We start from the raw sequence: 57,671 nt of genomic DNA, 5'->3' as shown, positions 1-57,671 counted from the left end.
CAACTTAGCCTGCAAGTATCTACGCAGGAATTTGACGCTTCGCGGGCAGTAGTAACTGCGCTATGGCAGCAGTATTTGGATAACGAATAGATTATTTTTGGAGTGAAGTATGTCGTTTAGCGACCGCGATGGCGTTATATGGTTTAACGGCGAGCTAGTTGATTGGCGCGAAGCCAAGGTTCATGTCTTAACGCACACGCTTCATTACGGCATGGGCTGTTTTGAAGGCGTTCGAGCGTACCAAACTGACGAAGGTCCCTGTATCTTCCGTCTGAAAGAACACACCGATCGACTGTTTCGTTCGGCAAAAATTTTAGGGATGCCAATGCCCTATACGCACGAGCAGATCAATGAAGCGTGTCTGCAGGTAGTGCGAGAAAATAACTTGGAAGAAGCCTATCTTCGTCCTATGGTCTTTTTCGGTGATGAAGGCATGGGGCTGCGTGCTGAAAGCCTCTCAACCAATGTGATTGTGGCTGCTTGGCACTGGCCTAGCTACATGAGCCCGGAAGCGCTGACCACAGGCATCAAGGTTCGGACTAGTTCGTTTACGCGCCACCACGTCAATATTACGATGTGTAAGGCGAAGGCGAATGGCAACTACATCAACTCGATGCTGGCGCTGCGTGAAGCGCTATCGGGTGGCGCTGAAGAAGCCTTGCTATTGGATCCTGAGGGTTACGTGGCAGAAGGCAGTGGCGAGAATATCTTCGTTGTTCGCGATGGTGTTGTGTATACCCCAGAGCTGACGTCCTGCTTGGATGGCATCACCCGAGCGACCATTATGCAGTTCTGCCGTGATTTGGATATCCCAGTGGTTGAAAAGCGGATCTCTCGTGATGAAGTGTATATTGCGGATGAGGCGTTCTTTACGGGTACCGCTGCAGAGGTATTGCCTATTCGCGAGTTGGATGACCGTGATATCGGCGCGGGCAAAGCCGGACCGATTACCTTGAAGCTACAACAGATGTACTTCGACCAGGTAAAGGGCTGTCGCGCAGAATACCCTGAGTGGTTGCACAACGTTAAAGCACAACGTTAAAGCATAACGTTAAAGCATAACGTTAAAGCCTAAGTCACGTATAGGCGACCCTAAGTTGTCCGTTGTTGTCATGCACACAGCGGACATCTTTGTTTTGATGAGCACAATCTTTACAGAGAACTAATTCCCTATGGACAGCGTTTCGCACGCACAATCCGCTAGTTTTGATTTCGACTTGTCAGTGGGTGACTTCCCTGTGGCGGCAAAGCCGTTGAAAATTTGCCTACTCGGTTACCGAAGCTCGCCATTAAGTGGTGGTCAGGGCATTTATCTCAAGTACCTGTCACGGGCGCTTGTGGAGCGAGGGCATCAGGTAGATGTCATCTCCGGAGAACCCTATCCCGAGCTTGATCCAAGAGTGAATCTCATCAAGCTTCCCGGACTAAACCTGTTCCAATATTATCCAAAGCAGTGGCAGGCCTTTCGCTTAAATTATCTGCGTTCGCTAACTGATCTCAGTGAGTATCTATCGGTGGCGACGGGTGGCTTTCCAGAGCCGCAAACCTTCGGGCGACGTTTAGCGAAATACTTTCGCCAGAATAGCCCGCGTTATGATGTGATTCACGATAATCAAAGCCTCTGTTATGGGCTCTTAGCGGTGGCAAAACAGGGCTACCCCCTCGTGGCGACTTTTCATCACCCCATTACCCGTGATCTTAAGCTTGCCCTTGAGGCGGAAGACAGTTGGCGGATGCGGTTGCTCATCCGTCGTTGGCATAGTTTCTTGGGGATGCAAAAGCGGGTAGTTCCAAAGCTACGGCATGTGGTTGCAGTCTCGCAGGTCTCCAAAGAGGATATCAGTCGCGATTTTAAGTTGGCCTCAGATCATCTTGGTTTGGTTTACAACGGTATCGATACCGAGGTATTTGTACCCAGCAAAGAGTTGCCGCGCTTGGCGAATACCATAGTGTGTACAGCCAGTGCCGACGCCCCCCTCAAGGGGTTGAAATACCTATTGGAAGCCTTGGCGACAGTGCGCCAGCACAATCCAGACATTCGCCTTATTCTGGTGGGGCGGCCTAAGCCCGATGGCGATAATGCCAAGCTAATAACGCAATTAGGCCTCGGTGACATCATCGATATTCGTTCGGATATTTCCACCGAGGAGCTGGTGGGCTTGTATCAGCAGGCGAGTATTGTGGTCTGTCCATCGCTGTATGAAGGCTTCGGCCTGCCAGCGGGTGAAGCCATGGCCTGTGGCACCCCGGTTATCAGCGCGCGCGGTGGAGCCTTGCCGGAAGTGGTGGGCGAGGCGGGCGTACTGGTACCGGTGGCGGATGCCGATGCCCTAGCACAGGCAATTAATACCTTAATGGCGGACCCCTGTGAGCGTGAGCGATTGGGGGCGGCGGGACGAGCTCGTATTGAACAGCAGTTCAGCTGGCAGGTCGCCGCAAGTCAATTCGAACAGTTATATTTAAAAGCGATCAACGATGCTAACGGTTAATTTCAAAACGATGGGCCTAACAGCGGGCGATCGCGTGTTGGATCTAGGCTGTGGTGAAGGACGCCATGTGATTTCGCTAGCCTGCGAACCCGGTATTGAAGCCGTGGGTATCGATCTGGGCTTTGGTGACTTGAGTACCGCAAAATCACGGATGCAAGATTGCGCTGAGTTTCGTCATCCCGAGTCGCAGTTTCTCATTAGTCAGGCCAACGGTTTATCGTTGCCCTTTGCCGACGCGTCCTTCGACCACGTAATCTGTTCAGAAGTTTTGGAACATATCCCCAACTGGGAAGGCGTGTTGTTAGAAATCATGCGGGTACTAAAGCCCTCAGGCTCCTTTGCGGTGAGTGTCCCGCGCTTCTGGCCGGAACGTATTTGCTGGTGGTTATCCTCGGCGTACCATGAAGTCCCAGGCGGGCATATTCGTATCTTTAAAGCCAGTGAGTTGAATCAGCGTATTCAGTCAGCGGGGCTGAGCCGTTTTGCCAAGCATTGGGCGCATGCCTTACACGTGCCATACTGGTGGCTGCAATGTTGGCGCTGGGAACAGCGTGAGTCCAGCTGGCTGGTTAAAACCTATCACCGCTTGCTGGTCTGGGACTTGATGAAGCGCCCGCGCACGACGCGCTGGGCCGAAAAGTTACTCAACCCAATCATGGGTAAGAGCGTAGTTATGTATTACACCAAGGATCAATGATCATGTCGCATGCGTTAATGGGCGAGTCGGTGGCCAACCTAGTGGCCGAATCGTGTGAATATATTTTAGCGAATCAATTAGCTGACGGTTCAATTCCTTGGTTTGAGGGCGGCCATCTTGACCCGTGGGATCATATTGAAGCGGCCATGGCTTTGAGCGTTGGTGGCTATAAGAAAGAGGCCGAATTGGCTTACCGCTGGTTGCGAGACCAACAGCTTGAAGACGGAAGTTGGGGTATTCGCTACGAGCAGGGTGTGCTGGTGGATACCAGTAGGCGGGAGACGAATTTCTGTGCCTACATCGCCACCGGAATTTGGCACCACTTCAAAGTTACCCATGACTTCGGTTTTGTGGAGGCAATGTGGCCGTGCGTTCAGCGCGCGCTTGATTTTGTGGTGGCGCAGCAATCTGGCTTTGGTGAAATAAGTTGGGCGGTGAACGAGCAATCTGAGCCACTGGACGATGCCCTGGTTACCGGCTGTAGCTCAATCTACAAATCGCTCGAATGTGGGATTCGCTTGGGTGAGTTACTGGCGGAAAATTGTGGTGACTATCGCAGCGCCTACTTTGCACTGGGCGATGCACTCCGATATCGACCGGAGCGATTCGATCGCAACTGGGAGAGTAAAGCGCGCTTTTCCATGGACTGGTTCTATCCTGTGCTCTGTGGCGTTTACGATAAGCCTACCGCCAAGGAACGCATCGCGGCGCGTTGGGATGAGTTTGTGGTGGATGGCATTGGCTGTCGCTGTGTTGCCGATGAACCTTGGGCGACGGTAGCCGAAAGTTGTGAGCTGGTCATGGCGCTGCATGCTGCAGGCTTAACTGAACAAGCGGAACAACTCCTCGGCTGGCTGCTTCAGTGGCGTGACGATGATGGCGTTCACTGGACGGGATGGCAGTTTGTGGATAAAGCCTATTGGCCGCTGGAGAAACCAACGTGGACGGCGGCTGCATTCGTCTTAGCGCTAGACACTACCTATCAACTTACCGATGCCTCGGTATTATTCTGTTCTACACTGTCATCCAACGAGCACCTGTCCCCGCTTGAATACCACGAATAGGAGCAAACTTTGGCGAATCTAGTAGTTGTTGATCTGGAAGCAACTTGCAGTGAATCTCCGACAGAGATTTCGCTTGAGGCGATGGAGATCATCGAGATTGGCGCGGTTCGATTGGACGGCAACTTAAATGCCACCCCCGATACCTTCAGTTGCTTTGTGAAGCCGAAGCAAAACCCGCAACTCACCCCATTTTGTCAACAGCTGACCAAAATAGAACAAACCCACGTAGATGGTGCTAATCATTTCGCCGTCGCGGGCGCGGAGTTTTTTCAGTGGTTAGGCGATGACGCCATCATCCTAAGCTGGGGTGATTGGGATGCGGAACAGCTCGCTAAGGAAGCCCGTGACAATCAGCTCGTTTCGCCGATTAGCCAGAGTATTAATCTGAAACGTGAATTCTATCGGTTACGTAAAATGCGCGAGGGCGGCTTGCGAGCGGCTATCGATCGCGCTGGTCTAGCGTTTATTGGTCAGCCACATCGGGCACTGTCCGATGCACTCACAACGGCACAACTCGCGCCCTTAAGTGGCTTGAGCGATTACGATCCCCTGTGGCAAAAACTGATGAAGATTTCCGGCAAAACAGCGCTCCAACTTAGGCCTTGGCTGCGAGCGAAGCACCCGCTGTTAAACGGTCAGACGCCGATGCACTTGATGCTCAATGTGGCCGGTAGACAAAAAGTTGCTAATATTCTCGCGGCCATTGATCAGGAGTTGGGCGCTATCTCAGAACACACTGATAGCGCTACTCGCAGATAACGCAGTTCGTTGACGGCGCTGCTCGCCAAACAGCTCCCTGTTGGGTGAGCTAGAAGTGGTTGCCACATTCAAAGTAATTAGTTTGGTCCACCTGGGAGAATATAATGGCTCTATCGCCACTGTAGCCGCGCTGCTTTAGCGCCTCATCCAGTATTTTGGCAATCTTATTCTTCACGTCCTGCCCGCGATCAAACCAGAGAAATTCCACAATGGGATAGCCTCCATCTACGGCACCATCAACAATAAACTGAGTCTGGGTAACTTCCCATGTAAGGTCCGTGATAGCGCATTGACAGAGCTCACTCATCTCTGTGCTGGTCATTCTAGAAAGCGTCTTAACATCGTCTAAGGTGGTTCCACGAGCACGAATATGAGGCATGGCTAATCTTTCCTTTTTACTGTTATTAAGATGAGTGATGCGAGCAAAGGGTACTTTGCTACTTAGCAGCCGTTAACTTTAGTTCAGTGTAGTTGGAAAATTTGCGATAGACTCAAGGAAAAACATGAAGCGCGACAATGAAACTATTTGATACCCATACCCATTTGGATTTCGCCTGTTTTGATGAAGATCGAGAGGCGGTACTTGCTCGCTTTCAATCTATTGGTGGTGAACGTATTCTGCTAGCAGGCGTCAGTCATAGCCAGTGGGCGATTGCCGCGGAGTTGTGTCAGCGGCATGCCAAGCTGTGTATGTCAGTGGGTTTTCATCCGCATTTCCTAGAGTCGGAAGATCCGATAGCCGTGGCTGATATTGAAGCAACTAGCGCTAGTGATGCAATTAGCAACGGGATACTTCGTTTAAGCAACCTCGATGCTAACCAGCTTCAATGCCAACTTGCCGAAGCGCTGGAGCATTATGCTGATCATGTTGTTGCCGTTGGCGAGTGCGGCCTAGATAAGATGGTGCAGACTCCCATGGCGGAGCAGTTACGGGTACTTGAAGCCCAGTTAGCATTCGCCAAGCAAGTCCAACTGCCAGTTATCCTGCACTGTCGAGGGGCTCATAATGAATTGTTGCAGTGCATTTCCCAGCGGGGTGTTCACTCGGGCGTGATTCATGCCTTTTCCGGGTCCGTGGAGTTAGCCCAGGAATACATCCGGCGAGGGTTTAAGATTGGCGTTGGCGGCACGATAAGCTATGCCCGCGCCGCAAAGACACGGCGAGCGATTGCCCAACTTCCCCTCACTGAACTTCTGCTAGAAACCGATTCACCGGATATGCCCCATGAGGGTTTTCAGGGGCAGCGAAACGAACCCTATCACTGTGGAAATACCATTAGACAGCTTGCGGTGTTACGTGATGAAGATGAAGAGACGATTGCCCAGCAGCTGTGGCAAAATGCGATATCACTTTTCGAGAAATAGCTATGAGCCAAGTTGAAGTTGATTTCAATGTTGCCAAACTGAGGCGCGAATTTCCCCAACTGCGAAAACGCCTGGGGGACCTGCCGCTGTGCTATTTCGATAGCGCTGCCACGGCGCAGAAGCCACGAGCGGTGGTGGATGAACTCAACCATTGTCTACAGAAAAGTTACGCCAATGTGCATCGCGCGGCGCACACACTTGCCGCGGAAGCCACGCAACGCTTTGAGTCGGCACGGGCTCAAGTGGCTGAGTTTATTAATGCTTCGGCGAAGGAATGTATCTTTACTCGGGGTACTACGGATGCCATCAACTTAGTGGCACAGTCCTGGGGCAATCTCAATATTGGGCGCGGTGATGAAATCCTGCTCACCCAAGCCGAGCATCACGCGAATATTGTGCCGTGGCAACTGCTTGCGCAGCGCACTGGGGCCAAGGTAGTTTTCGCGCGGGTAGATGAACAGGGGTGCTTAGACCTAAACGATTGGTTAGCCAAGTTGAATGCCAACACCAAACTGGTTGCCGTGGGGCACGCGAGTAATGTTACCGGTGTGGTTAATCCGATTGCGGCGCTAACGGACGCAGCCAAAGCTAACGGCAGTAAGGTACTCATTGATGGGGCACAAGCCGTTGCTCACCTCAGTGTTGATGTGCAGGAGCTTGGGTGTGATTTCTACGTCTTCTCGGGGCACAAACTGTACGGCCCCAATGGTGTTGGGGTTCTCTGGGGGAACTATTCACTGCTGTGTACAATGCACGCGGTCAATGGTGGCGGAGAGATGATTAGTGATGTGAGTGAACAGGGTTTCACTGAGCAACTGCCACCGTTACGATTTGAGCCGGGGACACCTGCTTGGCCCGAGGCCTGTGCGTTGGCAGTGGCCATTCAGTGGCTGCAAGCTCAGCGGGCAGCGGGCCTGGCTGCCTATGAGTCTGAGCTGTATCGCTACCTTAGACACCGTTTAACGGAACTCACCGCATTTCGCTTGCTGGGTGCCGACCAGCCGAACATTGGTATTGCTTCATTGATTACGAAGGATGCGGTGCAAGACTTGGGGTATTTTCTGGATCAGCAGGGGATTGCTGTCAGAGTAGGGCATCACTGTGCCATGCCGCTCATGAAAGCCCTTGGGCTTTCCGGAACCTTGCGTATTTCTCTTGCCGCCTATAACACTCACGCTGAAATAGACCACCTAATGCATACCTTATTGCAGTGGGAACAGCAGACAACATCCACCACCGCACGGGTGTTCTCGCTCACGGACCTAGCAGCTGCGCAGCAGCTAAATGCCAACGCAGTGGCGGACTATCAGCAGTGCCGAGCTCACCGCTCAGAAGAACGCTTCCAGGCGCTCATGCAATTGGGTCGCCGTGCCGCGCGCTTTGATGTGAGTGTTCGCACTACTCAAAATTTGGTGCCAGGCTGTGAAACTCAGCTTTGGTTAGCCATTGTCAGCAAAACGCCAACATTACAGTTTGCTGTGGATGCAGAGAGTGACACCATGCGGGGTTTACTGTTGTTACTCAGCGATGAATTACAGGCTAAGACGTATGATGACTTAGTTAGCTTTAATCTAGATAGTTGGGTGGATGAACTCGGTTTAGGGCGTTTCGTGACCGCAACTCGGGGTAATGGGGTTAAGGCGGTAGTAGCAGCGCTTCACGGTGACGCGTGACTTTGAAACACGCCTTCCTCTTCAAGGCGAGTCGATGAGTAATGACATCCAACAATACCTCGTGTTCCCACGGATTAGATCTGTTAAAAACAGATTTGATCTGTCAAAAACCACATCATTGCGAAAAAAACAGAACAGGAAATATCTCTCTAATTCGGTCTTTACCCCTACATCACCCGTAATTACGGCGTTTAGCAGGATTTTTTAAAAGTTGGCACGGCTATTGCTTTAAGGTAAGTAGCAAAGGATTGCGGGTTGAGCGACTTTGGGCATGGATAGCCCACCTAATACACGATGTATTAGACCGCTTACCAAGTTTGGAGGTTGTATAGGAAGAACCTTCAAACTTACTTGTCATATTTAGTAACACGGGCACTGTTAACGGATTAGTTTTCCCCCAAAGGAATGGAACGCCTGTGATATCTCTCTCTGACCTAGACTTGGCCCCCTGTGGGCCATTTTTTTTTGCCCCGTTACATTGTTGCTAGCGCATTCCGCTACATGGGTCTTCCTCAAATTCCCTACCTAGCTACCACCTACCTACCTAGCTACCTACCTAGCTACCTAGCTACCTAACTAACGCGTTGTACAGAAGACAAAACAGCAAAAAAATTGAGAATATTCAACACAAATAGTTGTATGGACAATGATATTATGTGACATTAATCACACACTAATTATGCATCAACTAAGGAAGAAGTATGCCTGCATCAAAGCCTGCTATATCAGTATCCGTCTGTATAAGCGTTGATCAAAGCCAGAATCGCGAGGTTAACGTGGCTTTATATCCCAATACCACCAACTACCCAAACGGTAAGCCAACCGAGACCGGCAGTTGGCCTATGTCGATAGCGCTTGCGTCAGGTACAACCTTTATTGACAACTTCTCCATCATATACCCTGACGACAATCGCGGTAATTCAGGTGGTAACTATAAAATGATCTTCAGCTTGCCGAATGGCTTTAGCTTCGCGGCTGGCCCAGGTGAAGTGGCGGTGCCCGACGACTCCGAACCTACCCGCGAGTACGAGGACGGAATTGCTTGGCTCACTAACCCAGGTGCTAAGAAACAGCTTACCGCTAAAATCAAGCAAGGGGAATTGGAGCTGACATTCAAGAAAGCGACAAACGAAGATTGGGCCGACTGGCGCTACCAATTTGCCTTTGTGGTGGAAGATGCAAGCGGCGTGGTAACGGCTTCACCGGATCCAGAAGTACATACTGGATCAAGCGGTACCACTCCCCCGTAACTAAAACCGGATCGCTAATAATCGCTCACTAAACCCCTGCGCCAAGCATCGTTCGCGTAGCTTGGCTGTATCGGGGTGGTCAATCGCTTGAAAGAGCAAAAAGTGTGTTAGGTCTATGCTGACTTCGACGACTTGATCGGGATTGTCGATAAATTCCACGATCGCGGTCTCCGCCGATTGGGTGTGCCATAGGGATTGCATAGCAGTAGCGCGAGTCACGCCAATGTCGCCAGCGTAATAGCGCCGAAGCAGCTCATCATATAAGAGCATGCTGGCCGTGGTATCCCCAGTTTTGCGTAAAGTATCGGCATACAGTAAGGTTAAGTAGGCGTTAACCGCCTGACCTTCGCTCTGCTCTGAGTTAAGCTGCAGATACGCCGCTTCCATCAACTGGCGCGCCTGCTCCCAGTCACCGTTATAAATGGCAATCCACGCCAACGCCTGATTGCGCTGATCCACTTGATCAGCGAAGAATTGGGCTCCTTCATATAGCCAATCGAGGCGTGCGCGGGGAATTGCCACGTTGAGCTGTTGCCTTCGAATGGCCTGGTTATTGGGCTGAAACCGCAAAAGTGATTCAACGTGTCGTTCAACCAGCGCAAAGTTCGCTAACACCGCACTAGCATACCAGACCGCGGCGCTTTCTAAGCGCCAGCTCGGGGAAATTTCAATGGCCCTTACCAGCTCGTTGTAGGCTGATTGTGGGTCATTGAGGTAGAAGTGTCGTGCCGCCCGCGTGAGCACGTCATTCTCATGAATTCCGTAGTGGAGCTCCAGTACACCCAAGCGATTTAGTTGCGATTGAATATTCGTGTTGCGACGCAAATACACTTCGTATGCAATGGACAGAGAGAGGTGGTCGCGCTCGCTGATGGTGTTTTCACGGGAAGCGAGTAACTCACCGAAACGCGTTATGCTTGTTGCATCATTCTGGTCCTTGAGCACTTTGAGTAATTTTCGGGTAATCAGTGGGCTTTGGCTGGTTTCAGCCAAGGCAAACAACTGCTCCAGGCGAGCTGGTGCTAGCCCGCTTCGTGCGGAAATTGCCGCATCAGCTTCGGTGAGTAGGGCATAATCGTCAGCACCTAATGGCTGATCATTCAGCGCTAAGCTAGTGGCTAATAATGATGAGAATAGGGCCCGAAGTTGTACCGGGTCCGGTGCGTTATAGCTAAGACGAACGGGCCCTTCAAGCTTTTGCAGCTGATTATTGATGTCCGCAATGCTTGCCTCAAGCTGACATTCCTGGGCGCTCACACAGTTCAGTGTGGCGGTGATGCCAGACTCCGTACCTAGCGAGCGCCAAATCATCTCCTCCGGTACCCCACTTGGTAGCTGTCGGGCGCTTACAGCGGTAAATTCCGACGATTCATTTAGCAGGCTTACAAGCTGATATTCCAGTACCGTGCGCGCCACCTCAGTGGTGCTGTCATCTAGACCCGTAATGTTTATCTGCACCCCAATGCTTACTGGCGCTTTAGGTGTTGAGGGTAGAGTGAGCATGGCAATGAGTGCCAGGCCCAGTGTTGTGACAGCCGCCAGACTCAACCAGAGGCCCTTGCGAGATTTTGATACAGGCACGCTGTCGATGACCCGTGTTGCCGATTCATCTTTGGTGCCCGGCTCACCTTCGTTGAAGCTAATCGCCGTATTGCGCTGCTGATGATGCGCCTGAAGGTGGGTGAGTGCGGTCATGAGCTCAGCGGGCTCAAGTGCCGGCGAATCAGCTGTTGATTGGCTTAAGCGCAGCAGCAGACCGTTTAGTACATGATCATTGGTTGAGGCGGGTGTTTCGCCAAGACGACCCCCGAATATTTCCAGCAGGGTAGCACAGAGACGGTGCGCGTCATATTGACGCAACGCATCGGTGAGCGTTGGTCCCACGGGAACAATCAGCAGCCGACCTTCTTCGAAAACGAGGCTATTGAGGCTTAGCGCGCGAGGTGAACAGCCGTGCTCGTGCAGCAGGGTAAGGTTGTGACAAACATCCAACGCGGCGGCCAAGCGGCGACTCGCGGTGGCCGTTGCGAACGCATCGTCCACTGCAATGGGCCGACCGTCGAAGACAGCAAATTGCCCCGAGTCACTGGATTGCTGGTCAATAGCTAATAACGCTGGGTGTTGAATGCAGCTGTCGTTGGCTTCGATGAGTACCGCAAAATGCGGCCGTAATGACCCTTCGGTGGCTTGCCAAAAAGGGGCGTGTATGGGCTCAAACGTCAGTGTGCTCATGTTATGCTCCTTGTCGTATCAACGGTTTAGAGAGCAATTAGTGTATCCCTTTATTCGGCCAAGGTATATCCAGAAGTACTTCACCGATGCCATCGTCCAAAGCCTGTTGGCGGGTCGCGTCGGCGCGCTCGTCATTGCGGGCTTGGTAGAGCCAGTAGTGCAAAGGCAAACGCTCGTAGTTATTGAGGGCTTATTAGCCCTCCGTTTTTAGTTACGGGGGGTTGGCACCATCTGAGCTAGTAGATAGCGATGGGTCGAGCACAATCACCGCGCCGGTTCGTTTTTCACGCAGGGTAATGGTGTATTTCAATGAGTTGTCATTACTGCGTTGATAAACGACGCGCACATACTGCTTATGAATATCGATTTGAACCATCTGTGTTGAGGGCAAGCCATTTTCGTAGTACTGCATGTCGACAAATTCAAACCGTGAATCTTCCAGCGTGTATAACAGGGTTGCTTCATCCTGAGTCATGCAGAAATTGTCATATTCATTATTGGCGCCCAAGCTCACTTCGTAGCTCACGTAATCACGAGTAAGTTGAGGGTGATTACCCACCACGTGCTGTTTGTCGATATAAATCGGCACCACCAGGTTGGGAATGGCATCAATGGTACTTGTCTCACACGCCGATTCGTTTGCCCAGGCTGAGCCCATAAAAAGGCAGGGAATCAACGCCACGAAACGGACCAGGCCCTTAACGCGCTTGAGCGGGCTAGATTGCCCAGTACAACTTAACTTCCTAGACATTTCTTACTCCTTTTATTAGTAGTCTAAACCACCCACTGCCAGGGTATTACTCAACGGCTGCAAAGTGGCTGCAATGGAGACCCCCTGCAATGAATCCGTTAGTGGACTCGCAAGTTCGCTTCACTCCTGCATGCTAATAGTTATTGCCTTATCAATCAAGCTGCTGCCACCACCTTCTAAGCATCAGGTTTTGTTAAATATACCATGCGTTGGCTTCGCTGAGCATCGCGGCGGCAATAATGCGGCGGTGCTTTGCCAACAGAGCCTCTGTATGAGCTTACGCGTCAGAGCATTGGTGTCATTCTTCTCGTTGGGGTAATGAGGGAGGTAGCCGCTAACGGTATGCTTGGTTAGGCCAAGGTATATCCAGAAGTACTTCACCGATGCCATCGTCCAAAGCCTGTTGGCGGGTCGCGTCCGCGCGCTCGTCATTGCGGGCTTGGTAGAGCCAGTAGTGCAAAGGCAAACGCTCGTAGTTATTGAGGGCTTCGGCGGTAGCGCCAGAGAGATAAATGAGCGCATCGTCGGCACTTTGGGTGTGCCAAATCGCCTGTGCTTTCACGCTAACGTCAAGATCAGTGTATTCAAGCAACGCCTGGTAAACCGTTAGCGCCTCGTCAGTTAACCCGCCTAGCAGCAGGCTGTCAGCTTGAATAAGCATGATGGACTGCTGTTCCCATAATTCAAATTCGGCTAATTCGGTACGATTAATGGTTTGTAGAACCTGCTCGTATTGGCCCTGATAAAAGGCCAGCCATAACTCCACAAACGTCTGAATGGCAACGGGTTCACTGTGGCGCAAGAGAAATTGCTGCACATCGCTGAGGGAATCGAGGTCACCCAAGATGATAGCGAGCTGAGCTTGAATTTCACGGAGCTCAAAATTTTCGGGCGCAGCATCTAGCGCGAAGCCTAGGTGCTGGCGCGCAGCATTAAAATCGTTCTTACCGTACAGTGCAAGGCTCATTAAGTAACGATCAATGTGCCAGGAATAACCCTGATCTTGAAATTCGTAGAGATACTCGTAGGCGGCATTCAGCTGACCCTTTTGCCAAAGATAGCGGGCTCGAAGAATAAGCCCAAACTCGTGGGGGATAAGGTTTTGCTCCAGTAAGTTTAAGCGGCTGAACTTGCTCTCAAGCGCATCGTTCCGCTTGAGGATAATTTCGCTGCCGAGCTCAACAAGTAATTGATCACGCGGTTCCAAGCGCGCTGCGGCGTTTGGATATTCCTCGTCCCAGAGGTGTTGAGCGTCAGCACTACTAGCGCGGCGGATCGCCGAGATCGCATCGGTCGCCGTATCCAGGCTTGGGGCTTTCACAAATAACCCCACGGCCTGAATGGCATCCTGGGCCGTCACCTCGGTTTTGCTTTCAATGGCCTGCCGCAGTGTTGATTGAAAGGCGATATCGCCTTCTAGAAGGGGTGAATCTGCCTCCGGTGGTTGGTAATTCTCAATGACATCGAAGAGCAACTGGTTAATGGTGTTGGCCATGAAGCGGCGGCGCTGCGGATTAACGCTGATTTGGGTTGAGTCGAGGAGGGCGCCATATCGGGACTCAAGGCGCACGAACAGTTCACACAAGGTTGATGAAGAACATACAATGGAGATGGACAGTCCTTCATCAACACCAATTGACTCCCAGTAACTCGCCCTATTATTCAGCGCTTCAGGGTCGCGACGCGCGTAGATATCAAGCCCAGGCGTGTGTGTTAAGGCATACGCGATATGACTGGTGTACTCCTCACTAAGTTGGTGCGCCGCTGCATCATCCAGCCCGCTTACCACCACTTGATCTACCAGCACTCCTAGACGCTTAGTAGGGGGCGCTTCGCTCATCATCAGGTTAACGCCAGCCAGCAGAACGAGGCTAATGAGCGCGCTGAGGGAGAGTGTCACCCACTTGGGGAAGCGAGGCGGTCGCGCTACGGAGATAGTGCCTGTAAGCTCAGTTAAGGTGCGCTCCCGGCGAATATTTTGCAGGCGAAGGGTGACCTCGCGCGCGGAGTTGATACGAGCCTTAGGACTGATCTCCAGCATCTCGCTAAGCAGTTGATTGATCGCTTTGAGGTCGCTGTTCGGTTTGCGGAATTTACCCTTGAGGATGGCCTCTTTTAATTCATCGTCGCCCTTACAGTCACGATAGGGTGCGTTGCCGGTGAATATTTGATAGCAAATTAGGCCTAAGGAGTAGATATCCGAGGCCGGTGTTGCTGCCGCTCCGGTTAATTGCTCGGGCGAGATTGCAGAGAGTGTCCCCTTGACCTGTGCGGAGTGATTCTCATCAATTTTTCCCGTTAGGGCGATGCCGAAATCCCCAATTTTTACGGTGCGATCAAAGCCCAGCAGCACATTCGATGGCTTTAGGTCGCAATGAATGATTCGTTGCTGATGAATGGCTTCGATGCCCTGGGACAGTGCTATGGCGGTATCGAGTGCTTCATCCAGCGCCATTGGCGCTGAACTTAAAGCGTCGGCAAGTGTTTGGTTGGGCAGGTATTCAGTGACGAGCACGTAGTAGCCTTCGTGTTCGAATACATCGTACAGCGATAGCACATTCGGGTGATTCACGCTGGCCAGAATTTTTGCTTCAACGCGTAAGGCCTCGAATCCGGCCTCGGGAATGGAGAGTGTTTTTAGCGCCACTTTACGATCGAGGCGAGTGTCGTTTGCCAAATAAACGGTGCCCATGCCACCTTCACCAAGGCGACGAATGACATGGTAGTGACCAACCGTGCTATTTAACTCCAGACTCATGTTACGGCGTCACCTCAAGCTGATGCTCGTTTATAAGCCTCGTGAGTACCTTCGGCGTGATACGCAAGGCAAAGGCGACGTCATGTTTGTCGTTACCATGTTTCACCAGGGCCTTGCGAAGGTCATCTGCGGACAACTCGGCGGTATTAGGGAGGATAGCGTCATCCTTGGCGCGCTTGAGCAAAGCCGAACGAGAAATACCCAGTTCATCCGCGGCGTGCTCAGGGTGCCAGGCGTGTTTTCGCAGTGCTGATTCAATCTCGGTGGCGCTTAATTCACGTGGCCGTTTCTTGCGCTTAAACAAGCTTTTCTTCGGTGCGACCACGTCGAGGTGATCTTGGATACAGCGCGGGAGTATGATTTGCTGATTACCTATCGCATCGGTAAGCGTTTGCCGAATGAGGTTGCCAAGTTGGCGCACGTTGCCGGGCCAGCTATAGCGGCAGAAGGCGTAGAGGAGCTGAGGTAATTGGCTAGTCATGCCCGTGCTGGCTGCGAAGTCGTACTGAGTCGCGAAGTCACGTTCGTGCTGCCGAATACAGTGCAGCGCCAGAATACCAACGTCTTCCAAGCGTTGTTCAAGCGGGTCGAGCTTAATGGTGTAGCTGGCGATACGCTGCATTAGCGGCAAGCGAAAGGACGAGTTGTCGATACGCTCCTCTAAAATAGCGTCCGTTGCTGTAATGGCACGAACATCCACGTTAATGAGCTTATCGCCACCCACCGGCTGAATTTCACCGTATTCAAGCGCTCTTAACAGTGCCATTTGTGTCTTGTCGCTCGCGTCGCCGATTTCATCGAGGAAGAGTGAACCCCGGTGCGCTTTTTCAAACAGCCCCTTGTTATCTCGGTCGGCCCCCGTAAAGGCACCTTTTTTATGACCGAACAATTCGCTCGCCACTAACTCTGGCGCAATAGCGCTAATATTCACGCTTACTATCGGCTGATCACTGCGGGTTGATTCTTTGTGAAGCGCCTGAGCAATAAGTTCTTTACCGGTACCCGACGGGCCAGTGATTAACACCGAGCGGGAATCAACCCGAAGATTTAAAATCGATTGCTTGGCGTTCTGAATACATTCGCTTACGCCAAGGATATCGTGCAGTACCCCGATGTCAGAGGTTGCTGAGTTTCGAAAGTGAAACAACAATACCAGTCGGTTGCCCCAGATGAGCGGCGTGCCGCGGGTGAGTACGTCGCTGGAGAGCAACATCGACTGTTCCAACCGGACGCCATCAATGTCAATATCCTGCTTACAGTCGCCGCGATCAATAGTGAGGCCCTGGGATTCGCGGTAGCTAGTGTTAAAGCCGGTGCGTGAAAGGTAGGGATCATCGATCAGTACCTGACGGCCATCAAGATGTTTAAATTCGGCAAAGCCTCGACCCAACTGACGAGTTGTTGATACGTTGAGCTGCGCACCGACAAGTTCGGGGCGGTGCGCCCAAATAACGGTACACGTTGGGATGTCGTGATGGGCTATGGATTGACTGACATCCAAATCGATCGTAAGCGTTGAATCGCTCATCCTGTTAACGCTCTCTGTGATTCGCAAGTAGTTGTTTTTGTACTAGTAATTTAACCTAATTAACCACTAACGGGAAGCACTGAGCGCTACGGATCTGAGTGGCTAGAAAGTAAGCAGTGACTTCGGTCTAGCGCACCGATACAAAGCATGACGCGTTATCAACTTAGCATGAGGGTATTAGTGGGCTTCAGGGGTTTTGCTTGGTCTAGCAATAATTATGCTATCTTCCAGGCAAAAAAAATCCCCACCGTAGGGTGAGGATTATTTATTGAGCGCTAAAGTGGCTTACGCCTTCTTAGCTTTGTCGTCACGACGACGCTCGTTCTCTTTCAGCTTCTTCTTACGAATACGAATGCTTTCAGGCGTTACTTCTACCAGCTCGTCATCATCGATGAAGTCCAATGCCTGCTCTAGCGTATGGCGAACGGGAGGTGTTAGCGTGAGCGCTTCATCAGTACCCGAGGCACGAACGTTAGTAAGCTGCTTACCCTTGGTAGGGTTAACCGTTAAGTCATTGCTACGCGAGTGCAAACCAATGATTTGACCTTCGTAAACGTCAACGTTTGGATCAATGAACAAACGGCCGCGATCCTGAAGACCGAACAAACCGAAAGCCAATGCTTTACCCTTAACCATAGATACCAATACACCGTTATTACGCTGAACTTTATAGCCGGCGTTAACAACACCGTAGTGATCGAAGATTGAGGTAAGGATGCCCGAACCTGAGGTAAGGGTCATGAACTGGCTACGGAAACCAATCAGGCCACGTGCTGGAATAACGTACTCAAGGCGGATACGACCTTTACCGTCTGGCTCCATGTTGGCAATTTGGCCGCCACGGTTACCGAATTCTTCCATTACCGAGCCTTGGTGATCAAGTTCGATGTCCAAGACTACGCGTTCGAACGGCTCTTGAGTTTCTCCGTCAATTTCACGGGTAACAACTTCCGGACGTGATACACCCATTTCGAAGCCTTCACGACGCATTGACTCAATCAATACTGAAAGGTGAAGCTCACCACGGCCAGAAACACGGAACTTGTCCGGTGAGTCACCGGGTTCAACACGCAGTGCTACGTTGTGAATCAACTCGCGATCAAGACGCTCAGAAATGTTACGTGACGTCACAAACTTGCCTTCAAGGCCAGCGAAAGGAGACGTGTTAACCTGGAAGGTCATGGATACGGTTGGCTCGTCTACCGTAAGTGCTGGTAGCGCTTCAACATTGCTTGGATCACACAGGGTATCCGAGATGTTGAGTGGATCGATACCGGTGACACAGATGATGTCGCCCGCAGTCGCTTCGGTTACTTCAACGCGCTCAAGGCCGTGGTAACCCATTACCTGAAGTACTTTACCTTTGCGCGAATGACCATTGTGATCAGACACAACGATTTGCTGGTTAGGCTTAACCGAACCGCGCGTGACACGACCAATACCGATAACACCGGTGAAGTTGTTGTAATCCAGTGCAGAAATCTGCATTTGGAAAGGACCTTCAGCATCAACCTCAGGGGCGTCAACCTTATCAACAATCATCTGTAGTAGCGGCGTCATGTCTTCGCTAAGCTCGTCTGCCTCAAGACCTGCTACACCGTTTAGCGCTGAAGCATATACCACTGGGAAGTCTAACTGCTCTTCGGTAGCGCCAAGGTTATCAAACAGATCAAATACCTGATCAAGCACCCAGTCAGGGCGCGCGCCAGGACGGTCTACCTTGTTGATCACAACAATCGGCTTCAAACCACGCTCGAATGCCTTTTGGGTAACGAAGCGAGTTTGTGGCATCGGGCCATCTTGCGCATCAACAAGCAGACATACACAATCAACCATCGACATAACACGCTCAACTTCACCGCCGAAATCGGCGTGTCCAGGGGTGTCTACGATGTTGATGCGGTAGTCATTCCACTTGATCGCGGTGTTTTTAGCAAGAATGGTAATGCCGCGCTCACGTTCCTGATCATTAGAATCCATGATACGATCGGTGCCCACGTCTTTACGATCAAGTGTACCGGACTGCTCAAGCAGCTTGTCCACTAGGGTAGTTTTTCCGTGGTCAACGTGCGCAATAATTGCGATGTTACGTAAGTTACTGATATCCAAGGTTTTTTTCCTTTTAAGGTGCCGCTTAATGCTATCCTGAATACCCACCGGGTATCACATCCGAACGGCGATGCGACGCTTCGCTGAGTGTAGTTGCGCGACAGTGTATAGCAAATGTCTAATTTGTGCATTCGCGTTTGTACCAACAGCCCTTGAAAGTGAATAATACTGCTGCCTTCAGCTTCCTCCATGCTAAGGGCCCAGCTTCATCCTTACGCGTTTCATATTAGGTGCCCAATTTCATTTTTAGGCTTTCGCCTATCCCCTAGTTGCTCCTCGCGTGAAACGCAGTAGACTCGTCCACTAAATAAAAAACTAGCGTAGCGCCGATTAGTTCGGGAGCGCCGCAACTCCAGGGACGAAACCAAAGGGACGGGTTCATATTCAACATGGCGTTAATAGAGTTAAGTAATATCGACAAATTTTTCAGCATGGGTGACCAACAGTTACACGTGCTAAGATCACTCGATTTATCCATTGAAGAGGGTGAGTTTGTCGCCATCATGGGCCCCTCGGGCTCGGGCAAATCTACGCTTATGAATATTCTCGGTGGTTTAGATACGCCCACGTCTGGAGATTACCAGCTAGCGGGAGAGGCGATTGCCGATTACAGTGACGATACCCTATCCGCGGTGCGCAATCGTTCCTTCGGTTTTGTTTTTCAAAGCTTTCATCTAATGCCCCGATTGTCGGCGTTAGATAATGTTCTGCTACCCATTCAATACAGCGATAATCCAGACTGGCCTAAGGCAACTGAGCGGGCAACGGAATTACTGACCTCGCTGGGGTTGGGCGAGCGGGTACATTTCCGCCCCAATCAAATGTCCGGTGGACAGCGGCAGCGAGTCGCGATTGCCCGAGCGTTAGTGAATGAACCGAAGATACTGTTTGCTGACGAACCCACTGGCGCATTGGACTCCAAAACCGCCGTTGAAATCATGGATTTGCTGAGTCGCCTAAATGCCCAGGGGCAGACGATTATTTTGGTCACCCATGAGCTCGAAATTGCGGAGCTCGCCAAGCGCATTATTTTTCTTCGCGATGGCGTGATTCAGAGGGAGGATATCCGATGAAGTGGTTACTGGCGTTATGCCTCACCCTAGCTAGCTTTTCTGCCTCAGCAGAGCGACTCCTGCTTACCGCCGAGGTCACCTCACTGCAGCAGTCAATCATCTCAACACCTCGTCATCTTTACGCCGGTTGGTCCCGCAAGATTGTTTGGATGGCCGAGGAAGGCGCCGTTGTTAGCGCCGGGGAACCCCTGGTGAGCTTTGATACGGAGATGCTCCAGTCTCGCTTTGATCAATTTGAAGAGCAGCTCATTGCCGCTGAGGATAATGTCGCGGTGCAGGAGCGAACTGAAGCACTGGCAAGTTTATCGGCACAGCGACGCATTGATGTGGCGCGCTTGGAGTTAGAAAAGGCCAAATTAATTGCTGAGCGTCAAACTAGCTTTTCAAGTCGCAAGGAGATTGCCGATGCGGAATTTGCAGTACTCAGTGCTGAGCTTGAACTAGAGAAGGCGCTTGAAGCGGCAGAATTCACCGCCTCACGTAATAGCAGCCAAGCGCAGACGCGAGCGCTGAATATTGAACGGTTGCGAGCCGAGTACGAATTTGCCCAGAGTGAAATTGAGCGCAGTACCATTGCCGCTACCGAGGATGTGCTGGTTATCTATCAACGTTCACGGTTCCAAGAGCGAGATATTCAAATTGGCGATAGCCTCGATCCCGGTTCCAGCGTCTTAAAGTTACTGCCAATTGGCGGTTCGTCACTTAGGGCATGGGTGAGTGAAGTGGATGCGAGCGCCTTGGCAGAGGGCGTAGAGGTGGCTATTCACTTCGACAAAAATCCAACCGAAGATTTTAGTGGCACCATTACCTCAGTAGGTGATGCGGGGGTAGAAAGAGATCGCCGAGGCCTAGGGCGCTGGGTCCCAGTTAATATTAATTTCGAGAATCGGGGTGAGCTAGCGCTCAGCCCAGGTATGAGCGCTCGCGTTGAGGTGTTGCTATGAATCGTTTAGGAATCTTGCTCCTGGGTTTAGTGCTCGCATCCTGTGATGCGACTGATTCGAATATCGGGCCAGTCCGTGAAGAGGGATTACGCTACACCGGCGAGCTTCGTTCGTTTAAAGAGACCTTTATCACGCCGCCGTCCATTGAACGGGTTTGGCAGTTCAAAGTGCTACGTATGGCGCCTGAAGGATCGCTTGTTAGTGCTGGAGATCCGGTGGTTTGGTTTGATCCAAGTGAGCCGCGTCGGCGGCTCCAAGAGCAGCAATCTCAACTGGCTCAGCGCCAACAGAGTATTCAGGATAAAGCCCTGCAATTGGATCAAACACTTCAGGAATTACGGCTGAATCTTGCTGAGGCCGAAATGAACCGCGATAAAGCGCAATTGAAAGCCTCAATTAATGATCCCGTGATGCCCGAAGTAGAACGGCGTATCTATCAACTTGACGCGCAAATTGCCGCAGAGCGAGTTCGCGAGATTGAATCATCCATTGAGCAGCAGGAGACCTCAGCGGCGGCGGAGCAAGCCATTGATGAAGCTGAGTTAACCCGCTTACAGTCGCGGGTTGCCTCCATGTCACAGGGTATTTCTCAGATGGCGCTCGCCTCGCCACAGGACGGAATTTTGCTTTATCAAAGTGGCTTTGGCGGCGAGAAATTTGCCGCGGGCTCCGATGTCTATCGAGCACTCGCAGTGGTATCAATCTCCGATCTAAATTTTATTGAGGTGGCGGTAGCTATTCCCGAGCGCGATCTGCGAGCTATAGACCTAGACCAGCAGGTGAGCTTAAAGATTGACTCGGTGGACGATCAAAGTTGGATGGGGCGCGTGAAGTCAGTTTCAAACGTTTACCGTCAGCAGAATAGCGCGGTTTATGCGGACGTCGTGGTGGAAGTGATTGACCCTGATCCTCAAGTTATGAGACCGGGTTTGAAAGCGCAGATCCGTTTTGCGGAGGTAAAATGATGAGAATTCTTGTCGCGTTCAGACCTGTTATCGCAGCGCTGACACCAAGCAAGGGAGCAAGGAACATACTGCTAGCCAGCAGCATGGCATGGGTCCTCACCGGATGTGGTGACGCTGCTCCGTCCGCACTGACGCAAACCGCCGAGCGCGGTGACCTCGTTCATCGGGTCACGGCTGCGGGCGAAATTGTCAGCGCTGAGGCCACGCGGCTATCTCTTCAGCCGGGTAACCTCCATACCATCGACTGGGTTATTGAAGATGGCTCCGAAGTCAAAATGGGTGATGTGGTGGCAAAGTTGAATGGTGAGATAGCGTCCTTTCAATACAACACCAATAAATTGAATGTGGAGCGTGAGTCTTCCCGTGGTGTGGCGGATAGTTCCGACTTTGCCAAGCGGGACGTAGAGATTGATTACGACCTGCAGGTGGTCGAGGACGAGGTGCAACTCATTGAAACCTTTAGTTCTGATCTCGATACGGTTTACTCGCGGATTGAGCAGATTGATAACGGCAGAGACTTAGCTTACACCCAGGCTCGGGGTAATTATCTTGAATGGGACCGCGATTCAAATGGCGAACGCCGCAGCTCCAAGGAACGACTCACTCAGATTCAAGTTGAACGCTTTGAAAGAGATGCGAATCGTTTCCAAGCACTTTTAGCGCAAACCGAGATCCGCGCTCCCCATGATGGTGTAGTGAAGTTACTACGGTCCTCTCGAAGCGGCGAGCCTGTGACCAGTGGCTCGGTAGAGTGGGGTGGAACGGCTATCGCCGAGATGCCAGATTTGAGTCAGCTGGTGGGCGAAGTCCATGTCCTTGCCGGAGATTCGGCCGGTATCGTAGTGGGTACACCGGTGGACCTCCAGCTTGATGCCTATCCCGAGGCAACCCTCACTGGGACGGTGACGAGTATTGCGCAATTGGCTGCCCAGCGTGAAAATCGCCGCGGTAAGTGGTTCACCATCAAAGTTGGACTAGACACTATTCCAGCGGAAATAGTTGGCCGCATTAATCTAAGTTTCCAAGCGAGTTTTAACGTAGCGAATGCCTCGGATGTGTTGCAAATTCCGCTGACTGCGCTGCAACAGGAGAATGGCCTTAACATTGCCTACGTGAATAATGGTGGAGCCAGAGAACGAAGAGAACTGCAATTAGGCTTGCGAACGTTGAGCCGTGTTGAAGTAATAAGCGGCTTGAATGAAGGTGACGAGGTAATAATCCTGCCATGATGATTCAAATGAATGAAATTAAGCAGGCGGTGGAGCAAATGCTACATCATCGTCTTCGCACCTCATTAACACTTCTCGGAATGATTTTTGGCGTGGGTGCGGTGGTCGCCATGCAGAACATCGGTGTTGGCGCCGAGCGGGCTGCGCTGAAGGCTATCGAAACACTGGGTCTACATAGCGTAGTGGTGGATTACGTTGATCAGTCTGCCAGTGATGCCGATGCTCGCGAGTTGAGTGTTGGCCTGAGCCATCAGGATGTCCTAGCCGTTGCAGAGAGTTTTGACTTTGTTGAGGGCTTCTCGGCGTCATCGACCTTGGAGCTGGAACAGGTCTTCACCGATTTTGCCAAAGCTTCGCCTCAGGTATTGGGTGTGACCGAAGGCTTTTTAGAGAATTCCTCGCTTCGGGTTGACGACGGCAGAGCGTTTAATGGTGAAGATTTTCAGCGCTATCATCAGGTAGCCGTGATTACTGACGAAGCGGCTCAGGCGTTATTTCCTGGGGAACAAGTGCTTGGAGGCTTAATCAAAGTCAATCACCTCTGGTTTGAAGTCATAGGGGTTATTGCTTCGTCGGCTGAATCAACGCAGCGCATAGAAGGGCTCTCGAGCGGTGGTGAACGATTCAGAATCTACGTGCCGTTTAGTACCTATCACACCAAATTACAGGTTTCGACGGACGCCAGCCCCTACACACAGCTTAAGTTCCACATTGTACCAGGGACGGATCAAACCCAAGTTGCCGCGCTACTCGAACAGTTCTTAATGGCTAGGCATGGAGGTCTGAAGGACTTTAGCATCACCGTCCCGGCAGAACTGCTAGAACAACACCGGCAAACTCAGCGAGTCTTCAATTGGGTCATGTCAGCGGTAGCAGGCATCTCACTATTGGTGGGCGGTATTGGGATTATGAATATCATGCTGGCAACGGTACTTGAGCGAACTCAGGAGATTGGTCTGCGCCGAGCGATTGGTGCTACCCAAGCCGATATCACCCGCCAGTTCCTCGTTGAAACGGTTGTGATTACCCTCGTGGGGGCACTAATGGGAGTGGTCTTTGGCGTTATTCTTTCTTGGGTCATCGCCTTTATGGCGGACTGGGAAGTCGCTTTCTCCTTCATGGCAATTATTGGTGCAGTGGGTATTTGCTCGGTAGTGGGATTAGCATTTGGCATTTATCCCGCCAAACAAGCCGCCCGCCTTAATCCCATTGAAGCGCTTCAGCACGCTTAGTGTTTAACGCCTAGGCTTAGAGAATTGAGTGGTGGTTTCAACGCGTAACGATAACGTTGGAGAGATTGGATGTTGAAAGTAAGTTGGTTGATGATTTTAGTCCTGTTGGTGGGCTGTGAAGAGGCGATATCACCACTGGAACAGGGTGACCCCGAAGCTCAGTACGCCGAAGCGCTGGTGCTGTATGAGTCGAAGGATCTCAACGATCGCCAGCGAGGCTTCTACTATCTGGAACAATGTGCAGAGGTGCTTCCTGAATGCGCCCATGGATTAGCCACCATCTTTCTTCAGGGCGTGGACATGGAGCCCAACCTAGCTCGTGGCACTGCCTGGCTTCAGCAGGCCGCCGTGGCCGATTACAAACCTGCCGTTAATGATCTTGCTTGGTTCCTCGTGACCACACCGGATGACCATTGGTACGATCCGCGCGAAGCGTTTCGATGGATGCAAACCATGCTTCGTCTTGGCGAATTAACGGCCGCAGAGCAGGATACTGCGGCGGCCGTGTTTGCGGCGAACGGTGATTTTCGGATGGCTATTCGTTATCAAACCGAAGCCATTGAGATGGCGAACACTTCGGACTTCGATCCCCGTGAGCTCGCCAATTTTGAACGGCGTCTCGAAGCCTATAAGCAAAGTCAGTGCTATCGTTCACGTCGCTCCTGTGTCCCCATTCGAAATTCGCATAATAATTCCGTTTATCTTTAGCTAAACGCTGACGGCGATAGCTTCGACTTTTTCGCGTTCAGCTGACTTTTTTCAGCACGACTCGAAGTGCTGGTCAGCGCAGTGGGCCGAGCAAAGGTCTTCTAAGGGATGAAATTTGATTGCCCTCAAATGAGTATTTATCAGGCTAAGGTCGTAAGTACTTTGCCACGGGGTTTGATATACTCGGGTAGATTTTACTCACAACGATAAGAATTTCATGACATCACTACTCTGGCAACCTGGTGCGGAAGCACTTGAAAATTCAGCGATGGCAAAACTTGCCAATCAATTGGGCCCCTTCAATGACTATGCGGACTTCCATGAGTGGAGTATTTCCCATCTAGAGGACTTCTGGTCCGCCGTGTGGGATAGCACCGGTATGGTGGGTTCGAAAGGTGATAGGCCCTATCTGAGTTCCCACTCAGAAATGTTCAAAGCTCGATTTTTCCCCCAGGGACGCCTTAATTACGCCGAAAACCTGTTGCAAGCTGACGATGAAGCGCTGGCAATAATCGCGCTATGGGAAGATGGTCGCGAACAGAGTTTGAGCTATGCCCAATTGCGTGAACAGGTTGCGTCCACCAGTGAGTTTCTTCGCCAACAGGGTGTGGGCGAGGGAGACGTTGTCGCCGGCTTCGTACCTCACGGTATTACCGCTGTGGTGGGCTTACTTGCCACGGCCGCGCTGGGAGCGGTGTGGACGAGTTGTTCACCGGACTTCGGTGTTGCCGGTTTAGTTGACCGTTTTGGTCAGGTGGCACCCAAGGCACTCTTCACCATCAATGCCTATCACTACAATACGAAATTGGTGCCCATGAAGTCGAAGGTCGATGAGATCGTCGCAGCGCTACCATCACTGCAGGCCGTGGTAGTGGAAGATTATGTGAACTGTGAGGACGATTTTTCGGCCTACCATTCGATGGCCACCGTGGTTAGCACTGCAAATAGTGGTTTAAGTTACGTGCAGGTGGGCTTTAATGATCCGCTGTTCGTCCTGTATTCCTCCGGCACCACAGGGAAGCCCAAGTGTATCCAACATAGTGTTGGTGGGGCACTGATTCAGCATCGAAAAGAACATGCGTTACACGGTGACATGAAAGCGGGTGACCGCTTAATGTACTTCACCACCTGTGGCTGGATGATGTGGAATTGGCAAGTCAGCGCGCTGGCTGGTGGCACCACGCTAGTATGCTACGACGGTTCGCCATTCGTGGGCGGCCCAAACAAAATGTGGGAGCTTAGTGAGCGCTATGAGGTGACCCACTTTGGAACCTCTGCAAAGTACTTAGCCGCGATTGAGAAGGCGGACTTTCACCCGCGTGAACACTATCACCTTAAACCGCTGCGCGTATTGTTCTCAACCGGATCGCCGCTGGCACCCGAGGGCTTCGACTTTGTCTATCAGCATGTGAAAGCGGACGTGTGTTTAGCATCAATTATCGGCGGTACGGATCTGTTAGGTTGCTTTGCCTGCGGCAATCCTATTACACCGGTCTTCAAGGGCGAGATTCAGTGTCTGGCACTGGGGATGGCAACGAATGTCTGGGATGACGAGGGCGGGGCGCTCATTGCCCAAAAGGGTGAGTTAGTGTGTACGCAGCCGTTTCCATCAATGCCGCTATGTTTTGTAGGCGATGAAGGGGATAAGAAATATCATTCCGCCTATTTCGAACACTTCGACAATATCTGGTCGCATGGTGATTATGCGGAGATTACCCAGCAGGGGGGGCTCATTATTTTCGGCCGTTCCGACGCGTTACTCAACCCCGGCGGCGTTCGCATTGGCACAGCGGAAATCTATCGCGAGGTGGAGAGCTTTGCGGAGATTGAGGAATCGATTTGTATCGGTCAACAGTGGGAAGACGATACCCGTGTGGTGTTGTTCGTGCGGATGAAAGCTGGCTCTGAGCTCAATGATTCGCTCAAACAGGCTATGGCAAAGCGAATTCGTGAACAGAATACACCACGGCACGTCCCCGCAAAGATAATTGCTGTAGCGGATATTCCGCGTACGCTCAGTGGCAAAATTACGGAAGTTGCCGTCCGACAGGTAGTGCATGGAGAAGCCGTTAAGAACACTGACGCCTTGGCGAATCCCGAGTCGCTGGCGCTCTTTAAGGATTTGCCTGAACTACAAGTTTGATTCCTGCCCAGATCTAGCCGCTAACTGCGAAAGGCGAAGGGCGAAGGGCGAGTGACTCATTTGATCGTGAAGTTGTTCGAGAGGAAAGCTCCCAAATCCAATGAAGGTATTTGGGAGCTTAAACAGATTACTTAGATATCGAGTTCGAAACCTAGCGTGAATCCATCAAAGTCTTGTTCGGCGAAGGTTCGATCATTAATGCCATCTAGCTCATAGGACATGACACGGTAGCCAGCCAACAAATGCAGATCGATAATAGATAGCGAGAACGAGTAACTTAGCCCTAATTGAAGGTCAGTCATTGAGACGTTATCTTCGGAGGCTGCAAGCACTTCTGCATAAAGCCCTAGACCTTGGTCACTGTCAAAGAACGGAAAGCGAGCGGCCCCATAGATTGCAGGAAGCGTTTCTTCAAACTCATAACCGGCAACTTCTCCTGAGCTAATCTCATGAATCCCAACCCCTAAATCTAGAGTCAGTGCTGCGTTGTCTAATAGTTCGTAGTAGAGCAAATAGTCAGTGGTCTTCAAGACCATTAACTTATCATTTTCTTCAAAGTCAAAAGAACGAATCTTGGCGTTCGGAATAAGTGGGATGGGATGTTCTAACGCAACCCATACCGACAACGCATTCTCTTCGGCTTCTAGTGGTCCACTATCAGCAGTGGTCTGCCAACCTTGGCCACCAATTTTCACTGCAAAAGCATCTGCGTGCGCTCCAGCCGTGGCAAACGTAAGTAGAAAAATCATCAAACCTAACTGTTTCATGTCATACCCTTATATTGAGAACAATCATTTAGGAGGCTAGCACGAGATATTAAATATGCAACTAAGCAATGGGAACGCCAATAATCGTCTATAGATTGGCTGTTTTGGCAATACCGAACGGGGTCTTAGCTTGCTATCGAAGAGCGCGGATTAGCGTTGCTATTTTGGCATTGGAAAATGACGTTCTAACTCGTCATCAAATAGCGAAGAGTTAGCTAAGAATTAGGTGTGTACTAAAGAGTTCTAAATAATCGAGGTAAAAAAAATCCCAAACCGAAGGGGGGGTGGTTTGGGATCAAGATTCTCGTAAAGAGAATTGCTACTGCTTGCGGAATTAATAATGCCAAAGTGGTAGTAATAAAAATATGCGAAAAAACGCGTGACTTTATAAGGGGTTTTGCCAAGTCATAAATTTCGTCAAATTATTTGGAGCAATTCCAAGCCAACGACTAAGGTTAAGGGAAAGTGATAATGCTTGGCTAATGTCTTATTCATTAGGTCAAGGCGGTGTCAGGATTAAGAGGGAAGCCATGTCCAATTTCTATCAGTTTGATCTTCACCGAATTAGCGAAATTTACCGCACCCTGCCAAACAAAGCCAAGACGGTTAAACCCGCACTAGTTCTAGAGGGAGGTGGGCAGCGAACCATCTTTTCGGCCGGTGTAGTTGATGCCTTTATGGATCATCAGTTTGCTCCCTTTATTCAGGTACTGGGGGTATCCGGTGGTGCTCACGTTGGTACGACTTATGCCATGGATAGAATGGGTATGGCAAAACGAATTATTGAAGAGGTCTCGACAAGTGATCGCTTCTACCGCCGTCTAAATTGGTTTAGAGCAGCACCTGTGATGGACCTTGATTGGTACTTCGATGTCACGCAAGCTGACCCAGCTTATCGACTGGATGCGAGTGAACTTCCTAATACAGACATGCAGCTGCAGTTTATGGCTACTCACGCCGAGAGTTTCTCACCCAGAAGGTTTCATCATGATGATCATGATTTAGCTCTGTTACTTAAAGCGTCAAGTGCGATTCCCTATTTCTATGACAATGGCGTTGAGATTCAGGGGCACCAGTTTGTAGATGGCGGCTTGGGACATCCCATTCCAGCGCGAGAGGTGGTGGAGCAGGGAGCTAATTACGTTGTTGTTATCAGAGTGTCCCCAAAAGAACGCGAGCCCGAACCTATTTTTTCTCGTGGTATACACCAGTTTTTTAAGCGCACGAACGCGAACCCGCGCATCGGCTCCATGATGGATACTCATCAAGCTAATTATCAACGAGATGAACAATACATTCAGCAGCCTCCCGCTGGCGTCACAATAGTTCAACTAGCCCCACATCGAGCGCTAGATTCAATTGTGTTAGGTAGCTCTCGTGAGGCGCTGATAAAAGATTACAAATTGGGGTATGAAACCGGGGTGTTGTTTGTCAATACTTGGGGCGCAGAACTTGTGCGAGGAATCAATGGCGCTCAGCGACAGTCGGTGGCGTAGGCTTAGCTGCTTGTACACAACGTGTTTAACGTATTCAACTTTAGTAACCGACTCTTAGCGCCGAACATTAACAAAAAAATGCTGATAGTTTCTATAAAAAAGGCCCCGATATGAATCGGGGCCTTCTTGATTTCAAGACCTAGCACTCAGCAAACGAGGCTGAGCGAGTCACATTTAGTTAATCAGTTGATTAGCAAATTCGTTCGCGCTGGGCTTGGCCGCTTCGCACAGTGAAATCCGCTCGCTGGTTTGTGCAAGCGCTCGCTCGAAGCCTGGCGTCAATTCACCATACTCAGCAAACAAAGCCTGCAATTCACCCTGTTCTAAAGCACTACAGAAGTCAGTACCTACTAACGGCATACGTCTGCGCCATTGCGCCGGTATCTTCTTGCTGATGGCCTCGAAGTTAGCTTGAACGAAACTCCAGTGTTCGCTGCGCAGCTCCGGCACCGTCATTGCGCCAGCAATCATAGACCAGGACTCGCGTGACTCGGTTTCATCGGCTAGGACGAAGGCATGCTGAGTGGTAACGAAATCAGAAGAGGTGCTTGCTGATAATGCATTCACCGCAGCGGCACGGAATCGAGAATCATCAAAATTATCGGCAAAAGCCAACAAATGATGACTGAAACTATCACCGAGGTCCTCAACGGCTACGGTAAGAGCCATCTGGTATTCGTCGGTGGTAAGGGCTGAACTCTCGGCGGAATTAGCGTCATAGCCGGTGAAGTCTGCGGCTTGCTGAGCAAGTTCAGAACGTAACATTTGATTATCGAAACTCTGCGCCAAACTGCTACGAAGCTGATTGGTCAAAATGACCGAGTCTTCGTCACTACCTTCGCCCCAAGTTTCTAGTAGGGGCGAATATAGCGCGTTCGCCCAAGCAGCTAGAGGTGCTTTACTGGCTTCGTCGCTCACTGCCAGTAGGCCTCGAATACGACCCATCGCGGCTGCAACAACATGTCGGCTAGTGGATTCCGTAGAGGCTTCAACTAGCTTTTTCAGCTCCTGAGCGGATAGTGTTCCCTGACTGAAGGCGGCGAACGCACTATCAATAAGGACCATTACCTCGGGCGCCGAAAAGTCGCTGAAATTCGCAATGAGTGCCTGCCAGTTCGCAGTGTCGGTATTAAATCGGTAATAGCCAGCTCCGTTGGCGTTAGGGAACACCCACCCCGGGCAAGCACCTTCCCATTCCCAGGAAGCAGCTTTCTGAGTGAGGATGTCGCATTGCTGGTGGCCATTGGCATCCACAAAGCACATTGGGATGTCCCACTGCTGAGTTTGGGTATCAATCGTTGAACCAGGCGGCGCATAACGCTGCTGCTGGACAGCCACAGTGACTTGATTATTCGAACAGCTCACTTGGGTATTAATCTGCGGCAGACCCGGTTGTTCAACGAAGCTGCGGAAGGACTCCACTAAACGCGGTTCGCCACTCTGAGTCGCAATTTCGTCATAGAATTCGGCCGCATCGGCACGACCTTCCGCAAAGCGAGCGACATATCGCCCAAGTGCTGGGCGGAATAGCTCAGGGCTAAAGTAGCTATCCATCATATGAATCACACCGGTGCTTTTGGCATAGGTGATTGCATCGTAGGCGTTGCGGATATCTTCATTACGATCAATCGGCTCGCGAATTGCGCGAGTGCTTGCCAAGGAGTCCAAAGACATTGCTCGGAGTCCATCCACGGTCGTGCCAATTTCATGACCGGCTTTAGGCTCAAATTCGGCCATCACCACGGGTTCCATCCAGCTAGAAAACCCCTCCTTTAACCACAGATCATCCCACCAAGTAGGCGTTACTAGGTTACCAAACCACATATGAGCAAGTTCATGAGCATGAATGGAGAGGAGGCCTAAGCGAGCCTGGGGGGCTGGGTTTGGGCCAAGGAGAATACGGCTCTCACGATAGGTAATAGCCGCTGATAGTTCAGTAGCACCGCTAGGCCAAGCTGGCGCGGCAATAATATCAAGTTTGCGAAATGGGTAGGGGCTTTCGAGTTCGCGCTCGAAAATCGCGAGAAATTCAGGCGTGATTGAGAGGATGTAGTCCAACTCTGCACCGCGTCCAGCTCGCGAGTAACCCACTAGCGGCACTTCATTTTCACGGAACTCATTAGCGGGAATAGTAGGTCCTTCAACTCGATCAAACGGGCCGACCGCTAAACTAAGTAGGTAGGTAGGCATCGCTGGCGTAGGCAGATAGGTAACGCGCTTCATGCCATTCTCCAACTCAGTTACGCTGGCTTCGGGCGTGTTACTGATGGCGTGCATTGCTGCTGGAACAGTCAGGGTGAATGCGAACGGGGCCTTTTGACCTGGCTCATCGAAGCCTGGAAGGAATTTACGAGCCTGAACGGACTCGGATTTCGCCAACGCATAGCTCAGGCCTTGCTCTTCAACCTTGAAGAGGCCGCTGAGGTTAAGATCAAACGCCGCACGGTAGTGAATGACCACTTCATAGTCGCCGGCGTCTAACGCCATCGGGAAAGTGATTTTAGCCACACCACTGGCAAGTACCTGTTCATAAGTGGCGACGAAACTCTCATTGTTTGCTAAGAGCTCAACACGCTCTACCTGAAGATTGTTGCCGTGTAACCAGAAGTGTTCTGAAGCACGATTAAGGCGAAACGATAAGGCCACCGTACCGTAAAACTCATCTTCGCGGGGATCTACGGTAAGATCGACCTCGTAGTAGAGTGGCTCCGAGAGATCACCTAAAAGACCAATGGGCGCTAGGCTATCGTCAATTGTGGGTTGATTGGAGCTGGGTTGCTGCGCATCACAGGCGCTGAGCACGAGGAATATCGCGGATAGTGATAGTATGCTTAGGAAACGCTTCATTGAGTGATCTCTCGTTGTAGAGTTTGTAGTCTGTAGCTGATGCTAATCTCAGTTACCGAAGATACCTAACCGCTTTTTGAGCTTGGGGCACTTCGTAACCGTTTCGTCGTGACGCCTACATAAGGGCATCATTGTTTAGGGGTTAAAGACGACGCAATAGCCCCAATGTTTTCGTCATACTGACCAATTCGAATTGACCGGAATTGAGCGCCAGTTGATAGATATTGTAAGGGGCTTGCCCGCCATCTTCGGGATTCGGGAAGATGTCGTGAATAGCCAGTAAACCGCCTGTGCGAATAAAGGGTGTCCAACAGCGGTAGTCATCGAGTGCAGCCTGTTCACTGTGGCCGCCATCAATGAATAGCATGCCTAATGGGGTTGCCCAGTGTTTTGCAGCTACTTTAGTGGCTGCAACGATGGGAATCACAATATCCTGTAACTTTGCGCGATCAACGGTTCGGCGAAACAGTTTAAAGGTGTCAACGGCACTAATATCAGGGTCGTAAACCTCACTGTCAAAATACGCTTCGCCAAATTGGTGTTCCTCACTGCCGCGATGGTGATCCACCGCATAGATGACATTGTTGGAATGCTTAGCAGCGGTGCCTAGGTAGACGGTTGATTTACCACAATAGCTGCCAATCTCCATAACTGGACCAAGGTCCGCCACACTCATCGCAGCGCTCAACAATGCTTGTCCTTCTAGAGGGTCTAAAAAACCCTTTACCGAATCGATATCAAGTGGAAGTGAAGGTAGGGTCACAGTGTCTCCGGATTAGCTAAGGATTGGATGAGTTTGTTCACTTCTAAATCGAGTGTATGCTCAATAGGAGGTGAAAATTGGCTGACAATTCGCAGTGAAGGGTGTTCGCGATAGGTAAGGCCATTGGGTAGGTTAACCCCTGTCTGTTGGCCAAAGATAATATCGCCGGGCTGGCCCGATTTAAGTAGCATTCCCGTATTGCGATTCAATTGTGCACGACGGTGATTATTTATCAGCGAGCCATTTAAGTTTAGTGATGGTGCATCCTGGACAGCAATACGACGGTTGATAGACACGCCTTGCTCGGCGGCCCAGTGATTAGTGAGGCGTTTTAACATCAATGCAGCAGTGGTGGCGCGTTGTGAATGATCTGCCGAAAAGAATAAACCGCGTAACACCGGGCCCTGCGCCAAATAGAGTTGGCCTCCCAACGAGTCGAAGAGCGCCTCCACCTGATTTTGCAGCTCACCGTAGAGGTTATTGATGGTGTGAGTGCTCAGCTGATCAGCGAGCCCTGGTAGGTCACCTAACTCCAAGGTTACTAAGGTTCCGGAGTCCGGTTCCACCGTTAGTTTCGGTTGCTGTCGGATGGTCGAGAAATATCCAGCGACGCTGAGCGCAACCATCACTGCGGAAATAATGAGTAGTGATAGGATGGAGATCACTTTAGTCGCTGGTTTCACGTAAAGCGTCACCTGTCCATACTCATCGCCGGAAATGATAACTGGGCTAGCAACGGGAATGCCGTCTAGGTCACCGCTGGCACTTACCACTTCGAGCGCTGAATTGATGAAGCTGGCGCCGGCGATTTTTTCGAGCTGTTCATAGCTAGCGAGGGTAGCATTCAACGCTAATTCGTCATCGGCCAAGATGGCTTCGGTGCTATCGATGGCTAAGCGTTGCGAAAGCCCCTCGCCAAAGCGAAGATCTATCTGATGCTGTTGGGCACTAAAGAGTCCATAGAGTGTGGGCAACGCAATGAGTATTGCGGCCGAACCAAGCAGTAGGAAACGCAGCGCTAGTCGATCAATTTTTAACACGGGAATTACCTTCGTCTGAAACGCGGTTCTAGTTTACAAAGATTGACCGCAGATTGGCAGTATTCATTTTTTTGGTATTGTTGCCAATACAAACGTTAGTGAATCACAATTTGTATAATCCTTCACACACTAATTTAACCCGTTCAATGAGTAAATGGAGTTGCTATGCAGCGTTTGGTTTCAGTTTTTGCCTCCTCGTTTAGCACCGTGGAAATTGCCGAGTACAGTCAAGTCTTGGCCGCCGCCCCTGAGATCTCAACGCAAGCGGATGGCAGTCAGCTGGCGCAGTGGCGAACCGCAACGGTGATGGGGCAGGAGACGCTCAAGCAGATCAAGCCTGAGGCCGATATCTTCATGTTCGCGAACCAGGATTTGCTCCAGCTTGCCTGTTTTGATATGGATTCAACACTCATTCAAGCGGAAGTTATTGACGAGTTGGCGGCCGAGCTAGGTATCAAGGATCAGGTAGCGGCTATTACCGAGCGGGCAATGCGCGGTGAGTTGGACTTTAAAGCCAGCTTTCGCGAACGCCTAGCGCTGCTTAACGGGTTACCATCGGATAAGTTGGGGGGTATTTTCAATCGTATCCAGATTATGCCTGGTGCTGACACATTGATAGCAACGTTGCGCTCCCAGGGCGTCAAAACCGTTATTCTCAGTGGCGGCTTTGAACTCTTTGCTACGCGTCTGGCGGCAAAGTTGGGCATTGATGAAGTCTATTCGAATGTCTTAGATATTGTTGACGGTAAGCTTACCGGGCTAGCCGTTGAGCCGATTGTTGATGCGGAATTTAAAGCACAGCAGTTAACACAGATGGCCGAGGAAATGGATCTGGCGAGTAGCCAAGTTTTAGCCGTGGGCGATGGCGCTAATGACCTCCCGATGTTAGCGGCCGCTGGGATTGGTATTGCCTTCAAAGCTAAGCCGAAGGTTCAGGAACTGGCGCCGCTTACGCTCAATTATGGTGGCCTAGACGGCATCGCCAAAGCGCTCTACGGGAGTGTCTAGAATAGGCTTAACTCACTAAATTCTTATTTTCCTATAGAAAGTGTTATTGAAGTAGTGCAGAACAACCTCAGTTCGGTTTAAACTGGTTCAACGCATTAATTTACGCTCGTAAAATAAGGAACAAGATGAGTGAGTTAACTCTTTCGAATGATGGTATTGAACGCGTACCGCTAAAGGATTACACCGAAAAAGCCTATCTCGATTACTCCATGTACGTCATCCTGGACCGCGCCTTGCCTAATATCGGCGACGGTCTGAAGCCCGTTCAACGACGCATCATTTATGCCATGAGCGAACTGGGCTTACGCAACTCGGCTAAGCCTAAGAAGTCCGCCCGTACGGTGGGTGACGTGATTGGTAAGTTTCATCCCCACGGTGACTCTGCGGCCTATGAGGCGATGGTACTCATGGCTCAGGACTTCTCCTACCGTTATCCCACCGTAGACGGTCAGGGTAACTGGGGTTCTCCGGATGATCCGAAGAGTTTCGCGGCAATGCGATACACCGAGGCTAAATTAGCCAAGTATGCGAATGTCTTACTGAGTGAGCTTGGACAGGGTACGGCTGACTGGATTGATAACTTCGACGGCACCATGAAAGAGCCGTTGGTACTGCCAGCGCGCCTACCGAACATCCTCCTCAACGGCGGTACGGGTATTGCAGTGGGTATGGCCACCGATATCCCGCCGCATAATATTCGTGAGATTGTCGCCGCGGCCATCGCCTGTTTAGAGCGTAGCTCAACCAGCCTCGACGAGATTCTCGAGCACGTTAAGGGCCCAGATTACCCAACTGACGCCGAGATCATTACGCCCAAGGCCGAACTGCATAAACTCTATAAAACTGGGCGCGGAAGCGTTCGTATGCGTGCGGTCTGGCAGGAGGAGCAGGGTGAAATTGTTATCACCGCGCTACCTCATCAGACCTCAGGCGCCAAGGTACTTGAGCAAATTGCCGCACAGATGCAGGCGAAGAAGTTGCCGATGGTTTCGGATCTGAAAGATGAGTCGGATCATGTCAACCCAACACGATTTGTAATTGTTCCACGCTCCAACCGGGTGGACGTAGATCAGCTGATGAATCACCTTTTCGCGACCACCGATCTTGAGAAGAGCTATCGGGTGAACTTCAACATGATTGGTAATGACGGTCGTCCGGGGGTTAAGTCCCTCGATCAGATTATCAAGGAGTGGTTGCACTTCCGCGTTGAAACTGTTCGCAAGCGCCTTAATTATCGTCTTGAAAAGGTACTTGCTCGCTTACATATCCTCGATGGCTTAATGGTTGCCTTTCTCAATATTGATGAAGTGATTGCCATTATTCGTGAAGAGGATAAACCGAAGCCGGTGTTGATGGAGCGCTTCGGTATTTCGGATATTCAAGCAGAGGCCATTCTAGAATTAAAACTTCGTCATTTAGCTAAGTTAGAAGAAGTTAAAATCCGTGGCGAACAGAATGAGTTAAACGAAGAACGGAAGAAGCTTGAACTATTGCTGTCTTCAGAGCGTCGTCTTAAAACTCTGGTTAAAAATGAGCTGCAAGAAGCCGCCGATGAGTTTGGTGATGAGCGTCGCTCGCCAATCATTGAGCGTGCCGAAGCGCAGGCACTGTCTGAAATGGATTTGGTGAGTGTTGAGAACACCACCGTTGTACTGTCACAAATGGGCTGGATTCGCGCAGCGAGAGGTCATGAGGTTGATCCAAGCTCCTTGAACTATAAGTCTGGAGACCGATTTAAGCTCGCGGCTAAAGGTCGCACCAACGAGTCCGTTTACCTCCTGGATTCTACCGGCAGATCCTATGTGTTCCCAGCTCATGGCTTGCCATCAGCGCGAGGGCAGGGTGAACCAGTAACCGGCAAAGTTAACCCTCCATCAGGAGCCAATTTTGAGGGGCTACTGTTAGGCAAGGGAAGCGAGCGTCTGCTGCTGGCATCCGATGCGGGGTATGGTTTTGTCACTCAAATCGATAATTTGAGCTCCCGAAATAAGGCAGGTAAAGCCATCATTAGTCTTCCCAAGGGCTCGCAGGTGCTACCGCCAATTGTGCTACCCGAAGGCGAACAGCTATGGGTTGCGGCAATCAGTAACGAGGGCCGTATGCTGGTATTCCCATTGAGCGAACTCCCGGTGCTGGGCAAAGGCAAGGGTAATAAGATTATCAATATCTCTGCGGTTCGGGCTGCTACCAGGGAAGAGTTAATGCTTTCCGCGGCGGTCTTCCGAGAAGATCAGCGGGTTGTGATTACTTCGGGTAAACGCCATGTAAGCTTTAAGTTCAGCGAGCTTGAGCATTACTTTGGTGAGCGAGGTAGACGCGGTCATAAACTGCCTCGTGGCTTCCAGAATGTAGATTCGGTGGAGATTGTTGAGGGTTGAGATGTCTCGCCCTTGATTAAAATTCGCTACTCGGTGTCGCCGATTGCCCGTTTAAGAGTAAACGGGCGACGGCATCACTCATTTCCTCAATTTGTTTATGATCCACATACACGCCATCAATCAATAATCGCGCTAAGCCATGGAGCATTCCCCAGCTTACCTGAGCAAGTTGTAGGCTTGGTATCGAAGCTTCAATGGCACCCAAATCCTGCCAACGTTTGATTAATATCACGTAGTTTTGAAAGGTTGCACGGGAAATTTCAGTGAGGCTCTCACTGGGCTCGCCGCTTTTCCAAATGGGTTTGCCAAACATTAAATTATAATGCGCGGGTCGCTCCGTAGCGCCAGAGAGGTACTGTTTGGCGAACGCTTTAATCTGCGTTTTGATAGGAGCTTGATCATCAAGCACATGGGTTAGCTGTTTTCCCCAATGACTAAACTGTGCTTCGGTAATGGCAGAAAGTAGCGCGTTCTTGTCACGAAAATGGTGATAGAGAGCGGTTCTCGACACGCCAACGTTATCCGCTAGCTTGCGGACTGACAGCGCATCAATACCGTCCGTCTCAATAATCCGATCTGCTTCGTCTAATAATGCCTGTCGCAAGTTGCCGTGATGGTAAACGCTAGCCATAATTCATATCACCTAGTTTAATCTTGACACTGTCAACATAGAGGCATAAGGTTCAACTGTAAAGTGATTTTTTAGAGGCGCACAACTATGTCGAATGCACATTTTCCCCATGTACTAGCTCCATTGGACCTAGGTTTCACCCAGCTACGTAATCGTGTATTGATGGGTTCAATGCACACCGGGTTGGAAGAGGCACCCAATGGGTTTGAACGCATGGCTGCTTTCTATGCGGAACGCGCAGAGGGCGGTGTAGGGCTTATTGTCACCGGTGGTATTGGTCCCAATAAACGTGCAGCCACAGCCGCTCATGCAGCGTGTATGGAAAACCAGCAAGATGTTGATAATCACCGAATTATCACCAGTGCGGTGCACAAAGCCGGTGGTAAAATTGCGATGCAGATTCTCCACACGGGTAGATACGCCTTTAATGAATCACCATTAGCGCCTTCAGCCATCCAGGCGCCGATTAACCCGTTCATGCCCCACGAGGTCACTACAGAAGAGATTGAGGAAGAAATTCAGTCCTTCGTCAAGGCAACGGTATTGGCTAAGGAAGCTGGTTATGACGGTGTTGAGATCATGGGCTCAGAGGGTTATTTTCTGAACCAGTTTATTGCGGCACGCACTAATCAACGCACCGATGAGTGGGGTGGTAGCTATGAAAAACGTATTCGCCTGCCGATTGAAGTTGTTCGTCGTTGTCGCGAAGCGGTAGGTGAAGAATTTATTCTTATCTATCGTCTATCCATGCTCGATTTAGTGGAAGGCGGGTCCACCAAAGATGAAATTGTGCAGTTAGGTAAAGCAGTAGAAGTGGCTGGCGCTACGATTATCAATACCGGTATCGGCTGGCACGAAGCGCGAATCCCTACTATTGCTACCAAGGTGCCGCGCGCAGCGTTCACCTGGGTCACCGCGGAATTCAAGAAAGAACTCTCAGTACCGGTAGTCACTTCCAACCGTATTAATACGCCGGAAGTCGCCGAGGAAGTATTGGCTGAAGGTCATGCCGATATGGTCTCCATGGCCCGCCCATTCCTTGCCGATTCACACTTTGTTGTTAAAGCAGAACAGAATCGATCCGATGAAATTAATACCTGTATTGGTTGTAACCAGGCCTGTCTAGATCACGTTTTCGAGCTCAAGGAAGCTAGCTGTCTTGTTAACCCTCGAGCCTGTCATGAAACGGAGTTGGTCATTGAAGCCACTACCAGTGCGAAGCGTATCGCGGTTGTGGGCGCAGGGCCTGCAGGTTTGGCCTTCGCAACCACTGCGGCCTCACGCGGACATTCCGTTGATCTGTTCGATGTAGCCGAAGAAATTGGCGGTCAGTTCAATATCGCCAAACGTATTCCTGGTAAGGAAGAGTTCTATGAAACCATTCGTTACTTCGGTAAGCAGATAGAACTCACTGGTGTGAACCTTCACCTTGGCACGTTCATTACCGGTGACGAGCTACGTGAGGCGAATTACGATGAGATTGTTTTGGCTACCGGTATTCTGCCACGTACGCCACCCATTGAAGGAATCGATCACCCTAAAGTACTGAGCTACATTGATGTGATGTCCGGTGCCGAAGTAGGCAAGTCGGTAGCCGTGATTGGTGCTGGCGGTATTGGTTTCGATATCAGTGAGTACTTAGCACACGAAGGTCAGGCAACTAGCCAAGACATCGCTGCTTTTATGAATGAGTGGGGCGTTGATATGACCATGGAAGCGCGTGGTGGTATTGAAAACGTTGTCGCAGATCACACCCCGTCTCCTCGGGAAATTTGGCTTCTGCAACGTAAGACTTCAAAGGTGGGCAAGCACTTGGGTAAAACCACTGGTTGGATTCATCGTACTGGCCTCCAAAAGAAAGGTATTCAAATGGTGCCAGGGTGTGAGTACACCAAGATCGATGACGCAGGACTTCATGTCCTCGTGAATGGCGAAACCAAGGTTTTGGCCGTGGATAACATCATTATTTGTGCCGGCCAAGAACCGAATAATCTGTTAATAGATCCGTTAGCAGGGTTGAGTGTTCATAAGATTGGCGGTGCAGATGTGGCGTCTGAATTGGATGCCAAGCGCGCTATTGATCAAGGTACACGCTTAGCCGCTCAGCTTTAACGTTCGTTAGGCTTGGAGTTCATCGTGAAGGGTTTGTGCTTTACGGTGAGCTTCCAGCGCATTGAGTAACGCTTGTTTCTCGTGGTAGTCGTAGGATTTCCAATGTCTACCATCCAGCGCTCCCGCCAAAGCCCAGAGTAAGTTCTCGGTGGGTTTTCTCTCAGCATGAAACCAAATTCGATGATAGGCCTGTACTGCGCCCAACTGACGCAAATCATGGGCAGTCACAATATCAACGCGCTCTAATTCATGAGCACTGTAGGCGCCAATATTTGGCAAATCGATAAGGCGATGGTCCGTCATTTTACTAATTGCCTAAGCTACGTTTAACTGAATATAACAACAGATTCCAGCTTTCGCAAAGAAATTGAATGAAAAATGACTGATCAGTTCAGGGTTTTCCTCGAAGTTAGCTTTGATTTGTGACGTATTAGTGGGTTTTTTTTAGATTTTTCTTCAGTAGTTAACTTTGAACTATATTGCACTAGGCAATGGCTAACGGATGGCTGCGCAGCTAAAATTCAAGTTGGAAGGTAACGGGCCCGTCATTCAGAAGCGACACTTTCATGTCCGCGGCAAATTGACCGGTGGCTACCTGAATCCCTCGGCTCTGAATAGCTTGCGTCAAAGCCAAATAGAGTGCCTCCGCAAGTTCCGGTGAGGCAGCCGACGAAAAGCTGGGGCGCAAACCTCTTTTGGTATCGGCGGCCAAAGTGAACTGCGAGACAACCAGTATACCGCCGTTAATATCACTCACGCTTAAATTCATTTTACCGTTCTCATCGGAGAACACGCGATACTTACTAAGCCGATCGGCTGCACGCTGCACTGTCTCTTCGGTGTCGTGGGCTTCCACGCCAACGAGCGCCAACAATCCGGTACCGATCTCACCAACCACCGCCCCGTCAACCTTAACCGAGGCTTCAGTAACACGCTGAATCAAAACCTTCATTTATAATCGCTCTTCGCCAATTATTTTGAAACTGGATTTACCTTCATCGGAGAGCGATTCAGCAAGCGCCTTCAACCATTCTTCGCCCTCTTGAACTAGCGAATAGGTAGGATTGATAATCAACATACCAGAGCCATACATTCCTCTCTCTCCCTCGGGATCACGAACGGATATTTCGCTCCTAATCATAGGTGGTAGGCCAGCTTGACTGAGTTCATCAATCATCTTTAGGTGATTATTGGCGGGAAGTAGGGGATACCAAACAACGCAAACCGCTTTCTGCCATCTGCGATAGGCACCTTTCACGCATTTCGCTACCCACTGATACTCTTCCTTTTGCTCATAGGAAGGGTCAATAAGAATCATGCCTCGAGGAGTTGGCGGAGGAAACAATCCCTTAATCATTTCGAACCCATCGCGCTCGTGAATATGGATAGGGTCAATATTCTTGAGCAGTTCACGAAGTTGCTCGAATTCGCCAGGATGCGCTTCGGCGAGATGGAGTTCGTCTTGGTCACGGAGTTGGTCCGCAACTAGCATCGGCGAGCCCGGGTAGGAATCACCCGCTCCCCCAGTGATATCGCGCACCAAATTTAAATACTTTGCAACGGCTTCGGGATGGTCATGGTCTGCGTTAAGGCGGTTAATTCCGTCTAGATACTCGCCGGTTTTATTGGCGTCAACACCGTCGAGGTCATACCAACCTCGTCCTGCATGGGTATCATAAAAGGTAATGGCAGAATTTTTACGTTGGAGATAACGAAAAACATCCAATAAAATGGTGTGCTTATGGACGTCGGCGAAATTGCCAGCGTGAAAACTGTGTTGGTAACTTAACATAGGACACTCTCGTAAGCGGAATACCGAGTATAACACTAGGCTTAGTTTTTGCGGATAGTTGAAACGGAGAAAAAGTTTGTCTGATAAGCAGCGCTTTGGTGGAATCGATCGCCTCTATGGAAGGGGTGTGACTGAGCTACTAGCGAAACAGCACGTCATTGTGGCCGGAATTGGCGGTGTAGGTACTTGGGCCGCCGAGGCATTAGCTCGTTCGGGCGTTGGTAAGTTGACGTTGATTGACCTAGATGAAGTGTGTGAAACCAATATCAATCGGCAGCTACATGCGCTAGAGAACACCATTGGCGAAAGCAAAATTGACTTAATGGCGGATCGAATTGCGTTGATTAATCCCGATTGTGAGGTGGAGTTGATTCACGATTTTATTACTCCCGATAACTTGGCCGACGTCATTGATCTGAATGCTGACCTGATGCTGGATGCGATTGATGCAGCGATGGTCAAGGCTGGTCTCATTGCCTATTGTAAGCGCAACAAACTGCCAGTTATTACCGTTGGCTCGGCGGGCGGAAAATCAGATCCTAGGCTCATTACCTCGGGAGACCTGAGTAAAACCGTCAATGACCCGCTGGCCGCCAAGGTACGTGGAACGTTGCGTAACCGCTTTAATTTCAGTCGTAATCTAAGCCGACGCTTTGGTGTAGAGTGTATTTACTCCACCGAGCAAATAGCCTATCCGAAGCCAGATGGCTCCGTGAACGGCAAAAAATATTTACCGGAGGGGATTACTAAGATGGACTGCAGCGAGGGATTTGGCGCATCAACCATGGTAACTGGAACCTTTGGCTTTATCGCTGCAAGCCGAGCGATTGAGAAGCTCATTGCGCGAGCATCTTTGGCCAAATAGCGTTGGCCTCGGGCTTAACTTTGTAGGGTGAAGTTAGCCAACTTGCCCCAGGCGAAAAAAAACACCGCTAACCAAACTAGCGGTGTTTTACTATGTCTTAACTGACACGTTGTAAACGCGTTTAGAAAAAGGCCTGAAGCCCTGTTTGCGCTCGGCCCATGATTAAGGCGTGCACATCATGAGTTCCCTCATAGGTGTTCACCGCTTCAAGGTTCATCGCGTGGCGAATGACATGGAACTCATCAGAAATCCCGTTACCGCCGTGCATATCACGAGCAGTACGAGCAATCTCCAAGGCTTTACCACAGGAGTTACGCTTCACCATGGAGATCATTGTAGGATCCCAATCACCCGTATCAATCAAGCGACCAACGCGAAGAGAGCCCTGCAGACCTAAGCTGATTTCCGTTTGCATATCGGCCAGCTTTTTCTGAATCAACTGCGTTTGCGCTAGCGGACGACCGAACTGAATGCGATCAAGCGTGTACTGGCGAGCGGCATGCCAGCAGAACTCTGCTGCACCTAATGCGCCCCAGCTAATACCATAGCGTGCACGGTTCAAACAGGAGAACGGGCCGGATAAGCCTTTGGCTTTAGGAAGCTGGTTTTCAGCGGGAACAAATACACGGTCCATGACAATCTCGCCCGTCACCGAGGCGCGAAGGCTAAATTTGCCTTCGATTTTAGGAGCCGAGAGGCCTTTCCAACCCTTTTCAAGAATAAAACCACGGACGTCGCCAGCTTCATCTTTCGCCCAAACAACGAATACATCCGCAACAGGCGAGTTAGTAATCCACATTTTAGCGCCGGTTAATTCGAAACCGCCATCAACCTTCTTGGCACGAGTTTTCATGCCGTTTGGATCCGAACCCACGTCGGGCTCGGTAAGACCGAAACAACCAATCCATTCGCCGCTAGCAAGTTTAGGAAGGTACTTCTCCTTCTGTGCTTCACTACCCCACTCATTAATGGGGTGCATAACCAACGAAGATTGAACCGAGAGCGCCGAGCGATAGCCCGAATCTACACGCTCAACTTCACGAGCAACCAAACCATAGGCAACGTAGTTCACACCGGCACAGCCATAACCTTGAATTGTTGAACCCAGCAAACCTAGCTCACCCATTTCACGCATGATAGCGGTATCGAAGGTTTCATGACGGTTTGCTTCAAGTACACGCGGCTGAAGATGATTTTGGGCGTAGTCACGCGCCGTGTCACGGACTAGGATCTCTTCTTCGCTCAACTGTTGATCTAGAAGTAGGATGTCGTCCCAATTCTGTAAAATGTGTTTACTACTCATAACGTGTCCTAAAGTCATTGTTCTTGTGTAGGGTGACAGATACCTAAACGGCTATTGCGCGGAGGCGATTCGTCTTAATCAGTAAATCTGAAGAAACGGCGCCTACTCTCAGTCTGTAAACCTTTTTAATACCCCTGATACTAACGTTGCTGGGTTATCAGTCAACGGCAAAGTTGAAGGATTCGGTTAAATTGCATAATTCAGTAATTAATTCGAAAAAAAACGGTGTAAACGGGTCGTCCTTAGCCACAATGAAGGACATTGGTAATAGCGATAAACTATAGGTCTAGTGGTAACTCTTTATTGGCGTATTGGCCGTGAGGAGTGGATAATATGCCAATCAACTGTTAATTGAGAGTCAGGAAGCTATGGAAACGTTTACTATTTTTGGCCGTAAAGGCTGTGGTTTTTGCGTACGCGCGAAGGAATTGTGTGAATTGCGCGGTTTCCCATTTCGCTATATCGATATTCATGAAGAAGGCATTACTAAGGCTGATCTAGAAAAAACAATTGGTAAACCAGTACTTACCGTTCCGCAGGTGTTTCATGGTGAGAACCACATCGGCGGTTTCACTGAGCTTGATGCCTACGTGAAAGACCAGGGGCTATAAGTCTCGTCCTATTGCAGGGTTAGATCTGCTCTAACCTTGCAGTAATGACCTGCAATTGTGTTGCTTTGATAGCGGCGCCTAGTTCAGGCCCAGTATAACCCTCTGCTATCAATGCTTGACTGTTCACCTTTTTTGCCTCAATGAGGCAATCCCTCAATCGCTCCGCTTTTTCATTCCACTGCGGCTGTAACACAACTTGATAGTCTAACCAGCGCTCTAGCTTAGTACTGTCCTTTAGTGCTCGGAAGTGTTGCGCGGCTGTCATAATTTGCTCTGGAAGTAGCTTCTCCGTGGCAAACACCTCGTTCATGGTAATCACATCCACAGCAAAGTCTCTAAACCGGTGGCTGGCACCCAGGGATTCGTGTGCGGTACTAATTTGCTGTTTATCAGCGCCTAGCAGCATAAAGGCCCATCGATATTCGGGTGTTTTTAGTTGCGCGGCTTTGGCTTTCAATGATTGCCAATTTATTCGTTCAGCGGCTGACCCGAAGCAGGGTACTAGGGCGCCAACACGATGTAAGACTTCAAAAAACACGGTTGGATTTCGCTCACCCAGTGCCTTCTCTGTCTCTCCCCAAATACGCTCTTTGCTAAGCGTCTGCAGCTCACCCGAGGCGGAAATCTTTGCGAGCAGTGACTCGGTTTCAGCGGCGATGGTGAAACCTAAGTGGTGGTATCTAGCGGCGAATCTCGCAACGCGAAGTACCCGCAGAGGATCCTCGATAAAGGCATCGGAGACATGCCTTAAGATACGCTTATCAATGTCGTCTACGCCGCCATACGGGTCAATGAGCTGCCCATCATGATCTTCGGCCATCGCATTAATGCTAAGGTCTCTGCGGCTAAGGTCTTCTTCTAAGGTTACCGAGGGAGAAGTGTTAAAGATAAAACCGTGATAACCCACACCGTCCTTTTTCTCGGTTCTGGCGAGGGCATATTCTTCCTTAGTTTCGGGGTGAAGAAAGACGGGGAAATCTCTGCCTACCGGCGTAAATCCCTGCGCTAACATCTGCTCTGGAGAAGTGCCGGTTACCACCCAGTCCCGTTCGTGGAATGGGTAGTTTAGTAGTTGATCGCGGACGGCGCCGCCAACCAAATAGGTAGGCATAGGGAATCACTCAGGTTTCAGTTAGTGGCTTAGTCTAAGCCATTGCTTGCGTGCTAACAATCCGATTTAATCTGAAGAAAAATCACTTTGTTCACATTCGAGCTAAAACTCGGTCACATTCTACCACCGAGTTTACTGCTAATCTTAGCAACCTCAGTAGAGGTATTAATTGATGAATTTCTCCAGCATTTCGCCACGCTTTGTTGAGTGTAGTGAGGGAGCTCTCCTAAGAACGCGAGAATTGATCGACTCGATTGGTAGTCGACGGTGTTTTATTCTGACCGATAAGACGGCGGTCGCCATGGGCTATCATAAGCAGTTGGCAGATCATCTCGCTCTGGCAGGTGTTTACGCTGATAGCTTAACGGTGAATCCTAATGAAAGTGTCAACCAGTCACTTGAAGCAGTAAAGCAATCGTTTCTCGCTGCAAGGGCAGACCTGCTAATCGCCTTTGGGTCGTCTCAAATATTGGTTCGCGCCAAGATAGCCAGGCACCTTATGTACTATCGAGGTGAGTGTGCCGACATCGCCAAACCGAACGAAGTGTCCGGCAGCCGGGTACCCCTGTTACTCATTCCTTCAACGCCGTCAGCGGCGATCGAAATTGCTAAGCCTAGCGTATTAAATACCGAAGCAGGCTTGCTTGAGTTTCAAGGTCATGGGTTGATGCCTACTGCGGTCCTTATCGATTCAAAGCTATTCGCTAACTTGAGTAGGAGGAAGTTACTGGAGTCTGGCGTGGCGGCACTCGCGTTAGCGATTGAAGCCTTTCTCTCCCGCCGTTCCTCACTCGTCAGTGATTTGTACGCCATGGAAGCGATTGTATGTCTTTACGATTTGCTGAAACGATATGCCCATCAGGATCCAGTGAGCTTGAATAGCCAAGAGTGCTTACAGTTCCTTAATAGCTGTTATTGGTCTGGCTTGGCTATTACCAACTCATCACCCGCGCTGCTCACGGGTATGAGCACGGCATTGGTTAAGCAGTTTAATTTGGGCTTTGGCTGGAGTGTTGGGACGCTGCTACCTGGTGTTTTACAATTCAGCTTAAGTAGTGCCACAGGGAGAATGGCTAGGCTGTGTGAAGCGACAGGGATAGCCGTTGCTGGAGAAGCCAGTAATTGCAGCGCAATGCGTTTCGTTCAAGCGATTAGTAGTTTGGTTGATGCGGTGTCGTTACCGAGTTTGGCAGAACAGAGTTTGGATCGAACAGAGGTACTGTCTCTGTCCTCGCGCTTAACTCAGGTGGCTCAGCATTCAGGGTTTCTGGCTAATCACCCTCGTCTCGCAACGAATGCAGAGTTAACGAATATTTATCGTTCGCTGTCTTAAACTGACACGTCGTATCGATGCCGCGCAGACGCAGCATCGACCATCAACGGCCCCGTGTAACTAGCTAGCCGAGAAGTGAAAGAATTCCAGCCAAGATTCCTAAGGTCAAACCAACGATTAATGATACAGCGAGTATCAATAGTACGGTAATAATAATTACCCCTAGGCCTTTCCAAGCAGAGAACTCATTCACTTCGCCGATCATCATGCAGAGGATCACTAGCTGCCAGATGCCAAAGAACACCGTTACCAGCGATACCAGTAGGGTGATCGCATCCATATCGGTGGATTTTGTGACAAAGGTGTAGCAAATCAGAATGATAATTCCCGATACTAGCGACGGAATGTTTCCCCAAGCTGCAACAGTTCGCAGGTTTCTAGCCGGAGCATTTCCGCCCAACCATTTACTCACTACGGAATATAACCAACCGGTGAGGTATAACACTGCGACGAAGATGATCGCGCCGCCGATGGCGCCGCCAATTTTCATGGCCATTTGGTTGTCGGTGACTTCACCCATAACCACTAGCTCGGTAACGCTCTGAAGTCCAGCTATAGCGCCAATTGCAATGGCTAGAATAATTACCATGTAGCTCGGGTCAGTATCGACCAATTTACGAATGGTAGCGCGAGGCTGAGTCCAGAGGGAAAGCCACGGATTGAAGGTGTCACTCATTGAATAATTCCTTTACTTCAGGTGATTGAAGCAACAACTATACGGAATGTTGTAGAGGTAGACAATTGTTCGTCGAGCTGCGTCCTGTGAGCTTGGATTTCATTATTTAGGTGTCTGGGTTAGACTTTCAATAATAAGCTAATTTGGGATAGATACTGTGAAGCGCGAAAAATCGGCCTTTTTAAAGTGGTTTTCGATGAGCCGTCATCAGCGTAAGCGTGGCGGCGAAAAACTAGCTAAGCACTTCAATGAAACCGATATCGCCGCGCTGAAGGACCGAATCATTGAAGGAGCATCTCCCAGTTATACGCATGGTGCCGATAAAGACTTATTAGCTCACTTAGACAATCTTAAACGAGAATTCATTGGCCAAAGCGAACTGTGTTATCGTCACGCCCAGCTAATTGTCCTCATTCGCCGAGAAGTCGACTTGCCCGTTAATCTCAAGCACTTCTTTCGACTCTGGTTGGAGGAGGCTGATTACCTCGTCATGAATCTCAATACTCGGTGGCTAGTCTCCGCAGCAGATACCTTTGCTGATTTTAGTGAGGATCCCGTTGAACAGGCTTATGCACTTGCTACAGCAGGGCTGGTTAACGCCGTTAAGTTGGCTGAGACAGAGCGATGGTTAAGAGCCATCGATGAGCCATTACCTACCGCCGAGAACCTTGATATGGGCGCTAAACGCGTAGCACTGTGGGATGGGACGTCGGCATTTGCCGTAGGTACCGACGACACCTTGAGAAACTTTCACTGGCGTATACAACGCGTGTGCAAGAAGACGATCCCGCAGCCGGCATGTTTAACCATCTACCACCGTGTTTTTCAACGCCTCAGCGAGCACGATAGTGTTTTCAAACGTTTTCGAGATGCTCATACGCGGCCACGGACTCAGTGGTGGTAGCAATGAAAATAACCGTTATTAACCTACCTAGTGCTACGGATCGCCGACAGTTCCAACTGCAACAGGCAGCTAGCCTAGGTCTTGAATTGAACTTCAAAGACGCGGTCCATAGCGATCAGGTACCCACTGAAGTTGCCGAGACACTATCAATGCAGTGGGAGCGGAAGATGAGTCCTACCGAAGTGGCCTGTTATCTCAGTCACTTTCAGCTTTGGGAGCAGGTAGCTTCGGATGACAGGCCCCATCTTATTCTTGAAGATGACGCGCTACTTTCGGCTCAGCTACCTTTATTCCTGAGCGAAGTAGAACAATTAGTTGATATTGATCACATTTCCCTTGAAGTGAGAGGGCGAAAGAAGCTAATTGGCGATAAAGTGATCTACACTGTAGCGGATACTGAATTGAGAAGGTTGTATTTGGACCGAACGGGTGCGGCCGCATATATCCTCTGGCCTTCCGGCGCTAAAAAATTGGCGCAGCTACATCGAATCAAAGGTGCAGCGCTAGCCGATGCGCAAATATGTAGAGCGCACCAGCTCTCGAGTTACCAAGCAGAGCCGCCGTTATGTATTCAGCTGGATTGCTGTGAGTACTATGGGATTCAATCCCCTGTAGTCACGCAGTCGACAATCTTGAATACCCGTAGAGAGGTTGAGGATAATGTCGGCAAATGGCGTTTTAAGGTTCGTCGGATCCTTTCGCAATTACGAATGGCGCGACGTCAATTGATTTACTCTACACTAGCTACGCGCCGACAATTAAGTCTTCGCGTCAAGGATTTTAACCCATGAATAAACATGTTTTGCTAGCCATACTTACGTTGCGCGGTGGTGGCGCCGAACGCAATGTAATTAGCTTGGCGAAACTGCTGGTGGATTCGGGTCATCATGTTGATATCGTGGTGTTTAAAAATCAGATTGAGCATGACATACCGCCCGGGATTACCGTTCACTACTTCCCTTATGATAATTATCGTTCTATCCCTCGCTTTATGCGAGGCACTTGGGTTGCGAAGCGATTCGATCGCTGGGTTAAACGGTTTATCGGGCAGCCAGACCTCATATTGTCGAATTTATTTCCCGTCGACTTTGTCTTATCGCGAAGTAAATTAGCGAATGTATATCTAACGCTTCACGCCGCATTGAGTGATGAAGTGAAGACAACGCTGCAGGCTTGGGACCTTCAGGAAGTAATCAAGGTCTACCGCAGTAAGCCGGTAGTGGCTAATAGCGCGGCAATTATTGAAGATTTTACCCGCTTTACGGATTCAAAGTTTCAGGCTGCAGTGGTGCCGCTGCCACTCATTACCGAGGATGTTGAGCTTAAGTCTCAGGCTTTTAATCCAGGAGTAGAGCGTTACCTTGTGACGGTTGGTCGCTTCGAACAGAGCAAACATCTTGACCACCTGATAGCAGCTTATGTGAAAAGTGGCATCAGCGAAAAATTGGTCATTGTAGGGTCTGGAAAGGAAGAGGCTGCTATTCGCCAGCAGATTAAAACTACTGGTCGGGGAACGGATATTATTCTGACAGGTTTTATTTCGAACCCATATCCATTCATTCGCCATGCTTTGGGTTTCGTGTTGTGCGCTGAAAACGAGTCTCAAGGGTTAGTTATATTGGAAAGTGCGTTACTTAATACCGCATTCGTTGCGCAGGATTCCGGTCTGGCTCCTAAGGGCTTACTAGCCGATCATCAACGCGTTCCGTTGGGCGATGAAGCTGCGCTCGCAGCAAAGCTGGCAGCGATGGTGTCATCCCCCGATGATTTTTTGGTTCCAGCCATTGAATTTGTGACCTCTGAGCAAATTGTCAGCGCTCACCTGAACCTCATCAGATAAACAAATTGCCTATCTGAACTTCGAAGTCTCTAGTCTTGTTCTTGAGCCATCCATGAGTTGCCCGCGAGGCAACATAGGAAGCCCGACAGCAGATTGACTAATTATCGAGCTTTAAGCGGGCAATCCCAAACAATGCTTAATGACTTCAGCATATCAATTTCTGCCTGGGTGGAGATATCGTCGGCCTGTGAGAGCCGTTCAAGCAAGTTAAGAAGGTTGCGCTTGATCAGTGGGGTGGCACAATTGATACGTTCAATAGCGTGGAGAAAATGGCTGAACTCAACGGGTGTGGCTTCACGTTTAGCGATGTCAAAACCAAGGGTTTCAGTGCACAGTGAGGCAATTTCATTCTCTAATTGAATAGATGTCTCTCCTAGCGTAAAGAAGCTCCAAATCACTAAGCTTAACGGCCCCTTTAAGCGTTTCATCGAGCGTATCGATGGGCGGTGAGGTGGCTCCTGCTGTAAGTAGTGCTCCACCAATACGGCCAAACACCATTGGAAAGCCTGAGGTTGTTGAGCCTGCTCCATAAGAAGGTGGAGTTGACTGCGTAATTTTTGCTGCTGTGCGGCCGGTAACTGTTTAAGCGTGGGTAAGGTAATCTCGGTCAATGCTAAGAGCGATGCTGGACCGGTACTTTGCAGGCTATTTGTCAGCTCGTTGAGACAGCTTAAGGCGCTCTGATCTAGGCCTTTAGTTAGTGCCTCGGGCTGAGTTACCATGCCGCCATGAGTTACAGCGGCTCTTTGCATCACAATGGCTGGAATGAGCAGTGCTGCGAGAGACGGACTATGGGCGGCAGTTAACAGGGCTGGAGAGAGTGCTGCAAGGCGCTGATGCGCTTCCCCCAATAGCGACGAGCTAGCTATCTTACCGTCGGACTGGGTTGTGTGAGCAGCGGGGGTAACCAGCTTGGCCGCGAGTGAATCCTGCAACGCATCAAGTTGAAAGCCCAATCTAGCTACCCTATCTGCCAAAGGAGGATGAGTGCCCCTGCCGCTCCACGAACCCAGTGGGCGATAGAAAAAAATGTGTGCCATACCACTCGTATTCTGGTGGAGGACGCGCCCACCGGTACGATGCTGAGAAATCTTTGTTAGTGCGGTAGCGAGCGCTTCCGGATAGCGAGTAAATTCGATGGCGGTCGCATCCGCGAGGTACTCACGCTGTCGATTAACCGCAAGTTTTATCAGCTTGGCAAAATAAGCGCCAATACTGCCGAATAGAAAGAGCACGCCCCCGATAACGGCAATGATCAAAGTGCCTTTACCCTGATTGGCGGAGCGTCTTCTTGATCTCGAACCGCCGACTACTGACATAGCATGAAGGCCCACGAGGGCAATGAATTCTATCCCGAAAAGTAGTGACATCATCTGGAAATTAATACGGATGTCTCGATTCACAATATGACCAAACTCGTGCGCGACAACGGCCTGGAGTTCGTCTCTATCTAGGGTGTCAATGGCTCCCTGGGTCAAAGCGATGACGGCGTTGCTTGGCGTGCTACCCGCCGCAAAAGCATTAATACCCTGCTCGTTTTTGAGAATAAACAGACTAGGGGCAGGCGTGGTGGCTGCCACGGCCATTTCCTCAACAATGTTGACAGCCTGCACGTAGCGGTGACCTTCGCTAATATCGACGAGCTGACCACCCAGTTCCTGAGCAACGATCATTCCACCGCGACGAAGCGCTAACCAGCGGTAGAGCGAAGCGCCGGCAATGGTGAGCAAAATAGCGCCATCAGCCCACCAGTAGATTGCGAGAGATGGCGTTGAGATACTCTCGTCATCGAGGAAGCTTGCTAAACCGTAGAAGGCTAAGTGCGTAGCGCTAACTAATGCTAGCACTGCTAGCGCGAATAGGCAGAGTAGCAATCTTGATTGCTTGCGGCTGCGGTCCTGCTCGTCAAAAAACTGCATAGTTAGACTTAGAAGCTGACTTTCGGAGCAACCTGAATCTGCGCGCTATCTTCAAATTCTAACCAGACGGCATTTTGCACATGACCGAAGAAACCGGCTACGAAGTTGTTGGGAAACGACTGTTTGTAGGTATTGTAGCTGTTTACATCGTCGTTATAGGCTTGGCGAGCAAAGGCGATTCGGTTTTCCGTTGAGCTTAGTTCTTCAGTCAATCGTGCTACCGTTTGATCTGCCTTGAGTTCAGGGTAGGCCTCAATCGTTACCGATAGCTTATCCATTGCTGCCATTAAGCCACCTTCAGCGGACGCTAGCTGCCCCATCTGCATGCCCGATGGATTTGAAGCCATGGCCTTGAGTGCAGAGGCGGCACTGTTTCTTGCGGTGATTACTGCTTCAAGTGTTTCTGACTCATGCGAAAGATAGGCTTTGGTTGATTCTACAAGATTAGGGATCAAATCGTAGCGACGCTTGAGTTGAACCTCAATTTGCGCAAAGGCGTTTAATAAACGATTCTTTAGTTTTACGAGCTGGTTGAAAATACCCACTACGTAGAACACTATGGCGGCTAAAATAATTAGGCCGATGATGGTTGAAATTTCCATATTGCAGCTCCTTGTTAATTTTATTTAACTTATATATGCTTTTTTAATCTAATGTGAGGAATATGTCAAGTTGAAATCCAGCTCAAAGAGTCGTGCTAAGGAATTTTCTGAACACATACAACCCAGTCGGGTATTCCTACCTCACGAAGGTACAGGCCTAATTGTGGACTTTTTAGCGCAACGATTTCCGAACGTCAGTCGCCTAGAGTGGCTTGATCGTATTGCCCGTGGCCGAGTGTTAAATTCAGCGAGGCAGCCCATCACTGCAGACCAAATATTTCAGCCTCAACTAGAATTACTCTATTATCGCGAAGTTCAGCAAGAGCCCAAGATACACTTAGATCTTACCATTGTGTTCGAATCAGAGCACTGTATCGTTGTGAATAAACCACCATTTTTGCCCGTTAACCCCGGCGGTCAGTTTATCGAAGAAACTGTGGTGGGGCGACTAGTCGCCCGTGGTTATTCTTCTGAAGTAACGGCAGTTCATCAATTAGATCGACTAACCGAAGGCTTAGTTCTGCTGTGTAAGCACGCAGCTAATAGAGACCGATATCATCGCCTATTCCGCGAGGGTCGAATTCGGAAGCGTTACGAAGCGCTTTCCCTGCAGGCGCCGGCGAATACAGTAGGGGAGGTTGTCCATCATCGCTCCAAGTTGGTAAGAGGGAGTCCAAGCTTCTGTTGGCGAGAGGCTGAAGGGGCGCCTAATTCCTACAGTAGAATACGCTTTCTCGAGGCTTTTGAAGGCTTATATCGCTTCGAATTGGAGCCGGTAACGGGAAAGACGCACCAGCTTCGAGTTCACATGGCGGCGATGGGTAATTCGATACTCAATGACCCCTTTTACCCAACACTGATGGAGAAAAAACCAGACTGTCTAGATCTCCCGCTCAAGCTAAAAGCTCGGTCACTCGAATTTATAGACCCAATTGATGGTCAAGAGATTAGCTGCGATTTGGGGCCGATTAATTCTTAGTGAAGCATGGTCGATCAGTCTAAACTGGATTAGTTGGTCGAGACAGCCTTCGCAGCGATCACCTACTGCTTTTTGGAGTCATAGGGGCTATCCAGGCTTTTTTGCCGGATGGAGAGTGGTAAGCTGAACTAACATTATGGGATAAACCTATCATTTTCGGTAAACGGAGAATTAGTGTGTTGCGAAATAAACGCTGGTTAATACTATCAATGTTGTCGGTTACGGCGTGTGTTGGGGTAGTCCAACAGTCGAAGCAGTCTTCGTTTGATGAGGCTTGGCGCAAGGGTGACGCTGCAGAGTCGGTTGCGTTGGCTCAGGAATATGCTGAATTCAATAGTGAGCAGCGAGCGACGAATTTACTTTGGGCGTTACAACTTGGCGCCGCACAGCGCCGAGCTGGTGATCTTCCGGCAGCGATTGCGGCATTTGACGAGGCCGAAAAGAGAATGAGCTTCGAAGTAAATGAATCTGCTGTGGCCAGGGCAGGGGAATCAGTTGGCGGTTTACTGCTAAACGATGCGAGTTTGGATTACGAAGGAAATTACGCTGATGGAGTGATGGCCAATACCTACAAGGCGTGGAGTTTTTGGCAATTAGACGACATAGCTAATGCAAGGGTTGAGTTCAATCGTGCTGAAGAGCGTCAGCGTCTGGCGGTGCGTTACTTCGCAGCCCAAATTGAGTCACAGCAGAACTTGGTCGCGCAATCTGACGATCCTGAATCAATTGATCAGGCTTACGATGCAAGTTTGAAAGAATTGCAGCGCGAACAGTCGCAACTTTTCGAGCCTACCTGGCAGGCCTACGATGGTTACGTGAATCCTTTTACCACCTATTCATCCGGATTATTTCGTTTACTTTACGCCGCCTCAGCAAACGATTATGAATTAGCTGCAGATTCATTTCGCCGTGTCTATTCATTGACTGGCAGTGAGTCCGCGCAGCGTGACTTTAATATGGCAAGAGCTTTGGCGAGCGGAGATAACAGTTTTAGTCCAAATGGTGATGTTTGGGTGTTTATCGAAAGTGGCTTGTCGGTGACGAAACAGGAGTTTCGTTTTGGCATTCCTATCTACTTTGATGGCAGTTTCCAGAATTACTTTACCATTGCACTCCCGACCCTTGAGCCGCGTCCGAACCCTGCTCAGCCAGCGAGTGTTGGAGCCGATCAGGCGCAGCAGGTAGCAGATATGGATCGTATTATCGGTGCAGAGTTTAAGGCGGAGTATCCGGCGATTCTAACACGTGAAATTATCCGTGCTACGCTTAAGACAATGGCCTCGCACGAAGTCGCAAAAAAGGATAACAATGGTTGGGCTACCGCGTTTGCGATGGTAGCGCAGGTTGCTTCAACTAGCGCCGACACACGAACATTTTCGGCACTACCGCAAAGATTTGATGTCATTCGAACTACCCGTCGTGATAGGGATCTCTATTTAAGCTTGGCGAATGGGGTAAATAAAGTTCGATTAGATATCAATGCAAAGGCACATGTTATCTATGTACAACAGGTCGCTCCTGGCACGGAGCCAGTGATCGATGTAATAAACATCCCTTAAGGAGCTTTTTGCTATGTTAAGAATTGCTATCATTTTGACGTTATTCGTTGGTCTAGCTGCATGCCAGACACCAACGCAATCTATTGACCCAACTGACCCAAATAGTAATCAAACTCCAGGATTAAACTATGCGGATTTTCAGGCAGCGGCCAATGAGTTGACGGCAGAAATTATCGCTTCACCATTAATGGTGCACCCAGAATCGGCACAGGGGAAGCGCTATGTACTCCATATGTCTTCAATAACTAACGACACTATGCAGCGTATTGATACCGATCAGCTAACTAAGGGAATGCGTGTTCAGTTATTAAATTCGGGTCGTTTTTTCGTGACCACCGCCTTTGACGGCTCTGATAACGCTACCCGTGAAATGCGAGAACTACAGAACGATGAAATGGTGGATCAAACTACCGTTCAAGAAAACGGTACTGTCGTTGCTCCGGACTTTTCTATGAGCGGCAAGATTCTTCAGCGTAACAATAACCTGGATAATAATGACACGCGCGTTGAATACTATTTCCAACTGACACTTACCGATCTTAAGACCGGCCTGGCGTATTGGGAAGGTGAGCGAGTCATTGCTAAAGTGACCGGACAACGTGGCGCAAGCTGGTAGCTAGAGGTATGAAGACAGGCTAGATTATCGCTAACTTTGGCCGATCTAGCCTGGCGCCTACACAACGCTAGTCGTTTAACCAGAAGCCTCATTAAATTGGGGCTTTTTTTGTAGCCAATTCGCTGACTTAGGGCTAGCCCGTAAGAGTAGAACTCATTAGGAATTATAGACTTTTAACTGCTGACATATCGCGTTGTGAACCCGCTGGCTGGATGAGGCATCATTCACTGTGTGGATTAGCGCTTTTGCTTTGGCCAATTGCTTAGTGTCAAAGTTACCGGAGATACAACGTAACATAGCGTTCAGTAAGTCGTTGAATTCAGTGATGCTCTCGCTTGGCTTGATTTGATCGAAATCTAATCCAAAGTGACGGTTCTTCTCATACTGCTCGCGGTCAGGGTGGTATAGCAAAATGGGCTGATCAGTAAGCAAGTATTCAAATAGAAGGCTGGAATAATCTGTGATGAGCACATCGGCACCGACGAGTTCTTCGTATGCATCGTCCCAACTTCCCGGTTGCGGTGTTGACGTTACAATATGGCTAAAGTCAGAGCCAAAACCTTTCAGGGTTTGATCACTAGGGTGGGCTCTAATCAAAAGCAGTGAATTATAACTGGCTAGAAAGCGATTCAGCGCTGCCAAATCAAGTTTGGTCTCCCATTTCCCGTAATCACGGAATGTCGGCATGTAGACAAATACCTTATTGGCGGTCTTGAATGCCTGACCATACCGTTTAATAAGGTTGCTTCGATCCCCCTTATGTTTAAGGAGGTAATCATTTCTCGGTTCACCGACAATTGGGACTTCCGCGACGGGTTTGCCAAAGCTGTTGCTGTATAACTCTTGAATCATTGTGGAGGTAGCGCAGAGAAATGAGACTTTTTGGTATTTTTTGGCCTGGCGGCGAAGATTCCGACGTCGACTAAATTCACTTTTTGTCCAAGCATCAGGGTTATAGCTCTCTAATCCGATGGCTTTAATTGGAACGCCGTGCCAGATATTGAAAATTTTCACACCTAACGATAACGCGTGATTTAGTTCATCGGGCCGCGAGGTACAGATAATCCATACTCCGGCGCGAATTGAAAGCCACTTAGCTCTCAACGAGTTTGCCGCACAGGTTTCTATCCCTGCGGCAGATAGATTTTCCATCTGAATACCGTTATCGCTAACGTAAATATGCCGCCGTGAATCGATGTCTTTTGCTTGAACAAGAAAGTGACTGCAAGAGCGCTGCTGACCTTCGGCGTAGAGCCAAAGATTTTTACTACGCGGCACGAACAACTGCAAGATCGCAAACAGGAATGACACCGTGACTCCTTGGTTTAAAAACGAGGTAGATAAGTTGGCTAGTGCTCTACAGCCAAGACTCAATGACAATATAAGAAAGGATTTTAACACTAAACCTGCGAAATAACCCTACCTCTGGTTCATGATCAAATGTCACTTGCTCACCATTTTCCTTGGTGATCCAGGTCAAGTTGCCAGATTCATCAAGTTCAACACGATATGCTCTATCTAAGATAGATGTATCAAACTGCGACGATACG

Annotated in this window: 51 protein-coding genes (2 of these 51 cut by a window edge); 29 read left to right on the top strand and 22 right to left on the bottom strand. The window is 50.0% G+C overall.

Translation table 11 applies throughout. The annotated features are described in order from the left end of the window. From glnE to Q0698_RS08585, 6 genes are all read left to right on the top strand, one after another. Positions 1-90 carry the 3' portion of a bifunctional [glutamate--ammonia ligase]-adenylyl-L-tyrosine phosphorylase/[glutamate--ammonia-ligase] adenylyltransferase gene (gene glnE / locus Q0698_RS08610; protein WP_298635760.1) on the top strand. Its footprint begins 2,736 nt before the window's first position, so 90 of the gene's 2,826 nt are visible here — the last part of the coding sequence; its start codon lies beyond the left edge, outside the window; the stop codon is at positions 88-90. Between the two features lie 19 nt (positions 91-109). After that, entirely contained in the window at positions 110-1,042 is a 933-nt protein-coding gene (locus Q0698_RS08605; RefSeq protein ID WP_298635758.1) for a branched-chain amino acid transaminase, read from the top strand. Between the two features lie 130 nt (positions 1,043-1,172). Next, positions 1,173-2,489 (top strand): glycosyltransferase family 4 protein, encoded by a 1,317-nt coding sequence (locus Q0698_RS08600; protein WP_298635756.1) that lies wholly within the window; start codon positions 1,173-1,175, stop codon positions 2,487-2,489. Further along, the gene (locus Q0698_RS08595; RefSeq protein WP_298635754.1) at positions 2,476-3,186 is read left to right on the top strand and encodes a class I SAM-dependent methyltransferase; all 711 of its coding nucleotides are present in this window, start codon (positions 2,476-2,478) and stop codon (positions 3,184-3,186) included. Before Q0698_RS08600 ends, Q0698_RS08595 begins: the two co-directional genes overlap by 14 nt. 2 nt (positions 3,187-3,188) lie before the next feature. Further along, entirely contained in the window at positions 3,189-4,250 is a 1,062-nt protein-coding gene (locus Q0698_RS08590; RefSeq protein ID WP_298635752.1) for a prenyltransferase/squalene oxidase repeat-containing protein, read from the top strand. 9 nt (positions 4,251-4,259) lie between these two features. After that, positions 4,260-5,009 carry an exonuclease domain-containing protein gene (locus tag Q0698_RS08585; RefSeq protein WP_298635750.1) on the top strand — a complete coding sequence of 250 codons (750 nt, stop codon included), beginning with the start codon at positions 4,260-4,262 and terminating at the stop codon, positions 5,007-5,009. A 49-nt stretch (positions 5,010-5,058) separates the two neighbouring features. Here the strand turns inward: Q0698_RS08585 and Q0698_RS08580 are convergent, their stop codons facing one another. Beyond that, positions 5,059-5,388 (bottom strand): DUF1904 family protein, encoded by a 330-nt coding sequence (locus Q0698_RS08580; RefSeq protein WP_298635748.1) that lies wholly within the window; start codon positions 5,386-5,388, stop codon positions 5,059-5,061. 137 nt (positions 5,389-5,525) lie between these two features. Here Q0698_RS08580 and Q0698_RS08575 point away from each other — a divergent pair, with 137 nt between their 5' ends. The 3 genes from Q0698_RS08575 (at position 5,526) to Q0698_RS08565 (ending at position 9,297) form a co-directional block, all read left to right on the top strand. Further along, on the top strand, positions 5,526-6,374 hold the full coding sequence (locus Q0698_RS08575; protein WP_298635747.1) for a TatD family hydrolase: 849 nt from the start codon (positions 5,526-5,528) through the stop codon (positions 6,372-6,374). Positions 6,375-6,376: 2 nt separating this feature from the next. Then, a complete protein-coding gene (locus tag Q0698_RS08570; RefSeq protein WP_298635745.1) occupies positions 6,377-8,047 on the top strand; it encodes a SufS family cysteine desulfurase in 1,671 nt (556 codons plus the stop codon). 701 nt (positions 8,048-8,748) lie between these two features. Further along, entirely contained in the window at positions 8,749-9,297 is a 549-nt protein-coding gene (locus Q0698_RS08565) for a hypothetical protein (RefSeq protein ID WP_298635742.1), read from the top strand. On the opposite strand, the gene Q0698_RS08560 is transcribed toward Q0698_RS08565, so the two are convergent. From Q0698_RS08560 to typA, 6 genes are all read right to left on the bottom strand, one after another. After that, on the bottom strand, positions 9,298-11,529 hold the full coding sequence (locus Q0698_RS08560) for a hypothetical protein (RefSeq protein ID WP_298635740.1): 2,232 nt from the start codon (positions 11,527-11,529) through the stop codon (positions 9,298-9,300). 37 nt (positions 11,530-11,566) lie between these two features. After that, the gene (locus tag Q0698_RS08555; protein ID WP_298635738.1) at positions 11,567-11,692 is read right to left on the bottom strand and encodes a hypothetical protein; all 126 of its coding nucleotides are present in this window, start codon (positions 11,690-11,692) and stop codon (positions 11,567-11,569) included. 48 nt (positions 11,693-11,740) lie between these two features. Continuing rightward, positions 11,741-12,280: a hypothetical protein gene (locus tag Q0698_RS08550; protein ID WP_298635736.1), complete on the bottom strand. Its 540-nt coding sequence runs from the start codon at positions 12,278-12,280 to the stop codon at positions 11,741-11,743. Between the two features lie 334 nt (positions 12,281-12,614). Then, the gene (locus Q0698_RS08545; RefSeq protein ID WP_298635734.1) at positions 12,615-15,038 is read right to left on the bottom strand and encodes a serine/threonine-protein kinase; all 2,424 of its coding nucleotides are present in this window, start codon (positions 15,036-15,038) and stop codon (positions 12,615-12,617) included. A gap of 1 nt (position 15,039) precedes the next feature. After that, a complete protein-coding gene (locus tag Q0698_RS08540) occupies positions 15,040-16,566 on the bottom strand; it encodes a sigma 54-interacting transcriptional regulator (protein WP_298635731.1) in 1,527 nt (508 codons plus the stop codon). Positions 16,567-16,851: 285 nt separating this feature from the next. Then, a complete protein-coding gene (typA, locus tag Q0698_RS08535) occupies positions 16,852-18,675 on the bottom strand; it encodes a translational GTPase TypA (protein ID WP_298635729.1) in 1,824 nt (607 codons plus the stop codon). Between the two features lie 389 nt (positions 18,676-19,064). Between typA and Q0698_RS08530 the strand changes: the two genes are divergently transcribed. The 7 genes from Q0698_RS08530 (at position 19,065) to Q0698_RS08500 (ending at position 26,969) form a co-directional block, all read left to right on the top strand. Next, positions 19,065-19,748, top strand: coding sequence for an ABC transporter ATP-binding protein (locus tag Q0698_RS08530; protein ID WP_298635727.1), 684 nt, complete (start codon positions 19,065-19,067; stop codon positions 19,746-19,748). Next, complete coding sequence (locus Q0698_RS08525; RefSeq protein ID WP_298635725.1) at positions 19,745-20,692, top strand: HlyD family efflux transporter periplasmic adaptor subunit; 948 nt, start codon at positions 19,745-19,747, stop codon at positions 20,690-20,692. Before Q0698_RS08530 ends, Q0698_RS08525 begins: the two co-directional genes overlap by 4 nt. Next, positions 20,689-21,657, top strand: a complete 969-nt coding sequence (locus Q0698_RS08520) for an efflux RND transporter periplasmic adaptor subunit (protein ID WP_298635722.1) — start codon at positions 20,689-20,691, stop codon at positions 21,655-21,657. The genes Q0698_RS08525 and Q0698_RS08520 overlap by 4 nt, the downstream gene beginning before the upstream one ends. Continuing rightward, positions 21,654-22,886 carry an HlyD family efflux transporter periplasmic adaptor subunit gene (locus Q0698_RS08515; protein ID WP_298635720.1) on the top strand — a complete coding sequence of 411 codons (1,233 nt, stop codon included), beginning with the start codon at positions 21,654-21,656 and terminating at the stop codon, positions 22,884-22,886. Before Q0698_RS08520 ends, Q0698_RS08515 begins: the two co-directional genes overlap by 4 nt. Next, a complete protein-coding gene (locus tag Q0698_RS08510) occupies positions 22,883-24,118 on the top strand; it encodes an ABC transporter permease (protein ID WP_298635718.1) in 1,236 nt (411 codons plus the stop codon). Before Q0698_RS08515 ends, Q0698_RS08510 begins: the two co-directional genes overlap by 4 nt. 69 nt (positions 24,119-24,187) lie before the next feature. Next, positions 24,188-24,826, top strand: coding sequence for a hypothetical protein (locus Q0698_RS08505; protein WP_298635716.1), 639 nt, complete (start codon positions 24,188-24,190; stop codon positions 24,824-24,826). 217 nt (positions 24,827-25,043) lie between these two features. After that, positions 25,044-26,969 (top strand): acetoacetate--CoA ligase, encoded by a 1,926-nt coding sequence (locus tag Q0698_RS08500; RefSeq protein WP_298635714.1) that lies wholly within the window; start codon positions 25,044-25,046, stop codon positions 26,967-26,969. A gap of 131 nt (positions 26,970-27,100) precedes the next feature. On the opposite strand, the gene Q0698_RS08495 is transcribed toward Q0698_RS08500, so the two are convergent. After that, a complete protein-coding gene (locus Q0698_RS08495; protein WP_298635712.1) occupies positions 27,101-27,736 on the bottom strand; it encodes a TIGR04219 family outer membrane beta-barrel protein in 636 nt (211 codons plus the stop codon). A 530-nt stretch (positions 27,737-28,266) separates the two neighbouring features. Between Q0698_RS08495 and Q0698_RS08490 the strand changes: the two genes are divergently transcribed. Continuing rightward, positions 28,267-29,232 carry a patatin family protein gene (locus Q0698_RS08490; RefSeq protein ID WP_298635711.1) on the top strand — a complete coding sequence of 322 codons (966 nt, stop codon included), beginning with the start codon at positions 28,267-28,269 and terminating at the stop codon, positions 29,230-29,232. Positions 29,233-29,406: 174 nt separating this feature from the next. Here the strand turns inward: Q0698_RS08490 and Q0698_RS08485 are convergent, their stop codons facing one another. The 3 genes from Q0698_RS08485 to Q0698_RS08475 all read right to left on the bottom strand — a co-directional run bounded on the left by Q0698_RS08485 (position 29,407) and on the right by Q0698_RS08475 (position 33,882). Next, positions 29,407-32,079, bottom strand: a complete 2,673-nt coding sequence (locus Q0698_RS08485; protein WP_298635709.1) for a M1 family metallopeptidase — start codon at positions 32,077-32,079, stop codon at positions 29,407-29,409. 142 nt (positions 32,080-32,221) lie between these two features. After that, complete coding sequence (locus Q0698_RS08480; RefSeq protein ID WP_298635707.1) at positions 32,222-32,842, bottom strand: class I SAM-dependent methyltransferase; 621 nt, start codon at positions 32,840-32,842, stop codon at positions 32,222-32,224. After that, positions 32,839-33,882: a hypothetical protein gene (locus Q0698_RS08475; RefSeq protein WP_298635706.1), complete on the bottom strand. Its 1,044-nt coding sequence runs from the start codon at positions 33,880-33,882 to the stop codon at positions 32,839-32,841. Before Q0698_RS08475 ends, Q0698_RS08480 begins: the two co-directional genes overlap by 4 nt. Positions 33,883-34,047: 165 nt before the next feature. Between Q0698_RS08475 and serB the strand changes: the two genes are divergently transcribed. Together serB and parC are read left to right on the top strand one after the other, a co-directional pair. Next, positions 34,048-34,890, top strand: coding sequence for a phosphoserine phosphatase SerB (serB, locus tag Q0698_RS08470; protein WP_298635704.1), 843 nt, complete (start codon positions 34,048-34,050; stop codon positions 34,888-34,890). Between the two features lie 125 nt (positions 34,891-35,015). Next, positions 35,016-37,268 (top strand): DNA topoisomerase IV subunit A, encoded by a 2,253-nt coding sequence (gene parC / locus Q0698_RS08465; RefSeq protein ID WP_298635702.1) that lies wholly within the window; start codon positions 35,016-35,018, stop codon positions 37,266-37,268. A 16-nt stretch (positions 37,269-37,284) separates the two neighbouring features. Here parC and Q0698_RS08460 read toward each other — a convergent pair whose 3' ends face one another. Continuing rightward, complete coding sequence (locus Q0698_RS08460) at positions 37,285-37,899, bottom strand: TetR/AcrR family transcriptional regulator (RefSeq protein WP_298635700.1); 615 nt, start codon at positions 37,897-37,899, stop codon at positions 37,285-37,287. 87 nt (positions 37,900-37,986) lie between these two features. On the opposite strand from Q0698_RS08460, the gene Q0698_RS08455 reads away from it, so the two are divergent. After that, positions 37,987-40,011 (top strand): NADPH-dependent 2,4-dienoyl-CoA reductase, encoded by a 2,025-nt coding sequence (locus tag Q0698_RS08455; RefSeq protein ID WP_298635698.1) that lies wholly within the window; start codon positions 37,987-37,989, stop codon positions 40,009-40,011. 6 nt (positions 40,012-40,017) lie between these two features. Here the strand turns inward: Q0698_RS08455 and Q0698_RS08450 are convergent, their stop codons facing one another. From Q0698_RS08450 to rlmJ, 3 genes are all read right to left on the bottom strand, one after another. After that, complete coding sequence (locus tag Q0698_RS08450) at positions 40,018-40,314, bottom strand: TfoX/Sxy family DNA transformation protein (RefSeq protein WP_298635696.1); 297 nt, start codon at positions 40,312-40,314, stop codon at positions 40,018-40,020. A gap of 211 nt (positions 40,315-40,525) precedes the next feature. Beyond that, positions 40,526-40,963 carry a D-aminoacyl-tRNA deacylase gene (dtd, locus tag Q0698_RS08445; protein ID WP_298635694.1) on the bottom strand — a complete coding sequence of 146 codons (438 nt, stop codon included), beginning with the start codon at positions 40,961-40,963 and terminating at the stop codon, positions 40,526-40,528. Next, complete coding sequence (gene rlmJ, locus Q0698_RS08440) at positions 40,964-41,803, bottom strand: 23S rRNA (adenine(2030)-N(6))-methyltransferase RlmJ (RefSeq protein WP_298635691.1); 840 nt, start codon at positions 41,801-41,803, stop codon at positions 40,964-40,966. Positions 41,804-41,879: 76 nt separating this feature from the next. On the opposite strand from rlmJ, the gene tcdA reads away from it, so the two are divergent. Then, entirely contained in the window at positions 41,880-42,668 is a 789-nt protein-coding gene (tcdA, locus tag Q0698_RS08435; protein ID WP_298635689.1) for a tRNA cyclic N6-threonylcarbamoyladenosine(37) synthase TcdA, read from the top strand. 121 nt (positions 42,669-42,789) lie between these two features. Here tcdA and Q0698_RS08430 read toward each other — a convergent pair whose 3' ends face one another. Further along, positions 42,790-43,971 carry an acyl-CoA dehydrogenase gene (locus tag Q0698_RS08430; protein WP_298635688.1) on the bottom strand — a complete coding sequence of 394 codons (1,182 nt, stop codon included), beginning with the start codon at positions 43,969-43,971 and terminating at the stop codon, positions 42,790-42,792. Positions 43,972-44,339: 368 nt separating this feature from the next. On the opposite strand from Q0698_RS08430, the gene Q0698_RS08425 reads away from it, so the two are divergent. Next, a complete protein-coding gene (locus Q0698_RS08425; RefSeq protein ID WP_298635686.1) occupies positions 44,340-44,582 on the top strand; it encodes a GrxA family glutaredoxin in 243 nt (80 codons plus the stop codon). A 19-nt stretch (positions 44,583-44,601) separates the two neighbouring features. On the opposite strand, the gene Q0698_RS08420 is transcribed toward Q0698_RS08425, so the two are convergent. After that, the gene (locus tag Q0698_RS08420; protein WP_298635684.1) at positions 44,602-45,693 is read right to left on the bottom strand and encodes a tRNA nucleotidyltransferase; all 1,092 of its coding nucleotides are present in this window, start codon (positions 45,691-45,693) and stop codon (positions 44,602-44,604) included. Positions 45,694-45,865: 172 nt separating this feature from the next. Between Q0698_RS08420 and Q0698_RS08415 the strand changes: the two genes are divergently transcribed. Next, positions 45,866-47,026, top strand: coding sequence for an iron-containing alcohol dehydrogenase (locus Q0698_RS08415; protein WP_298635682.1), 1,161 nt, complete (start codon positions 45,866-45,868; stop codon positions 47,024-47,026). A gap of 64 nt (positions 47,027-47,090) precedes the next feature. Here the strand turns inward: Q0698_RS08415 and Q0698_RS08410 are convergent, their stop codons facing one another. Continuing rightward, positions 47,091-47,702 carry a Yip1 family protein gene (locus Q0698_RS08410; RefSeq protein ID WP_298635679.1) on the bottom strand — a complete coding sequence of 204 codons (612 nt, stop codon included), beginning with the start codon at positions 47,700-47,702 and terminating at the stop codon, positions 47,091-47,093. Positions 47,703-47,859: 157 nt separating this feature from the next. Here Q0698_RS08410 and Q0698_RS08405 point away from each other — a divergent pair, with 157 nt between their 5' ends. The 3 genes from Q0698_RS08405 to Q0698_RS08395 are packed head-to-tail and all read left to right on the top strand — an operon-like array spanning position 47,860 to position 50,446. After that, positions 47,860-48,606, top strand: a complete 747-nt coding sequence (locus Q0698_RS08405; protein ID WP_298635677.1) for a hypothetical protein — start codon at positions 47,860-47,862, stop codon at positions 48,604-48,606. A 2-nt stretch (positions 48,607-48,608) separates the two neighbouring features. Continuing rightward, complete coding sequence (locus Q0698_RS08400) at positions 48,609-49,397, top strand: glycosyltransferase family 25 protein (RefSeq protein ID WP_298635675.1); 789 nt, start codon at positions 48,609-48,611, stop codon at positions 49,395-49,397. Then, positions 49,394-50,446, top strand: a complete 1,053-nt coding sequence (locus Q0698_RS08395) for a glycosyltransferase (RefSeq protein WP_298635674.1) — start codon at positions 49,394-49,396, stop codon at positions 50,444-50,446. Before Q0698_RS08400 ends, Q0698_RS08395 begins: the two co-directional genes overlap by 4 nt. A 101-nt stretch (positions 50,447-50,547) precedes the next feature. Here the strand turns inward: Q0698_RS08395 and Q0698_RS08390 are convergent, their stop codons facing one another. Further along, positions 50,548-52,365: a M48 family metalloprotease gene (locus Q0698_RS08390; RefSeq protein ID WP_298635672.1), complete on the bottom strand. Its 1,818-nt coding sequence runs from the start codon at positions 52,363-52,365 to the stop codon at positions 50,548-50,550. An 8-nt stretch (positions 52,366-52,373) separates the two neighbouring features. Further along, entirely contained in the window at positions 52,374-52,967 is a 594-nt protein-coding gene (locus Q0698_RS08385; protein ID WP_298635669.1) for a LemA family protein, read from the bottom strand. Between the two features lie 70 nt (positions 52,968-53,037). Here Q0698_RS08385 and Q0698_RS08380 point away from each other — a divergent pair, with 70 nt between their 5' ends. The 3 genes from Q0698_RS08380 to lpoB all read left to right on the top strand — a co-directional run bounded on the left by Q0698_RS08380 (position 53,038) and on the right by lpoB (position 56,121). Continuing rightward, on the top strand, positions 53,038-53,946 hold the full coding sequence (locus tag Q0698_RS08380) for a pseudouridine synthase (protein WP_298635667.1): 909 nt from the start codon (positions 53,038-53,040) through the stop codon (positions 53,944-53,946). A 176-nt stretch (positions 53,947-54,122) separates the two neighbouring features. Beyond that, positions 54,123-55,505 carry a hypothetical protein gene (locus Q0698_RS08375; protein ID WP_298635664.1) on the top strand — a complete coding sequence of 461 codons (1,383 nt, stop codon included), beginning with the start codon at positions 54,123-54,125 and terminating at the stop codon, positions 55,503-55,505. 13 nt (positions 55,506-55,518) lie between these two features. Next, positions 55,519-56,121, top strand: a complete 603-nt coding sequence (lpoB, locus tag Q0698_RS08370) for a penicillin-binding protein activator LpoB (RefSeq protein WP_298635661.1) — start codon at positions 55,519-55,521, stop codon at positions 56,119-56,121. Positions 56,122-56,277: 156 nt separating this feature from the next. On the opposite strand, the gene Q0698_RS08365 is transcribed toward lpoB, so the two are convergent. Together Q0698_RS08365 and Q0698_RS08360 are read right to left on the bottom strand one after the other, a co-directional pair. Next, the gene (locus Q0698_RS08365; RefSeq protein WP_298635660.1) at positions 56,278-57,432 is read right to left on the bottom strand and encodes a CDP-glycerol glycerophosphotransferase family protein; all 1,155 of its coding nucleotides are present in this window, start codon (positions 57,430-57,432) and stop codon (positions 56,278-56,280) included. A 46-nt stretch (positions 57,433-57,478) separates the two neighbouring features. Then, positions 57,479-57,671 carry the 3' end of a phospholipase D family protein gene (locus tag Q0698_RS08360; protein ID WP_298635658.1) on the bottom strand. The gene runs 1,370 nt beyond the window's last position, so only the last 193 of its 1,563 coding nucleotides appear in the window; its start codon lies off the right edge, out of view — the gene reads right to left on this strand; its stop codon occupies positions 57,479-57,481.

Source organism: uncultured Umboniibacter sp. (assembly GCF_947497555.1).
In the GTDB taxonomy this organism is placed as follows: Bacteria; Pseudomonadota; Gammaproteobacteria; order Pseudomonadales; family DSM-25080; genus Umboniibacter.
The sequence above is the reverse complement of the archived record's forward strand: the minus strand, read 5'-3'. Positions and strand labels throughout refer to the sequence as shown.

Bases quoted from the DNA above. Each gene is read 5' to 3' on its own strand.
- Q0698_RS08505 (WP_298635716.1), top strand. From the start codon at position 24,188: ATGTTGAAAGTAAGTTGGTTGATGATTTTAGTCCTGTTGGTGGGCTGT.
- Q0698_RS08520 (WP_298635722.1), top strand. From the start codon at position 20,689: ATGAATCGTTTAGGAATCTTGCTCCTGGGTTTAGTGCTCGCATCCTGT.
- Q0698_RS08510 (WP_298635718.1), top strand. From the start codon at position 22,883: ATGATGATTCAAATGAATGAAATTAAGCAGGCGGTGGAGCAAATGCTA.
- Q0698_RS08580 (WP_298635748.1), bottom strand. From the start codon at position 5,388: ATGCCTCATATTCGTGCTCGTGGAACCACCTTAGACGATGTTAAGACG.
- Q0698_RS08530 (WP_298635727.1), top strand. From the start codon at position 19,065: ATGGCGTTAATAGAGTTAAGTAATATCGACAAATTTTTCAGCATGGGT.
- Q0698_RS08390 (WP_298635672.1), bottom strand. From the start codon at position 52,365: ATGCAGTTTTTTGACGAGCAGGACCGCAGCCGCAAGCAATCAAGATTG.
- Q0698_RS08430 (WP_298635688.1), bottom strand. From the start codon at position 43,971: ATGAGTAGTAAACACATTTTACAGAATTGGGACGACATCCTACTTCTA.
- rlmJ (WP_298635691.1), bottom strand. From the start codon at position 41,803: ATGTTAAGTTACCAACACAGTTTTCACGCTGGCAATTTCGCCGACGTC.
- Q0698_RS08545 (WP_298635734.1), bottom strand. From the start codon at position 15,038: ATGAGTCTGGAGTTAAATAGCACGGTTGGTCACTACCATGTCATTCGT.
- Q0698_RS08500 (WP_298635714.1), top strand. From the start codon at position 25,044: ATGACATCACTACTCTGGCAACCTGGTGCGGAAGCACTTGAAAATTCA.
- Q0698_RS08565 (WP_298635742.1), top strand. From the start codon at position 8,749: ATGCCTGCATCAAAGCCTGCTATATCAGTATCCGTCTGTATAAGCGTT.
- Q0698_RS08485 (WP_298635709.1), bottom strand. From the start codon at position 32,079: ATGAAGCGTTTCCTAAGCATACTATCACTATCCGCGATATTCCTCGTG.
- Q0698_RS08450 (WP_298635696.1), bottom strand. From the start codon at position 40,314: ATGACGGACCATCGCCTTATCGATTTGCCAAATATTGGCGCCTACAGT.
- Q0698_RS08575 (WP_298635747.1), top strand. From the start codon at position 5,526: ATGAAACTATTTGATACCCATACCCATTTGGATTTCGCCTGTTTTGAT.
- Q0698_RS08460 (WP_298635700.1), bottom strand. From the start codon at position 37,899: ATGGCTAGCGTTTACCATCACGGCAACTTGCGACAGGCATTATTAGAC.
- Q0698_RS08570 (WP_298635745.1), top strand. From the start codon at position 6,377: ATGAGCCAAGTTGAAGTTGATTTCAATGTTGCCAAACTGAGGCGCGAA.
- Q0698_RS08605 (WP_298635758.1), top strand. From the start codon at position 110: ATGTCGTTTAGCGACCGCGATGGCGTTATATGGTTTAACGGCGAGCTA.
- Q0698_RS08410 (WP_298635679.1), bottom strand. From the start codon at position 47,702: ATGAGTGACACCTTCAATCCGTGGCTTTCCCTCTGGACTCAGCCTCGC.
- Q0698_RS08420 (WP_298635684.1), bottom strand. From the start codon at position 45,693: ATGCCTACCTATTTGGTTGGCGGCGCCGTCCGCGATCAACTACTAAAC.
- Q0698_RS08590 (WP_298635752.1), top strand. From the start codon at position 3,189: ATGTCGCATGCGTTAATGGGCGAGTCGGTGGCCAACCTAGTGGCCGAA.
- Q0698_RS08400 (WP_298635675.1), top strand. From the start codon at position 48,609: ATGAAAATAACCGTTATTAACCTACCTAGTGCTACGGATCGCCGACAG.
- Q0698_RS08395 (WP_298635674.1), top strand. From the start codon at position 49,394: ATGAATAAACATGTTTTGCTAGCCATACTTACGTTGCGCGGTGGTGGC.
- Q0698_RS08495 (WP_298635712.1), bottom strand. From the start codon at position 27,736: ATGAAACAGTTAGGTTTGATGATTTTTCTACTTACGTTTGCCACGGCT.
- Q0698_RS08550 (WP_298635736.1), bottom strand. From the start codon at position 12,280: ATGTCTAGGAAGTTAAGTTGTACTGGGCAATCTAGCCCGCTCAAGCGC.
- Q0698_RS08490 (WP_298635711.1), top strand. From the start codon at position 28,267: ATGTCCAATTTCTATCAGTTTGATCTTCACCGAATTAGCGAAATTTAC.
- lpoB (WP_298635661.1), top strand. From the start codon at position 55,519: ATGTTAAGAATTGCTATCATTTTGACGTTATTCGTTGGTCTAGCTGCA.
- Q0698_RS08425 (WP_298635686.1), top strand. From the start codon at position 44,340: ATGGAAACGTTTACTATTTTTGGCCGTAAAGGCTGTGGTTTTTGCGTA.
- Q0698_RS08515 (WP_298635720.1), top strand. From the start codon at position 21,654: ATGATGAGAATTCTTGTCGCGTTCAGACCTGTTATCGCAGCGCTGACA.
- Q0698_RS08600 (WP_298635756.1), top strand. From the start codon at position 1,173: ATGGACAGCGTTTCGCACGCACAATCCGCTAGTTTTGATTTCGACTTG.
- Q0698_RS08540 (WP_298635731.1), bottom strand. From the start codon at position 16,566: ATGAGCGATTCAACGCTTACGATCGATTTGGATGTCAGTCAATCCATA.
- Q0698_RS08385 (WP_298635669.1), bottom strand. From the start codon at position 52,967: ATGGAAATTTCAACCATCATCGGCCTAATTATTTTAGCCGCCATAGTG.
- Q0698_RS08595 (WP_298635754.1), top strand. From the start codon at position 2,476: ATGCTAACGGTTAATTTCAAAACGATGGGCCTAACAGCGGGCGATCGC.
- Q0698_RS08560 (WP_298635740.1), bottom strand. From the start codon at position 11,529: ATGAGCACACTGACGTTTGAGCCCATACACGCCCCTTTTTGGCAAGCC.
- serB (WP_298635704.1), top strand. From the start codon at position 34,048: ATGCAGCGTTTGGTTTCAGTTTTTGCCTCCTCGTTTAGCACCGTGGAA.
- dtd (WP_298635694.1), bottom strand. From the start codon at position 40,963: ATGAAGGTTTTGATTCAGCGTGTTACTGAAGCCTCGGTTAAGGTTGAC.
- Q0698_RS08455 (WP_298635698.1), top strand. From the start codon at position 37,987: ATGTCGAATGCACATTTTCCCCATGTACTAGCTCCATTGGACCTAGGT.
- Q0698_RS08525 (WP_298635725.1), top strand. From the start codon at position 19,745: ATGAAGTGGTTACTGGCGTTATGCCTCACCCTAGCTAGCTTTTCTGCC.
- parC (WP_298635702.1), top strand. From the start codon at position 35,016: ATGAGTGAGTTAACTCTTTCGAATGATGGTATTGAACGCGTACCGCTA.
- Q0698_RS08415 (WP_298635682.1), top strand. From the start codon at position 45,866: ATGAATTTCTCCAGCATTTCGCCACGCTTTGTTGAGTGTAGTGAGGGA.